Genomic DNA, 57671 nt, shown 5'->3' with positions numbered 1-57671 from the left:
GCATGATTGAAGCGTGCATGGCAGGCCAAATCGACATAGTGATAACCAAATCTATCAGCCGATTTGCTCGAAACACACTGGATTGCCTGAAGTACATCCGGCAGCTGAAGGACAAGAACATCCCGGTCTATTTTGAGAAAGAAAACATCAACACAATGGATTCCAAAGGCGAGGTCATGCTCACCATCATGGCTTCCCTTGCACAACAAGAAAGCCAATCTTTAAGTCAAAACGTGAAGCTGGGTCTACAATACCGTTACCAGCAAGGCGAGATTCAAGTGAACTGCAAATGGTTCCTGGGTTACACCAAGGATGAAAACAAGCATCTAGTGATTGTTCCGGAGGAAGCCGAAATTGTGAAGCGTATCTATAGGGAATACCTTGAGGGAGCCAGCATGCTGAAGATTGCGCGTGGATTAGAGGCAGACGGAATGCGAAACGGTGCAGGTAGGGAGAAATGGCATACCAGTAACATTAACAACATCCTGCGAAATGAGAAGTACATCGGGGATGCGCTTTTGCAGAAAACTTACACCACTGACTTCCTTACGAAAACGCGAGTCAAGAACAAAGGCCTTGTCCCGCAATACTACGTGGAAAACAGCCATGAGGCCATTATCCCGCGAGAAATTTTCATGCAGGTGCAAGAAGAGCTGGTGCGGCGGCGAGTTGTCCACACCAGCCCGAATGGGAAGAATAGAACTTTCAGCAGCAACCATTGCTTCGCTCAGATGATCATCTGCGGGGGCTGCGGTGAGGTATTCCGCAGGGTCCACTGGAATAACCGGGGGAAGAGATCCATCGTCTGGCGATGCATCAGCCGCTTGGAGAACACCGGATTATTCTGCGACGCCCGGACGGTGCTGGAAAGCGACATCGAGAAGGTAGTAATCACCGCCATCAACAATACACTGAGCAGGAAGGATACATTTCTCACCACCCTGCAGAACAACATCGCCACCGTCCTAAGCATCGAAGACAATAAAACCTTAAGCGACATTGACAACCGCCTTGCAGAGCTGCAAACACAGCTTCTGAAGCTGGCCAACGCCAAAGTCGACTACGAGGATGTTGCCGATGAGATTTACCGACTACGAGACCAGAAGCAAAAGGCGCAAGTCGAAAACGCAAGCCGGGATGAACATCGCAAACGAATCGCCGATATGAGCACATTCCTGCAGGAACAGTCCACCACCATCACCGAATACAACGAGCAGCTGATCAGGCGGCTGATTGAGAAGGTCACCGTCTACGAGGACAAGTTCGCAGTCGAATTCAAATCTGGCGTGACGGTGAATGCATAAGGATAACATAGGAAAAGAACAAGGCACTCTACGAATTTTGGCGTAGGGTCCTTGTCTTTATGTTTAAGAATAAAATCCTAACCCTGTAGATACGGTTTAAGATAGCGAATTTATCAATGGTAAAACATTAGGCTTTCCTGTATTTGAATTTATTCCAATTCTTTGTGCTGTTAACCTGTTGAAAAAGTCAATTTCGGAGTTCCAATAATTTACATAGAATACTTTGCTATCTGCCTCTTTAATATCATTCTCATAACGAATAAGACTATCAACTTCTAAATTGTTAATTAGCGTAACATCAGAAAGTTTGAGACGCAATCGCAAAGAATTAACGCTTTCATAGCTTTTCCACGTTTGTGTTGGGCTTGTTGTTGATAACACAGCAATATTTTCATAATCCCAATACGATTCTAAATCTTTACGAACTTTCAATTGTAAAATTCCATAAGGGATTGAAAATACGGCTTTAAAACCTTTTGAAAGTATTACTTTAGCCAGTTCTGTTTCATAGCTATTACTTAATCCAAGAATAAAAACAAAGTCACTAATAGGTAATTGATTTATAACCATAGTTAAAGCGTTTTTTTCTCTATCTGTTGATTTGAGATTTCCAACAATAGCAACACTCTTACTTTTTAAGAGCTCAATATTACCTTTATAATATATCTCAAGCGCCGATCGCCCGACTAATTTTGATGGGTAAAGTTTTTCATTGGGCAATAGTTTATGAATGCCTTGCTTTTTAAGCTCTGTATCATAGCCTGTCTGATGTGATGATTTTGTTGAACTACTGGGTTCAAAAACTAATATTTTTGTATTTAGCTCCCCTAAGTATTTTACAATCATTTCTTTTACTTTTTCCCAATCAAGACCTCCATGGCCACAACCAAGAGCTGGTAATGTAACCGTAGAGCTCCCTTTGTTTAAAAGGAATTGTCTTAACCACACTAAGCCTTTTTCAATATAATCATACTCAGACGGATTTTTCCAATGCACTTTCGTTGGAAAATTTATAATTGTAAATTGGGAGATTAAGTCAGGAACTTCCCACACATGAGGCTTGCCTGGTTTAACCTCATGTCGTTTACACGCATCAGAATAATCAATAAACATATCTGGATACCTAGTTTTAAACATTAAAGCAACTCCAGCTCCCATAACACCAACGCAATTCACGGTATTTACTCGAATGTCCGCATTATAATCGAACATATCACCTGATACAAATTCTATCATTATAAGGAAATCTCCTTCCTTATTCGTTTTACCCAACTATCAAGTTTATTTCCAACACTAAAAGCCCAAAAAGGATTAATAGCTGAAATATCAGCCAAAGATAACGCTATTAACATATCCAACTTATTATCTTTTAATTTTAGATTTAGAAGTTCCTTTTCACTTCTACCATTTCCAAGGATATCTCCTATCAAATCGTGATAGATGACTAGTAAACAAATTGTTTTAATTTCATATTTTGAGAGTGACGTGAATTCCTCGGACAAGATTCTTGTTATCATTGGAACAGAATCCGCAGGATGATCAGGATATGCAGCTTGAATCCCATCTTTCCACTTAGACTTGGGACCCTTACCGATATCGTGCAAATATGCAGATAACTTGACAATTTTTTTATCTTTATCAGAAAGGTTATTATAATATTCGTTCTCATCAAGATTTTCTACAACCTGCAGTGTATGATCACTAACAGTTTGCTTATGTACTTTATTATCAGTTTCTAATTTAAATATACCTTCCAGCTCTTTTATTACACAGAAATCATCTTGAATTTTATGTAATGCATCATCAATATCTTCGAAAGCACAGTTCTCATATTCTTCTTCTGACCTTTGATCCATTATAGTTTTAATAGCTTCTCTATACGAATTTTCAAGAAAGAGTGGCCCGGTAATCAATGTTTCATTTTCTCTATTTTTCATGAAATATTTCGTATAATAAAAGTGTTTCCCATTAAATGGTTCATACGAAACTTTTGGTTTTTCTAAACCGTTTTCTTTATATATTTTAAAAATTTCATCTCTACATATTTTATTAAAAACAATATAACTTTCAATCCAATCGATTGGAACTTTTCTGCAAACAAGTACCTCAGCCATGCGTGAATGTAATTCATCATCAGTACCTCTTTGCCATTTATTGCTGTCAATTAACCCCCAATTTAATTCATCCAAATCTTCAGGATCTTGATAAAAGTTAGGAGGTATTACTGTATTGGCTGAGGCATCAGTAAAGACTACGTTACTTTCTAATAATTTGTCTATAGATACTGCAATGAATACGACTAAAGGCTGATCGATATTCTTTCTGTTTAGCACTCCTAATAACATAGGGTTTCTAGCCGCGAAATAGAATGGTACATAATCATGAATTGTTCCAAAAGGTTCACATGGAACTTCCATTTGGCTTCTTCTTAATTGAATGCTCTCATTAGCCAAGTTCATATGGTCGATACCTTTAGCGCACTTTTCATTCGTTGATAAAAGACCATTTTTAACAATAGACTCGATGTTTTTAATGTGTGTAAAATGATAAAAGTACCTACCTCTGTATTTTTTTGGGATTTCCATAGAACAATCTCCCCTCAGAGTTTAACAAGAATATATAGTTGTACCGTTGCCAACATTTTGCCCTCTCACCTATAAAAACATATATTCTGTTCTGTCACCAGAGTAACAAATCTAACCTGCTCGCTCAATATAAAACTACACATTCCCGGATATGGCCCCACGGAACGATAAAAAGGATTTTCTTAAGCATCGGTTATACACCCAAGCCCCAAAGTCCCTTAACAACAAGCCATTTCCAATCATTATAAAGCACTCATCTTTTTACAACATCCAACCTGTACTCTTACAGCAAATCTCTAACTAGCATCCAATCTGCTCTCTTATGAGATCCCTACATCTAATCTACTTTTTCAACAAGCAATGACATCTAATCCGCTCTGTACGCCGATTTCCCCACTGGATGGACATGATCCCACAAGTAACAAAAAAAGGGATTTCAGAGTCCCCGGATCCCAATCCGCAAACCCCAAAATCCCTTATATACAAGGCTTTCACAGCCTTACTCTTTTGCTCTAGACATCCATACTACGCACTCCACGTGCCCCGTATGCGGAAACATATCCACCGGCTGCACTTCCTTCACCTCATACCGCTCCGCCAGCACCTTCAAATCCCTAGCCAATGTAGAAGGATTACAGGACACATAAACAACCCGCTCAGGCTGCATCTCCAAAATCGTCGTCAACAACGCCTCATCACAGCCTTTACGCGGCGGGTCAACCACAATCACATCCGCACGTACCCCTTTCTCTTTCCACGCCGGAATCACGACCTCTGCAGGCCCCGCCTCAAACGTAGCATTCCCCAGCCCATTCAGCTCGGCATTGCGCTTCGCATCTGCGATGGCTTCCGGCACAATCTCTACCCCATACACATGCTTTGACTTCTGTGCCAAAAAGAGCGAGATCGTCCCGATACCGCAGTATGCATCAATGACGGTTTCCGTACCCGTCGCCCCTGCATACTCCAGTGTTTTGTTATACAGCACTTCCGTCTGCGCCGGATTCACCTGATAAAATGAACGCGCCGAGATCGCAAACTTAATCGGTCCGATGTAATCATAAATGACATCACTGCCCCAAAGCGTGACGGTCTTTTTGCCAAAAATGACATTGGTTTTATCCGGGTTGATATTCTGAACAACGCTCGATACACCCGTAACTTCTGAGCGAATTGCTTCCACCAGCTTCTCGCGCTGCGGAATCGGCTCTTCTGTCGTCACAAGCACGACCATGACCTCGCCTGTTTTCACGCCTACCTTGACTACGACATGGCGCAGCAAGCCTGTCCCGCGCACCTCGTCATATGCGGCAATATTCAGCTTGGTCGCTGCTTTCTTCACTACAGCTACAGCCTCGTCATTGACCTGATGCTGGATCAGGCACTCGTTCATGTCGATGATGGAGTGAGATTTCTCCGCGTAAAATCCGCCGACCAACGCACCGTTTTCCTCGCCGATTGGTACTTGTGCCTTGTTGCGATAGCGCCACGGATCGCTCATGCCAAGTGTCAGGTGAACCGTAATCGCACCTTCTCCCTCCACCGAAAAGCCGCCGATGCGTCGCAGATTGTCCCGAACGATCTGCTGCTTGTGGCGCAGCTGTTCCTCGTAGGCGAGATGCTGCAAGGAACAACCGCCACACCGGTCGTACAGCGGACAGGGGGGCATGAAACGATGCTCGCTCGCCTCCACGACCTCAGACAGCTTGGCAAAGCCAAAGTTCTTTTTCACATGGTCGACGCGGGCACGAACACGCTCTCCTGCAAGTGCACCATCTACAAAAAGGGTGTATCCCTCAACACGACCTACCCCGGCTCCCTCGTGGTTCAGTCCGGTTATCTCCACTTCCACGGTTTGTCCGACACGAACAGGGAGGTCCAGCTCCACTTTCGCTGTCGTTTGCGGTCCGCGCCGCTTCTTTGTTGTCTTCGCCACTATTTATTGCTCCTTTTGTCTTCTATCTATCTTCCAGGCTATTTTTCGCTCTAGGATGAACACGAGGGATGCTCAGCAGCATCCCCACGACTAGTTCTATTCATTTTACTATCTTCCTACGGGACGAACAACTCGATATGTCCCGGCAGCGCCTCTACCACGCAAGGCAGCTGTCCGCCGTGCTCGCCGTCCAGATTGAGCTGAACCTTTTCGCCTCCCGGTGAGGTGGCCTTGATGTAATCTGCTTGGAAATATAAAATGTTCGGGTCTTTTAGATGCTCGCCGCGCACTGCCAGCGTCGCCAGGCGAATAAACTCGGCGATATTGATCTTTTTCACCACGATGACATCCAGCTTTCCATCTGACAGCTTTGCATCCGGCGCGAGCTTGTCGAAGCCGCCTACGGAGTTGCTATTTGCGATGAGAAAAATCATGATTTCCTCGTCCAGAAGTACTTCTTTGCGATTTTCCAGGCGGACGCGGATCGGGTGCAGCGACGGCAACTTTTCCAATCCTTTGACGTAATACGCCATTTGTCCGATTAGCGTTTTCAGCTTGCTCGGCACTTCGTAGGTCAGGTCGGTCAATGAGCCGCCCCCGGCGATATTAATAAAATAGCGGTTGTTGATCCGCCCCAGGTCGATCTTGCGTTTTTTCCCCTTGGTAATAATCTCGGTAGCCTGATTGATCGATTTGGGAATACCAACTGCTCGGGCAAAATCATTGCTAGTTCCGCAGGGGATGATTCCAAGTGATGGTCGGGCCTTTAGCTCCGCCATCCCGTTTACGACTTCATAAATCGTTCCGTCACCACCAGCCGCTACGATGACATCAAAGCCGCGGGCAACCGCACGCGCGGCCTCCTCGGTAGCATCATGTTCCCCTCTGGTCGCATGGCACGACGTTTCATATCCGGCCGACTCCATTAACTCAAGAATATCTGGCAATCTCCGACGCACAATTTCCCGGCCGGAGCTTGGATTGTAGATTAATCTGGCTCGTTTCAAGGCAGATCCCTTCTTCCTTCCCTCGCTCACGGGTGTACTCTCTTCCATCATATCCTTTATAGCCATTTTTGGGAATCGCTATGCTGACTTGGGCGTGTTAATATAGAAAAAGATGGAAATCCAAATGATCGGAGGGACGGTTGTGGATCAAATCATCGTTGGTGTTGACGTTGGGGGAACCGCGATCAAAATGGCTCTGATTACCCCAGGTGGCGAGATGGTGACGAAAACACAGGAACCTACACCTGTCGCCTTGGGAGAAGACGGCATTTTGCAAAAGATCACCGCTATGATGAACACACTGCTCGAAAAGCACGGCTACACCCGCGATCAGGTCTTGGGTATCGGTGTCGGTATCCCGGGTCCAATCGATACCAAAAACGGAATCGTGCTGCAAGCAGTCAATCTGCATTGGAAACAACCCGTCCTCTTAAAAGAAAAGCTCCAGGCACTGGCAGACCTACCTGTCGCTGTCGACAATGATGCCAATATAGCAGCACTCGGAGAAATGTGGCGCGGAGCTGGTCAGGGTGCGCAGGACCTGGTATTGATCACGGTAGGAACAGGCGTCGGCGGTGGGGTCATTCTGAACGGCAATGTCATCTCCGGAATCAATGGTGTCGGTGGAGAGATCGGTCATATCACGATGACACCTGGAGAAGGACCGAACTGTAATTGCGGCAAAACGGGTTGTCTCGAAACCTATACCTCCGCTACAGCCATCATCCGTGGAGGACGTCAGGCCGCTGCCAACGGAACAAGCCCGATGTTAGCCAAGGTGCTTGCGGTTACAGGCAATATTCGAGCAAAAGATGTTTTAACCGCCGCCAATGCTGGAGACAAGGCAGCCGTTGCCATCGTCGATCAGGTTGGTTTCTACTTGGGGCTCGCCCTCTCTCATCTCGCCATCGTACTGAATCCAGCCAAATTCATCATCGGCGGCGGGGTCGCAGCTGCTGGCGAAATTTTGTTTTCCCGCATCCACGCTTCTTTCGCTCGCTTTATCCCTTTTTCCTATGTCGTGGAATCCACCGAGATTCTCCCTGCTACCCTGGGCAATGATGCTGGCGTATACGGAGCTGGCTGGCTTATTCGTTCGCGTTTTGTAACCTAGCCGACTTTTCCCCTAAGAAAACGCTCCTGCGATCGTGAATCCACGACATCGACAGGAGCGTTTTTTCTAATGCAACATACGAATCAGTACCTACAAAGCCTTGGTACGTTTCGGCACTGCTTTGTCCACCTCGGCAGATGCAGCCTTCTCCTTACCAGAAACGATCAAAACGGCACCGGCAAGCACCGCAAACCCGCCTAGTAGCTGCAGCAAAGTAAATGATTCCCCAAATAACAAGGCGGAGAAAACAATCGTTACGACAGGCTCAAGCGTACTCAAAACAGATGCCTTTGTGGAGCCAATAAGCTGTAGCCCTTGAAAGAAAAAGCCAATCGCCATTACAGTAGAAAAGATAACGATCCCTGCCAACGCCCACCAGCCAGCAGCGCCGAACGATAGGTCCAGCCCGCCATCCTTTTGCGCTACGAAGAATGTGGAAATAGCCGCGAACACGGATATATATCCGGCAGTCACAAACGGTGATAGCCCTTTCACCACCCGGTTACCCACAACGATATAGACCGAGTAAAACAAGGCAGCTGCAAGTGCAAGCACGACCCCGACCGGTTGAATCCCCCCAAATGACAGCCCGAGTACAAGACCAAGACCAACGAGAGAAATCAGCATGGCCAAAATCGTTTTTCGCCGCAGTGGTTCCTTTTCTACAAAATAGGTGAGCACAGCCACAAACACAGGAAACGTATACAGCAAAAGGGCAGCCATAGATGTCGGAATATACTGAACAGCAGAGAAAAAACTGAGCGACTGCAACGTATACAAGACACCGCCCAGTACAAATAATGCCACGATCTGCTTTTTCACCAGTCGCAAGCCTTCCTTGCGCAATACTAGAAAACCGAAAAACAGGATCGCCGCGAAAAGGAACCGTAAAAATAACAAGGTGGATACGCTCACACCCGCTCCGTACGCGTACACGGCAAAAATAGACATAACGCCAAAGCAAGCTGCAGATATGAATACATACAAGACACCCAAATAGAGCGGCTTCACGACAACTCACCAGCTTTCCAATATTGGCAACACAACGATGTGTGATCTAGAGGCTTTCAATTTTTCACAACGGCACCTTCTCTGCGAAACAGACGCGAGGACATTACCGTAATAATCGCCACATACACCAGCGAGCTCCCTAGTCCAACCAACGCATGCAGCGGCTCTACTCTTCCGTAAAACACTTCCTTGCAAAGCGCTACCCCATTAAAGACAGGAATCACATAGTAATAGCCCGGGATGTCTACCGGATTGAGCGGCATCATCATGTAGGAAGGAACCATCGCCAGAAAAATAACACCGCTCATATACGTCTGTCCCTCTTTAAATGACTTCGCGATCGTGCTCAAAACCAGCTCCAATGCAGCAAAGGTGGCCGCCAGAACCAAAATTGTCAGCACGAGAACAAGCAAGGTCATGGGCGAAAAAAAGCCGAGCGAAAAACCATTTTCCATCTCCAAAGGCCCCAGACGAAGTACAAGCGAGAGCGATACGAGTGAAGCCAAAGCGCTCATACAGCTCATTACCATCACAGCCATGAGCTTGGCCGTCAAAATATGATTCGCCGCTATCGGGGCAGTCATCAGCGATTCCAACGTCCCTCGCTCTTTTTCTCCTGCCACCAGATCATTGGCAGCTGCTATCCCACCAGACGCAAGCGATACGACAAGCATCAGCGGAATAATTCCGGCCAGCATCCCACCGGACAGCCTTTCCTCTGAAGCTACGTTTTCGTACGTAGGCGCAATGGGCTTGATCGCCTGCTCGGACATCCCCGCCTGCTTCAAGCGCTGGAGGACGATTTCTTTGCTGTACGCCTCTACCGTGTCCTCAATCACACTACGGGCATAGACCGATTTTTGATTGGTGGAATCATAAGCGACATGAAGCTCTGCGGTGCCTCCCGCCTTGATCTGCCCCTCGAGTGCAGGCGGAATTGTAATAATTGCCCGCAGCTGACCTTCTTGCAAAGCCTCCTCCTGATTTGGCGGCTGCAGGATGCTCACGCCAGGGACTTTTTGAAGTGAGGCAACAAGCCCTGATGATCCATTGACGGCAATCGGGATATAGGCGCGCGCTTCCTTTTCCACATGGCTATAAGACATACCGAGTAAAAAGAATACGAACGGAATAATGACGAGTGGAACTAAAAAGGTCCCCAGCAATGTTTTTCGATCGCGAAACAGATCGAGCATTTCTTTTTGGAAAACCGTCCAAATGACACGTCTCCCCATCAGGCTTCGCTCCCTTCCACCACCGCCATGAAGATATCATCCAGGTCTGCGATGCCAAATCGCTCTCGCAAAGTATCCAGCCCGCCTGCAAATTGAAGCCGTCCCTTGTGAATGAGCGCTATGCGCTTGCACAGCTTGTTGATTTCCCCCATGTTGTGACTGGAAAACAGGATCGTCTTTCCTTCGTCCTGAAGCTTTCCAACCATCCGCCGAAAAATATTGGCTGCCGTAACATCCAGCCCTGTCGTCGGTTCATCGAGTAAAATAACGTCCGGGTCGTGAACCAATGTGCGGGCGATGGCGACTTTTTGCTTCATTCCTCTCGAAAAAGCGCCGACGCGTCGATCTATGAACGAATCCATTTCAAGCATCTGGCTCAAGCTGTCGATCCGCTCCTGCAACCTTCTCTGCTCCAGCCCGTACAGACTGCCAAAATAGGCAATATTCTCTCGCGCTGTCAACCGATTGTATAAGCCCACATCGCCCCCAAACAAAATCCCGATACGACGCCGTACTTCTACTGGCTCCTTTTGGACAGAAAAACCGCTAATTTCGATATCTCCTTCTGTCGGTTGCAAAATCGTCGCCATCATGCGCATCGTCGTCGTTTTACCCGCGCCGTTTTCCCCCAGAAGTCCATATACCTCACCAGCTTCCACACGAAACGAAACATCCTCCACCGCTGTGATTGTCCCGAATCGCTTGCTGACCTGTTTTACCTCAATCAACAGCAGTCCTCCTGTCCGAAGCTCTATTTCTACTCGTTAAAACTGTACTTTGAGCAAATATGCTGCTCGTTTTTCTCCTTGGAATGTCACTTGTACAACTCCTGTGCGCCCCTGGAGAAGCCGTGGAATTACTGCGGCAATGTGAAACTCTTTTTGTTTTTCATCCACATGTGCATTCGCGACCGTACCGGGCGGCGTATACACCTGATCCCCATCCATTGTATAAAAGACAAGGGAAATATCCCCTCGCTGACCATGCGCCACTCCTGCAAAAGAGATGGCCTCAACTCCACCAGACCCAGCGGATACTCGCGTCAAATCAAATAACGGATGCCGAAGCGCCAGCTCCTGTCCCTGTTTCCAGTCCTGCACAAAGGCATCGAACTCTTGCACAGTCAACAATTGCGTGGTAGCTTTCCCCTGCTGGTAGAAGAATGCACCAGGTTGCAGGACAGAGAGCGTAAGAAAAGTAGATAGCCAAAACGCGAACATGCACATGACCTCCAATAATTGGTTGATCATAGCATGCCCAACCAGTAGACCCAGCATCTATTCACATCTACTGATCAGAATTTTTCGACAGTTAAACAAATGAATCTCCCCAGCCGAGCATGTCAAACTTAGGCTTGGGGTACTCCTGTCACGCCAGGATAGCGCTCTTTCCATTTGGACAGCGAAAAGTCGGCAAACAGCTCAACAAAATCATCGGTATTATTAATATAATGACGATTTTCCTTTATTCCGGGATGCTTTTCCTCAAATAACACGGCAACCAGGTGGCTCACAGGAATGCTTTCTGTTTCTTGGTCGTAAATTCCGCGCTCTGCTAGTACTTTGCCAAAATAGCGTACATACGTTACCGTTACCGTTTTTTGACTGCCGTTTTCTTCCCATATGGCGATGGAACGATCAAATGTATCGGATGGTGATCCACCTTTTCCCGGTGGCACGCTTTCTCCCGTAACCGAAATCAGCTTCATCATACTTCCTTCCCCCTTTTTCATCGTGTATGTTCATTATAGGGGAGAGCGGAATTTCTTACAAATCTGCCAGTTGTATCTTTTTTTCAAAGAAAGGTAAGATGACTGTCAGAAAATCAACGCATCCGGAGTCTATGCTATATGTCAATTAACAACGAGGGGTTTTTTGCGATGGAACGTATGGGTTATCAGTCAGATCTGCTACAACAGGAAGAAACGCATGAGGAAGACGAAACGCTGGTAGAACGGGCAAAATCAGGTGATCAGGAAGCCTTCGGAGAGCTGGTTCGACGTCACCGCTCCAAAGTATACGGCTATGCACGCTCGTATACACGTGAAGCCTTTCTGGCGGAGGATATTGTGCAGGATGCCCTTATCCGTGCCTTTTTGCACTTGGGTACGCTCGTGGACAGTCGCCGGTTTCTTCCTTGGCTTCACCGTATCGTGCGTAATCAGGCATACACTCGCCTGCAAAAAGGACCGCACAAACGGGAGCAGCTTTTCACTGGACTGATCAACCCGTCCCACGATCTGGAGCCAACCGATTGGGAAGACCTCGACAGTATTTTGCATCGTCTCGGCCGCACATGGTCACCTGCAATGGAGCATACTGGTGATCCCTCTGAGGTAATCGTGCGCCGTGAGCTGCTGCAGACGATCACGGGCATGCTGCATTGCCTGAATCCTCGGGAGCGTCGGATTGTGGAGTCCCACTTTTTTGACCATCTGTCCCCGACAGAGATTGGACGGCTGTTCGAGATGTCTCAGGCAAATGTCTACCAGGTTCTGTCCCGTTCCCGCAAAAAACTGATTCAAGAAAAGACTCGTATCGTAGTTGACCAATACATGAAGACGCGAAAGGATGCGGGAATGATGAATCAAACCGTACTGAGAAAACCGGAAGCATTTACACTGCCAACTTGGATTACATGCGCTGCGGCCTTACATGGATTAATCGAGTATACAGATCGCAAATTGTCGCTTCCCATGGTGCTTGGTCTCAGCGGGCATGCTTTCCGCTTGACTGTCGTTCCAAAGGAAATTCATATTGCAGGTCCTACGATGTTTCCTTTTGCAGATGTTTTGCAGGAGGGTCTCAGCAATATGGGCTTTGAGTCGAAAGTGGTTGGCGGCGAAGCAGCAGATTGTGCGTCTGGTCAGAATGCGAATCAGGTAGCTCCCTCTCTGCTGAGTGCTGAAGCCCGCGAGAAGCGCCCATTACCGACACTACTTCCACAAGCGCTGGAGCTGGTACACCGCTCGATTAATCGTGGGTATCCGGTTCTTGCCTGGGATTTGTTTATCCCTGAGTTTGGTTTGATTTACGGGTATGATGACGAAAGCAAGCAGCTGTATGCAGGGGATAATTGCGGTCACGATAAAACGGTCGCTTTTGAACATCTGGGGCGCGGCTTGGTAGAGGAATTGTTCGTCTTGGCTATCGAAAAAACAGTTGAGATCGATCAAAGAACCATGCTGACAAAAGCAATTGACACTGCTCTTCGTCATTACGCTGGTGCAGGATCGGATAAAGCATGCGCTAACGGGCTGATGGCCTACACAGCATGGCTGGAGGCTTTCCAGCAAGGCAGCATCGAGCCAAACGGCAACGCCTATACAATAGCGGTTGCAGAAAATGCACGTCGCAACGCCTCCCTGTTTTGGAGTGAGATCGCTGCGACGTGGAATGATCCTGCATTTGATCAGATTCGTCCGATGGTTTTGGAAGCCTCAGCTTTGTACGGGCAAATCGCAGATGAATTCACCAAGCTGAGCAAGCTCTTTCCGTTCCCGGCTGGCGGAGAGCCGAATGCTCCTGAGCCAAGCAAGCAGGCTACTGCTATTCTGCAAGGAATCGAGAATCAGGAACGCAAGGCTGTTGCATTATTGGAGCTTATGCTAGAGAAGCTGTCCGCATGATCCTGCCTGGGTCCTATTCATCCCATTTCAATGTCCCGCTCAACGCATCGACATAAGGCCAGCCCTTACTATCGTCGAGGGTATAGACTAGTTTTAATTCAGGTCCTTTTACTCCATAGTACGTTGGCCAGCGGTAAGACAGGCGAAGTGGCACATTTTTAATAAAAAACTCCGAAGCTTGCTGTTCTGTCGCAGCGAGCTTTACATCTGGAAGAGCAATTTCCTTCATTGGCAAGCTTGTCCGGAAGTGTTCGACCTTACCACTTGCTCCGTTTACATTGACGTTATAGTAGTGATTGAATACAGGTACATTATTATGCAATTCATAAAAGGTGAAGTTATAGATCTGTTCTAAGTCTTTATCATCACCTTTTTCTTTTTTTTCAACTTCTTTCATCCAGTTGGTCAATTGTATAGGTCTCACACGTTCATCAATTTCTACCCGCATCGTAGCCGATGTTGTTAAGGCATATGGTTCTAGAAAGGAAATGGCCTTTTTCAATGCCTCGTCTCTCGTCAAATTGACAGGTATTTCTGGACTCTGTGTCACAACCCCTGCACTTATTAATTGACCAGTTGTTGGATTTACAGAAACGCCAGAACTCCCAAAATTAGGGAATTCATTAGACCAGTGATATTCCAATTCATCTCTATACTCATGTTTATAATAGCGAGCATAGTCTTCCTTTGTATCCACCCCAAACATCGTGAATAAAATTTTGCTAGCATCCAACTCATTGTTTACTATGAGTGGCCTTGCTTGAGGCGTTAGTGTAATTTTTTTGTTGTTCACAGAATTTCGTCTGTTATCCTCGATTACTGCACCATTCATTGAGTCGATTGCTTTACCTGTTGTCGCATCGAAAACGGGCAGAGACCTCAAGACATAGAGAAGCTCGGGTGTGCCTGCATAGCCTTCCCGAAAGTACCCAAGGTCGAACGAACTAGGGGTAAAATACTGTTTTTTTATAACATCTTGCTTGAGTACCCCTTTTGGATCAGGAACGTTTGTTCCTTGCAGGTTCGGTATATTTAAAGAAATTGAGATGATATCCCCGTCTGCTTCTGTTTGGATTAACAGACCGTAATCCGTTCCCTCTAAGTCCAAGCCATTCACTAGATACGGATAGAAAACTTCTGTAGATACATGAAACGTAAATTCAGAATCAATGGGATCGTCTTGCTCATCTTGCTCATCTTGCTCATCGCTATAATAATGCGGCTCACCAATCATTTTTCTTTTTTCTGACCCATAAATCTCCATAACCAACTGATCTACACGTTGTTGGATAAATTCATATGTTTCCCTTTTCCCTGATGCCGCCTCTTGAATAGGAACCTGATAGCCCATTAATAGACCCGTTCCCAGATCAAACTCAAGCGAGGCATAGGATTCTGGATTCTTCGGATCTTCCATAGTTAGATATACAGATTTTCCGTCATCGCTTTGATCAACTGTACGCACGGTTAATGCTTTTAATCTTGGAATGAACTTTTCTAGTGTAGCTACTACCTTCACCGCACTCGTAGGGAGATCATAGCTAGCATATGACTCAAAAGTCCCTGTGACTTGCGCAAGTGTTTCAGGGCTGGCTGCTATAGACCGGCCTTGTACACCAGACAATATCGTGGCAGCAGCCAGAAGCATGGCGGTACTTCGCATCATTTGTTTCATAGGACGTTTCTCCTTCTCACATAAAGATTGCTACAGCTATTTCAATACCTATATTGGTATAATTTAGCATAGTAGCAAACATGCGGGAAGTCTTATGTCCTATTCATCCCAGTTCAATGTCCCATCTACCGCATCGACATAAGGCCAGCCCTTGCTGGTATCAATGGTATAGATCAGCTTCAGCTCAGGTCCTTTTGTTCCATAGTACGTTGGCCAGATGTACGATTGTTTCAGCGGCAAGTTTTTCACGAAGCTTTCTACTGCTTGCGGTTCTGTCACTGCCACCTTTGGTTCTGGGAAAGTAGCGTCCTTCATCGGCAAGGTTGTAGAGAACTGTACAATCTTGCCGTTTTTGCTGTCCACGAGCACCCAGTAATAGCGATCCAGAATAGGAGTATTTTTGTGCAATTCATTAAAGCTGAATCCGTAAATATGGCCAGGCTCTTCTTCTTCCTCGACGCCCATTTCCTTATCGATTTTCTTCATCCAATCTGCCAATGGCGCAGACTTGACCGGATCATAGATTTCTACCTGCACATTGCTAGAAGTAGACACTGCGTATGGCTCGATAAAAGAAATCGCCTTTTTCAAAGTCTCTTCTTTCGATAGAACAGTCTTGCTCTCCACTTCCTGCTCCCAATGATTAGCGTCCGTTACCAACCCCGTCGCAGCATCTACAGTTAACGAAACGGAATCCGAATCGTCATTGGAGAAAGAGTAGGTAACAGACTGGTCATCTTGCTCTTGCGATAAATACCAATCGTCTTCCTTCATATCCATTCCGAACATGCTGGCAGCAAGCTTTCTCGCATCCGCTTCCCCTTTCACAGCAAGGGATTTCGCCTGCGGCTTCAGCGTTATATTTTTGAAATTGGCCTCTTTGCGCTTGGTATCATCCGCGATTTCTGTGCCGAGCCATTCATCAACCAGCTTGCCTGAGGTTGCATCAAATATCGGGGCATAACGGAGGACATAGTGCATGCCGGGTTTGCCATCTTTTCCATCCTGTACATAGCCGAGGTCAAAAGCTGCCGTGTTAAAGTATTGCTTTTTGACGGCTTCTGGAGTCAGCGCTGTTTTCACATCAGGTACCTTTACATCTTTTAAATTGGCTTCACGGACGTTGATCTCCTCGATATGTCCAGCCAGGTCGGTGCTAAACCCAATGCCGAAATTACCTCCATCTATTTCCAGACCATTCAGCAAGACGGGATAAAAAACTGTCCGCGAACCGATCAACAGCTCGCGCATCTCATCTCCCGCTTCTTCTTCCTCGTAAGCAGACAGGCTCGGATTCCCCATCGTTTTGCGCTTATCTGCCCCCCATACCTCCACAACAGCCTGCTCTACCTTTTTCAAGATAGTATCGTCTGTCGCCTTTTGTGCCGTTCTCCAACTGGTTAAATAAGCCTCATAACTTACTAAATTGCCCGTTTTCAGATCAAAGGTGAAAAAGGCATAGTCCCCATTACGCTTGGGATCTAGCCAATCCAAATAGATGTAGGTCTCACTACTTTCTACTTGCCGATCCGTTAGCGCCTTTAGTCCCGGCTCCAGCTTCTCCAGCGCTGCCACCATTTTCTGTGTTGCTGCTGGAAGCTTGATGCTTTCCGTTGCTGCTGTTGCTGCACTGCTTTGAGCGAGTGCTTGCGGACTTGCTGCTAAAGCTGCAACAGGCAGACCTGATAGAATGGTTGCTACTGATAGAACCATTGCGGCATTTTGAACATTACGTTTCATTCGAGTTTCTCCTTCTCGCTTAGCATTGCTTTCTTACTGTCTATATTACCTCTAATGGTAGGATTTAGCACATGACCAATGATGCATGACAAAAGAAACAGCACCCTCCTTTTGGAAAGTGCTGTTTGGTCTTATTGCCTACAGGCTGTTCAATACTTCCTGAATCAATTTATTAACCATTGGCGGGTTCGCTTTGCCTTTGGTCTGCTTCATCACCTGCCCGACAAAGAAAGCTGCTGCCTTCTCGTTTCCGGATTTGAAGTCTGCTACGGCTTGTGGATTGGAATTGACCGCATCGATGACGATCTGGCGGAGTGCGCCTTCGTCACTGATTTGCACCAGTCCTTTTTCCTCGACGATCTTCTTCGGCTCTTTGCCAGTCTCCACCATCTCCTTGAAGACGGTTTTGGCAATTTTGGAGGAAATCGTGCCATCTCCGATCAGCTTGATCATTTCGCCTAAGCCTCGTGGTGTCATTTTCACATCAGAAAATTCCAGGTTGTTGGCATTGAGGTGAGCTAGAAGGTCTACCATCAGCCAGTTGGCAACCGATTTCGGATCTGCACCAGTCTTCACTGTCTCATCAAAGAAATCCGCTGTTTCTTTGGAGATCGTAATCACTCCGGCATCTGCCGCTGACAGTCCAAACTCGTTTACATAGCGAGCCTGACGCGCATCCGGCAGCTCAGGAATTGAAGCACGAACAGCTTCAATCCACTCTTCGGAAATCTGCATACGCACCAGGTCAGGGTCTGGGAAGTAACGATAGTCGTGCGCTTCCTCTTTGGAACGCATCGTCAATGTTTTCTTGTTGGCTTCATCCCAGCGGCGCGTTTCCTGTACGACCTTGCCACCCGAGTTCAGCACTTCCGCTTGACGGAGCACCTCGTACTCCAAGCCCATTTGGACGTTGCGGAAGGAGTTCATGTTTTTCAGCTCTGCCTTGGTTCCGAACTCTTCTTGACCATATGGACGGATGGATACGTTGGCATCGCAACGAAGGGAGCCCTGCTCCATGCGTACGTCGGATACTTCGGTGTACTGGATAATCGCTTTGAGCTTTTCCAGATAGGCTCTGGCTTCTTCCGGTGTGCGAATGTCTGGCTCGGAAACGATCTCTACCAGAGGTACGCCGACACGGTTGAAGTCTACCAGGGACTCTCCGCCAAAATCGCTGTGGGTCAGCTTACCAGCGTCTTCTTCCAGATGCAGGCGCGTAATCCCGATGCGTTTTGTCTCACCGTTTACCTCGATATCGATCCAGCCATTGTAGCCGATCGGCTGGTCAAACTGCGAGATTTGGTACGCTTTTGGCGAATCCGGATAGAAGTAGTTTTTGCGGTCAAACTTGGTCTCGCGGGAAATCTCGCAGTTGAGCGCGAGTGCTGCCTTCATAGCAAATTCCACAGCTTGCTTGTTGGTGACCGGAAGCACACCTGGATGTCCCAAGCAAATCGGGCAGGTATGCGTATTTGGTGGCGCACCAAACTCTGTCTTGCAGCCGCAGAAAATTTTGCTGTTCGTCGATAGCTCGGCGTGGACCTCCAAGCCGATGACGGTTTCGTACTTGCTCATGACGCCTTACCCCCTTACCCATTCCGGCTTGCGCTGGTGAAAGCCCACGGATTGCTCATAGGCATGTGCTACGCGCAGCACAGTGGATTCATCAAACGCTCGTCCCACAATCTGCAAACCGATCGGCAAACCGCTTTTAGCGAAGCCGCATGGCACACTGATTGCTGGCAAGCCAGCCAGATTGACAGGTACGGTGCAGATGTCTTCCAGATACATTTTGACTGGATCGTCTGTATTTTCTCCGATTTTGAATGCCGTAGACGGCGTAGTCGGATGCAGGATCACATCGTAATCAGCAAAAATGCTGTTGAAGTCTTGAATAATCAAGGTGCGCACTTGTTGTGCCTTTTTGTAATACGCATCGTAATAGCCGGAAGACAAGGCATACGTTCCCAGCATAATGCGGCGTTTTACCTCTGGCCCAAAGCCTTGGCTGCGGGATTCTTTGTACAGCTCGATTAGGTTTGTTGCATTGTCTGCACGCACACCGTAGCGAACGCCGTCAAAGCGAGCCAGGTTGGAGGAAGCCTCCGAAGAGGACAGCAAATAATACGCTGGAACGGCATATTCCGTATGTGGCATGGAAACCTCGCTCCATGTCGCGCCCATGCTCTCCAGTTGCTTCAATGCTGCCAGAACCGCATCGCGAACCTCAGCGTCAATGCCTTCGCCGATCAATTCTTTTGGTACACCGATGCGCAGCCCTTTAACATCTCCCGTCAGTGCGGAGAGGTAGTCTGGGACTGCTACGTTGGCAGAAGTCGAATCATACTCATCATGTCCCGCGATGGCTTGCAGGACATAGGCGGAATCCTCGACGTTTTTGGTCACAGGTCCGATCTGATCCAGTGAGGAGGCAAATGCCACCAGTCCAAAACGGGAGACACGGCCATACGTTGGCTTCAAGCCTACGACACCACAAAAAGCTGCTGGCTGACGGATCGATCCGCCCGTGTCAGAGCCAAGTGTAAAATAAAAATGACGCGCAGCCATCGCTGCCGCTGATCCACCACTGGAGCCGCCCGGAACATAATCGGTGTTCCATGGGTTTTTGGCTGGATAGAAGCCCGAATTTTCATTGGAGCCGCCCATAGCAAACTCGTCCATGTTCAGCTTCGCTACCATGACCGCATCTGCTTCTTTTACTTTTTTCGAAACCGTTCCATCGTGAACAGGATCGTAGTTAGCCAAAAATTTGCTGGCGCAGGTTGTGCGTACATCCTTTGTAATCAGGTTGTCCTTGAGTCCAGCAGGCAAGCCGAAGAGAAGCCCCAGCTCCTCGTTTTCCTTGACCAGACGCTCGTCCAATTGACGGGCATTGGCAAGTGCTCCTTCTTCATCTACGTGCAGTACAGACTTGATTTCTCCATCATGCTCCTTGATGCTGGTGATGGAAGCCTGCACCAGATCAGTCACAGACAGTTCTTTTGCGCGCAGGGCGCTATGTATCTCCGACAATCGCTTGTCAAACAGCGACACAGTGGGTTCCTCCCTTCTCGTTATCCTTTTTCCTATTCGAATACAGCTGGTACCTTGAATTGTCCTTCTTCGTGATCCGGTGCGTTCTTCAGCACTTCCTCACGCGGCAGGGATGGTCGGTTAACGTCTTCACGCATGACGTTTTTTACATCAGTTGCATGACTGGTCGGCTCGATATTCGATGTATCCAGCTCGTTTAGCTTGGCTGCAAATTCCAGAATCGCATTGAGGTCCTTTGTGTATCGCTCAGCTTCTTCTTCTGTTAGCTGCAGGCGGGCCAGATTAGCTACATGTTCTACTTCCTTGCGAGTAATGGCACTCATTTTTTCCACCTCCGAATCGTATCACATAACTTTGATCTTACTTGAAAACAGCGGGTTCAGTCAATTTTCGCGGGGATATACACACTGTAAACAAAACTATTTCGACAAAAAAAGATTGACTAAGAAAGCACAGATTTAGACGAGACGTTAAAAAACAAGTCCAAGGCAAAATGCCCTGGACCTTTTCTTCTATCGGTTTCATCGATTCTATTGGGGCTGTGACTTCTTTTTTGCCAATGCTTGACCCATGAGTAAGCTCTGGCCTTTTTCAATTCCTGCTGCCCACTCCAGTTGGTTGGATTCAAGTAACAGAATCACAGTGGAACCAAATTCAAACCAGCCGAGCTCTGCCCCTTTTTCATAATGAGGGGTGCCTGCAATTTTCTCATGCGTTTGCTGGCCATTCTTGATATTGGTTGTTGCCGTATTGTAGCAGACCTTGACGCTGCCAACGAACAGAGCGCCGACCTTGACCAGTGCCATGTCTCCCAAGCCATCCGTTTGGAAATGGGTAACCAATCGTTCATTTCTGGCAAACAGGGAGTCTACGTTTTCTATCCCCAGTTGGTTCACCGGATACAAACGCCCTGGCAAGTAGCAATAGCAGGTAAGATCCCCTGCAACTGGCATATGAATTCGATGGTAATCGCGAGGGCTCAAATAAATGGTGATGAACTTTCCGCCATAGTAGCGCTTCGCTTCTTCAGAACCACCCAAGAGCTGCGACACATCGTACTCTTTTCCTTTTGCCTGGATTAAGGTACCCTCACAAATATCCCCAAGCTGTGAAACAGTTCCGTCCACCGGGCTGACAATCGTATCTGCTCCCGGAGCAATTGGCCTTGCCTCTGGCTTCAGACGACGTGTAAAAAACTCTTTGAGCGTACGGTATTCCTTTACCGGTTTTTCTATGATCGAAGTATCAATCTGATAGTGCCGTATGTATCGTTGAATGGCTAATCGACTAAAACCGGAAGCGGTAATTTTTCCCATAGTCCGAGACATCGCATTCTGTGGAAGACGATGGATGAGACCTGGAAGCAGCTTTTTGCGCATAAAACAAACTCCTTGTTCACTTTCGATTAGACAACCTGTACTCGAATATCCTTACTTTACCACTCCACTAACATGCAGTAAACCCTACACTATTACCAATGACTCATCATTTTCTTAGGCCATATTGCTATACTATAATAATGGGGACAAGCCTACATTCAGGAGAAGACAGATATGAAAAAGCTCGACATCGCAACACTGATTAGTGAACACGGGGATATCCTGACCAGCTTATTTCATCATATGTCAGACATGTTCTTTCTCATGTCTGTGGAAGAATCGGCGGAGAAGCATTACCATTTTCGCTATGTCCTGATGAATCCAGCCGCTATGCAAGTTGCAGATCTATCCGAGGAAGCATACGGAAAGCGAATCGAGGATGTATATCCGGAAGAAAAAGCAGCCTTGTTGAACAGAATGTATCAAAAAGCGGTGCAAAATGGGGAACCCATCCACTATACGACGAACGGTGAAGTGATTGGCGAGTCGATTCTGTCGCCCGTCTACAACAAAGATGGCGTATGTACACATGTATTTTCCGTGACGCGGGATATTACCGAGCGCAAAAAGCTGGAGACACGTCTGGAATACATGGCGTATCATGATGTGCTAACGGGATTACCAAACAGGCGTCTGCTTCATATCAATCTGCATGATGCTCTGACAGCAGCCAGAGTAAACGACGAGTTGGTCGCTGTTCTTTTTCTCGATTGTGATCATTTTAAAGAGATTAACGACACATGGGGACACAATACTGGGGATACGTTTCTAAAAATGCTGGCCGAGCGACTCAAGTCCTGTGTACGTGATGGTGACACCGTTGCCCGCCTGGGCGGAGATGAGTTTGTTGTACTGCTCACAGGCGTTCACACAAAGCTGCAAGTCGAAAAGGTAGCGACACGCATTTTACAATCCCTTCAGCATCCATGGGTAATCGATGGGCAAGAGTTTTCTTTTACCACGAGTATCGGCGTCGCTCTTTACCCGACCTCTGCCACTGACGCTGACCAGCTCCTGGCCTATGCCGACAAAGCACTGTATCGGGCCAAGGCGACCGGTCGCAACCAGTTTTTATTTTTCGAGGACCCCATCCCATCATGAAATGATGCAGGCTACGCCAAGGAAGTTTGGTGTGGCCTTTTTTATTGAAGTGCTTCCCTCTACAATAAAAACAAAAACACAGACAATGCCGAGAGCAGAAAGCTGACGAAATACAAGACGACGACCGTCTGCTTTGCTGACAAGCCACGTGACATTAACCGATGATGAACATGCCGCCGGTCTGCCTGATGCATTGGAGAGCCCGCCAAAAGCCTGCTGACCATGACCTGAATCGTATCGATGACAGGAAGACCTAGCGCAAGCACAGTCACAACGAGCGAAATGAGCGTTGCCCCCTTCATCGTCCCCTCAAGTGAAATAACCCCCAGGGAAAAACCCAAGAACATGGAGCCTGCGTCCCCCATGAAGATTTTTGCCGGATGAAAATTAAAGCGTAAAAATGCCAAGGCAGCACCCGCTAGCGCCACCGCCAGTAATGCTGTCAGATCTTGTTCCCTGACCATCGACAGGAAAAAAAGCGTTACAGCCGAAAAAACAGTTGCCCCCGCTGCCAACCCGTCCACCCCATCCAAAAAATTGACCATGTTGATCAGCCCGACAATCCATAGAACCGTTGCCAGAAGGGAAACGAGGAGCGGAAAAGAAATATAGGTTCCGTCTTCTCCAATCCACGACAAGCTGATTCCGCGAAACCGGATGTCCAGCACAAAAGCAAAGACAGCAACTAGCAATTGAACAAGCAGCTTGGGCAATGCAGGAAAATCCTTTTGCCTGGATTTGTAGGTATCATCGACCCAACCGATAGCTACCAGCATAGCGCCTCCAACTGCCAAAACTGCAACGGTTTTTTGCGCCCCTGCAAAAAAAGTTGTCACTATCAGCAGACCGACGAACATTGCCAGTCCACCAGATAATGGCATTGGTCTGCTATGCCCCTTCCTGCCTTTAGGCATATCCAGCAGCTTCGTTTTCCACGCCAGCCAATCTGCTACTGGCATTAACAAATACACGATAAAAAACGTGGTGAGCCCTGACACAATATACGTAAACAGTTCCCCACACCTGCCCCGCACAACAATTTTTCTTAGTGTGGACAAAATGAGGACGAGCAAACCGAAAAAGCCGCCTCTATTTAAGAGACGGCTCTTGTAACATGCGGCTCACACACCGCACTGTATCTACCTCGATAGAGGTTTTCTTACATTTTTTCAGAAACCATTTTCGCTTGCGTGAAGAGGAGCAGATAGTCTGGTCCACCCGCTTTGGAGTCTGTACCGGACATATTGAATCCGCCGAATGGATGTACGCCTACCAAAGCGCCTGTGCACTTACGGTTGAAGTACAGGTTACCCACGTGGAACTCTTCGCGTGCGCGCTCCAGGTTTGCACGGTTGCGGCTGATTACAGCGCCAGTCAAGCCGTACTCTGTGTTGTTCGCAATTTCCATAGCATGGTCGAAATCGTTCGCTTTGCAGAATGCTACTACTGGGCCAAATATTTCTTCTTGCATGATGCGAGCATTTGGATCGAGGTCAGCGAATACTGTTGGCTGGATGAAGTAGCCGGAATCTGGTCCTTTTTCGCCACCTGCAACCAGTTTGCCCTCTTGTTTACCGATTTCGATGTACTCCAGGATCTTGTTGTACGCTTTCTCGTCAACAACAGGACCTGTGTAGAAATCGTTTGTTCTGATGTCGCCTACAGTCAGGTTTTTCGTCATTTCTGCTACGCGACCCAGTACTTGATCGTACACATCTTGGTGAACAATTGCACGGGAGCATGCAGAACATTTTTGACCAGAGAAACCGAATGCAGAAGCAACGATAGATTGTGCAGCCAATTCGATATCGCAATCGCTGTCAACAACGATAGAGTCTTTACCGCCCATTTCTGCAACGAGACGCTTCATCCATTTTTGACCTGGACGATGTTTTGCAGCCAGCTCGTTGATGCGCAGACCTACGTCGCGGGAGCCAGTGAAGCTGATGAAACGAGTCAGTGTATGTTCTACGAGGTAGTCCCCGATTTCTCCACCGGAACCTGGTACGAAGTTAACAACACCAGCTGGAACGCCAGCGTCTTCAAGGATTTCCATGAATTTCGCAGCGATTACTGGAGTGGTAGAAGCTGGTTTCAGTACAACTGTGTTACCAGCTACGAGAGCAGCTGTAGTCATCCCTACCATAATGGCGAGAGGGAAGTTCCATGGTGGGATTACAACACCAACACCAAGTGGAACGTAGTACAATTCATTGTCCTCATCCGGGATGCGAGGAAGGTCATGGCGCTGGGACAGCTTATCCATTTGACGGCCATAGTATTCCATGAAATCGATAGCTTCTGCTGTATCAGCATCTGCCTCTGCCCAGCTTTTACCTGCTTCTTTTACCAGCCAAGCAGAAAACTCATGCTTACGGCGACGCATGATTGCGGATGCTTTATACAGATAGCGGGAACGAGCCTGTGCAGGCACCTTTTTCCACGTTTCGAATGTGCTTGCAGCTGTTTGGATTGCTTTTTCAGCCAGTGCTTGGTCAGCCTGGGAAACCACACCCACTACTTGCTCTTTATTAGAAGGGTTGATGGATTTGGATTTCTTCTCAGTTGTGATGCGCTCGCCGCCAATGATGAGTTCATACTCACGGCCCAACTCGCTTTCTACTTTCGCGAGTGCTTCTTCAAATGCCTTTTTATTTTCTGGCAGACTAAAATTAGTAAACGCCTCGTTTTTGAATTCCACTTGCATCTGTGACGCCTCCTTATAAATTTCTTCCATGTCCGGATCGCTTATAATCTTATGCAAGGATCATACCAATTAAAACTGAACTTCCTCGACTCCACTATTATTTGCATTTTTCTCGAAAAACATCTTCCTGTATCAGGGAACCCACCAAAACACTTCTGTTCAATCTCTACACATCATTACACACTTATGTTTGAACACAACCGTCAACAGCTTCGTAAATAGCTACGCGTATTCCCTCGTGATCGGTGCCGCAGTTATGATGGAAACCAGCGTACAAAAAACCCGATTCTTCACCACCTAAGCAATGAAAAATCGGGTATGGATCAATCCTCTTGCATGATTAGCTCCGATAGAGATGCATATACGGCTCACCTGATGTCGGTCGAATATAGATCGACAACGGCTTGCTCATCGTCTGCACATACAGGTTGACGTGAACACTCTTGTCTATCAGCTGATTAATGCTCCCTGCTGCAAACTGGGTAAATTGCAGCACTTCAGAACGCGAATCGTATTCAGCAGTAGCCGTAATCGTCAGCTCTGTCAATCTACCATCCATAAATCGTCCGACACCAGTCAGGCCGATGTACTCTGGGAAATACTCTTTCGTCTGGCGCATCAGCTTATCAAATTGAAGGGACTGCTGCGCGTACTTTCTCTCTACGTCCTTGCTCGGGAAGAGAAAATATTCTTCTTCGATCGGTTGCCACTTGGAAACTACCGCCTCACCTGCGCTGACCGTTCCCGACATGATAAAGTGTCCCGGAACCAACGACGAATTCGCTTCCGGTACTTGGTACATCATAATCAGTATCGGTACCTGCGGGGTGTTCACACGTACAGACTGGACAATCTTTGCAGCGAGCTGTTGCCCTTTTGCCTGCAATTCCTGCGGCGTATAGACTTTTTCCTGACCGGTCGCATCGACATAGTTGGGTGACAGTGACAATCCCAAGACCATGCCAGACAATTGCTTGGTCTTTTTGCTCAGATAATCATGCTCCAGCACATGTACCAGAATTCCTGTTTTCTTCTGTCCATTTGCTGTGCCGCTTTTTTCTTGCGCGATCCATTCTGTCACCTGTTCCCGTGTCACCTGCTGACCTTCTTGGAAGAAATAGTCTGACGTCGAGAACGTGTCTCTGGCAAACTCCATCAGACCGAGCTCCAGATGACTAAAGTCAATGCGGTACTTGGTGCTGCTGAGCATGCCACGAGTCTGATTCGTTTTATACGGCGTAACGCTTCCGTAGTAATCTTCGGATACTTCTACAACCTCTGACAAGGATGGAGTCGTAGGCTCGGGAGCCGGCGTCTTTTCCTTGCCAATGGGTAGCAACGAACAACCAGATGTTACAATCACGAGAAGTAGAGCCGTCACTAACCTGCATCCTGTCAAAAACTTCGCTTTCATACGCTACTCCTTTTAGTTCCACTTAGTCCAGCGATTGTCGACGAGCTTGTAAATCAGAGCCGATTCACCGATTCCGATCCACTTTGTTTTCCCTTCGCCGGAAGCAATCAAAATCAGTTTTTCAGGGGCCCGTGCATCTAATAGACGCCACTCCCCTTTTACTTTTTCAAAAACACCACGTTCGGTAGCGACAGCCAGAACTCCGGTACGTCGTTCGATGGAAAGAGAATAGATTTGTTGTGCCTCTGGCAATACCTCTGTCTTCCACTGCCCGTCTTCATTATAGAGCAAGCTGAACTGCGCGGCTACATAGAGTCGGTTTTCTTCGGGGTTAAAATCCATGGCATATACTTCCTGATCCATCGGCTGCCACAAACTCCAATTCTCTCCCTTATCAACGGACTGATAAATTCCTTCGCCGGAAATAAAGGCAAACAGGCGGATTTTCTCCCCCTGACGTATGCCAGTGAAGCTGCGAATCTCAGCTGGAACGGGCAACCCTTTACCGATGGATGTCCATTCCTTCCCGCCATCTGTAGAAAGATGGACGCCTTCATTGCCCGCGACGATGATTTGATGCGTGTCCTCGGGGTCAACAAACCAGCCCACAATCGCTTGCTGTTCCAGCTGCGGAGAGAGGAGGCCCCATAAGCCTCCATCCGCTGAGCTGTACAAACCCGCGTGCGTACCGACCCAAACTCTTTCTGAATCCGCCGTCATCTTGAGGTTGTGAACCATTTCTCCCTTTTCCAGTACGTCCTTATAGGTCAAGTCTCCCTGTAGAGCAGCTGCCGTAACCGAAGAAGGATGTGGCTTGCTCTTTTCGCTGTCATCCGTACAGCCAACCAAGAGGGTAAGTACTACCGCGCCTATTCCCCATCGTAGGAAGCCTTTCATGCCCTTCACGTCCCTTCCCTTGCTCATCCGTCTCTGTCGCTATCGTCTGGTTTCTTTATTGGTTTGCTTCGAGAACCTGCAGGAAGCCTGCTTCGTCCATTACTTCTACACCAAGCTTTTCTGCCTTCTCCAGCTTGGAGCCAGCTTTGTCTCCGGCAATAACCAGATCCGTCTTTTTGCTGACACTTCCCGTTACCTTGCCGCCCATGCGAGCAATGGCTTCCTCAGCCTCCTGGCGCGACATCTGTGTCAGTGTACCTGTCAGAACAATCGTCTTTCCTGAAAACGGCAGCTCCGCTCCGCTTTCGATACGAATTCCTTTGTATTCCATATTGACGCCAGCAGCCTTCAGACGCTCGATAACTGCTGCTGCCTGTGGCTGACTAAAGTAGTTAATCAGGCTTGCCGCCATTTTCGGTCCGATTTCGTCGATTTGCGTCAACGCTTCTTCATCTGCCTGCATGATGGCATCCATGCTTCCAAAATGCTCGGCAAGAACGCGCGCTGCCTTTGCTCCGACCAAACGGATGCCGAGGCCAAACAGTACCCGCTCCAGCGAGTTTTCCTTGCTCGCTTCGATGGCAGCCAATAAATTATCAACAGACTTTTCTCCCATGCGCTCCATCCCGAGGAGGGCATCGCGCTGCTGATGCAGGTAATAAAGGTCTGCCACGCTATGGATGATGCCATCATGATACAGCTGAGCCACTACCTTTTCCCCGAGACCATCGATATTCATCGCTGTACGGGAAACGAAATGGATCATGCCCTCGCGAATCAGCGCTGGACACATCGGGTTGATACATCGGAGTGCTACCTCTTCCTCCAGGCGTACCAGCTCACTGCCACATTCCGGGCAATGCGTAGGCATGGCAAACGGCGTCTCGGAGCCAGTACGTCTCTCCGGGAGAACCGCAATGATTTCCGGGATGATATCGCCCGCTTTTTTCACGACGACATGGTCGCCAATCAACAAGCCTTTTTCACGAATGATATCTTCGTTGTGCAGGGACGCACGCTTGACTGTCGTTCCTGCCAGACTGACTGGCTTCAGCAGCGCCGTTGGGGTCACGTTGCCCGTTCTGCCTACTGAGACCTCGATTCCTTCCAAAATCGTGATAGCTTCCTCGGCAGGGAATTTGTAAGCAACGGCCCAGCGTGGACTTTTTGCGGTGAAGCCCAGCTCCTGCTGCTGAGCGTAGCTGTCTACTTTAATGACCAGACCATCGATTTCATACGGCAAGTGCGGACGCTTTTCTGTCCAGCTTTCCACAAAAGCCAGCAGCTCGTCGATATCGTCAAAGACACGGCGCTCCTGGTTAACCTTAAAGCCCAGCGTTTCCAGCAGAGCTAGCCCTTCGCTGTGTGACTCGACTACCTCGCCCTGCAAATCACCAATCGCGTAAATAAACGTATCCAACTGACGGGCAGCGGCAATTTTAGGATCAAGCTGTCTGAGCGAGCCTGCAGCCGAGTTGCGAGGATTCGCAAACAAGGCTTCGCCCCGCTCTTCCCGCTCTTTATTCAATTTCTCGAAGGCGCCTTTTGGCATGTAGGCCTCGCCGCGTACCTCCAGCGTCAGCGGTCGTGTGAGTCGCAATGGAATCGAGCGGATTGTCTTCAGGTTTTGGGTAATATCTTCTCCTGTTGTACCATCGCCACGAGTCGCTCCTCTGACAAACAAGCCATCTTCGTAATGGAGAGAAACAGCCAATCCGTCGATTTTCAGCTCCACGACATAGCGCACCGCCTGACTGCCGACTGCCTGACGGACACGGCGATCAAAATCCCGTATTTCCTCTTCGTTAAAAGCGTTGCCCAGACTCAGCATCGGAGTTCTATGTACGACTTTTTCAAAGAAAGGCAATGGCTCCCCACCTACGCGCAGGCTTGGGGAGTCAGGCGAAGCCAATTCCGGAAAGAGACTTTCCAGTTCTTTTAATTCCCGCATCAATTGATCGTATTCCTGGTCCGTAATTTCAGGTCGATCCTCTTCATGATAAAGACGGTTATGGTGCTCAATTCGTTTCGCTAATTCTTTTATTTTTATTTCCGCCGTCAAATGATCCATGTCATTCATCCTTTACTCAAGCGATTGGATTACCGGATTTATGGTACTTTTTCTTTCATTATCCCCGTTGGATAGGAGCAAATTTCGCCAACAGCTTTTTAATACCGGTAGGACTTGGGAAAGCGATATCGAGCTCCATATCGTCACCCATTCCCTTCACCTTGACGACGGTTCCTGTACCCCACTTGCCATGCTGTACGCGATCGCCAACCTTCCAGTCAACACCTGCGCCACCACCATGCCCTGGCAATTTATCTCCAGCTTGTTGAACACCTGGACGTGAGAATGAGGATGTGGCTGCTCCTGCCGTTCGCTGAGCGAGACCCATTTTGGGAGCTGCACCTGCTTGGGAGGATGGGGCACCAAACGGTCTGCCCATGTCTCGTTGTCCAAATGCGGAGGTGCGTCCACCACCAAATCCACCCCGATCTGCTGTCGGACTTCCTTCGAGAAGATCAGCCGGAATCTCCTGCAGAAAGCGGGATGGGGCATTCACGTTTGTCCGTCCGAACAAGGTCCGCATCCGTGCACACGTCATGTACAGACGTTCCTCAGCGCGCGTGATGCCTACGTAAGCGAGGCGACGCTCTTCTTCCATTTCGGCATCGTCAAACAGTGAGCGGCTGTGCGGGAATACTCCTTCCTCAAGTCCAACGAGGAATACGACCGGAAATTCCAAACCTTTGGCACTGTGCAGGGTCATGAGAACGACCTGACCCTCAGCCGATACTTCTTCCTGTGTTTTGTCGTCACCAAGTGAATCGATGTCAGCCACAAGCGCCAAATCGGTCAGGAAAGCAAGCAGGCTCTTGTCTTCGTTTTTGCGCTCGAATTCCTGCGTAACGGACAGAAACTCCTCGATATTCTCAAGTCTGGCCTGTGCTTCCAACGTTTTCTCTTCTTTGAGCAATTCGCGATAGCCAGAGCGCTTCAATACTTCTTCTACCAGCTCCGTTACACTCAAGTAATCGGTCATCTGCATCAAATTCGTAATCAGGTCGTTAAAGGATAAAATCGCATTTGTCGTGCGCGATGGCAGCCCCATATAAGCGGTGTCCTGTATCGCTGCATAAAGAGACTGACCCTGCGAGTTTGCATACGCCTGCAATTTGTCTACCGTCGTGTCCCCGATGTTGCGCTTCGGCACATTGATAATACGCTGTAAGCTAATATCGTCGTCCGGATTGGAGATGAGACGCAAATAAGCCAGGATGTCCTTGATCTCTTTGCGATCGTAGAACTTGGTTCCGCCGACGATGGTATACGGAATGTTCGACTTGATGAACACTTCCTCCACCACACGGGATTGTGCGTTCGTCCGATAGAGAACGGCAAACTTGTCATAGCGCTTGTAATCCTGCATTTGCTTGCGAATCGTGTCCACGATAAAATACGCTTCGTCGTGCTCGGAGTCGCCCTGGAAGCAGTTGATTTTTTCTCCACCGTCATTATCCGTCCACAGCTTTTTTTCCTTGCGCAGCTTGTTGTTGGCAATAACCTCGTTTGCTGCTTGAAGAATCGTTTTAGTGGAGCGATAGTTTTGCTCCAGCTTAATCATTTTCGCTTCGGGATAGTCTTTTTCAAAGTTTAAAATGATGGAAATATCTGCACCGCGCCATTTATAAATACTTTGGTCGGCGTCACCCACGCAGCAAACGTTGCGGGATTTGTCCGCCAGCATGGAAATGAGCAAGTATTGGGCGCGGTTCGTATCCTGATACTCATCTACGTGAATATAGCGGAATTTTTTCTGATAAAACTCCAACACCTCTGGCACTTCTTTAAACAGACGAACCGTCGTCATGATCAAATCGTCAAAATCAAGAGACTGGTTGCTTCTCAGCTTTTTCTGGTACGCCTCATATACTTTGGCAGCCACTTGAGAAAACGGGTCACCAGCGAGGCGAGTGAATGTTTCCGGATCAGTCAGCTCGTTCTTCGCTGTGCTGATCGCCGACAGGATCGACCGTGGCTCATACTGCTTCGGATCGATATTCAGCTCCTTTAGACATTGCTTCACAACCGACAGCTGGTCGCCTGCATCCAAAATGGAGAAGCTTCGGTTAATTCCCAAACGGTCGATGTCTCTGCGCAAAATACGTACGCATAAAGAGTGGAAGGTCGAAAGCCACGCATCCTGTGCGGCTGCCCCTCCAATAATGGCTGCGACACGGTTTTGCATCTCCCGTGCTGCCTTATTTGTAAACGTGATGGCAAGAATGCTCCATGGCGCTACTTGCTTGGCACTGATAAGATAGGCAATCCGCTGCGTCAGTACCTTTGTCTTGCCACTTCCTGCTCCTGCGAGAATCAAAACGGGTCCTTCAGTTGTAAGGACCGCTTCCTTTTGCTCAGGATTCAAACCGGCTGTAATTCGATCTGCAAAAGACATATGTAAAAATCCACCTTTCCACGTTCCCTAAACGAGCGCATATGTTCTTATTTTCGCACAGATCGCTGCCTAGTTCCAGTTCGTAAACGAAATAGGAAACATCATCCTTTTGGCAATAGCGGCTCATACATCATCGTAGCGCGATTTTGCGTGATCCACTCGTCGTAGAGCCATTCTCCGTCCAGTGCAAACACGTTGCGGTAGAGCTGATTGGTCCGCTCATAGCCTCCCCATATCGAAGGGGCTATCTCATGTTCTTTCTCTATTATTTCATACGTTCGTGTCCGCGGCATGTCCGAACGCCATTCTCCTACCAAATGAGTGTCTGTCAGGCATACATGCAGTTGAAAGCTTTGCTTTGTCTGATTGGTAATCTGTAAATCCAAATAATTGTAAAAGCAGGTCGCCCCACTTCCAAAAGGCTGTGTGCGATTCGCATCAGGAAATACATCGTAGCCGTGCCGATGCCGCTCGGTGACCGTAAGCGGTGTATGTAGGGTCATCCAGTACAGCAGATTGGATAGCTGACAAAGCCCTCCACCTACAGCGGCTGTGACGCGACCACGCGAAAGCAGCATACCCTCCACGTACCCTTTGCTTCGCGTTGGCTTGCCGATCAGTCTCCAGTATGACATCGTTTCACCTGGATGAATAATAAGACCATCTAACTGCTTTGTCGCGAGTCGCAGGTTTGTCACCTTGTTGTGCTGCATCCACATCTCCACATCTTTTAATTTGCGCAAAAGGATGGTCTGATGTCCGAAATGCACATGGGGCAGTAGCTGCTTCTCTCTTTCGCTGGCAAACTTTTTGCGTCCCCACAACCACTCACCGTACCTTTTCAAGCGAAAATAGCAGATGCCAGCCGCAAGCCGCCATTTTCCTCGAGTGATTGGTTTCATTAGGCTCCCTCGTTTTCTATTTTTTTCCTGCTATCATATAAACGCGCCTAGTGATCTTCGAGTTGCGCAAATTTGTATTTTTTTACTTACAAAAATGTAAGCTGACCGAAAGAAAAACGAATTTCACAATGTTTGTGCCCTGTGTAAGATAGAGAACAAGTCAAAAATGGAGCAACAATCTTGGAGGGATGTAGACACCTATGAATACTACTTTGGCTGCTACCAATCAACGCATTCATACTCTGGATGCTGTGCGAGGGTTCGCTTTGATGGGAATCGTTCTGGTTAACATACTCCCGCTGTTACAAACACAAAATCCCCTTCCAGGAAGCCCGGATGCCTGGATGTACTACTTTCTCAACTTCGCGGTAGAGTCGCGCTTTTTCGTGATTTTCTCGTTTTTGTTTGGGGTCGGCTTTCACCTCTTTATCAGCAGGGCAAAAGCAAAAGGCGCGAACAGCACAGCGTTGTTCATTCGCCGTCTAATCGTTCTGCTGATCCTTGGTTTCGTCCACAAGCAGTTTCATCCTGGAGAAGCGTTGTTTATCTATGCGATTTTCGGATTCTTGCTCATGCCCTTTTACCGTTTACAAGCGAGGACCAATCTGCTTGTTGGCCTGATCTTGGCCTTACTCGTATGCGCTACCGGCTTTAAGCCCCTGCTGGTTCTGCCTCTGTTCATCATGGGTCTGGCTGTGGGGCAATATGGTGTTTTTCAAAACATCGAGGGCTTTATGCCTGTAATCAAAAAAATACAGGGCGTCACCCTGCTTCTCTCGCTCATCGGGCTGTACGTGCAATATTTGCTGATTCCTGCCAATATGGATTTGTCATATGCGATCATTGTGGACGAAGGCATCTCGGAGTCAGCCCTGCAACAACTGACCTATTATACGATCGCCATTACCTCCGTAGGTTTGGTGATGGCCACTTTTTATACAACAACCTTGATGCGATTGCTTCAAAACCGCACCGCACAAGCATTGCTTTCGCCACTTGCTGCTTATGGACGGATGGCGTTGACCAACTACGTGGGACAAACGGTCCTCATCCTAGGGGCAGGGTATTTGTTTGACCTGTACGGAAAGGTTGGCTATGTGCAAACAACGCTCATTTGCTTGGTGATTTATGTAGTTCAAATTGCGTTTAGCTCGATCTGGCTCTCTGTTTACAAAATGGGGCCGTTAGAGTGGGTATGGCGTGCCTTTACGTACATGTCTTTTTCTCCCATGCGCAGGGAAAGATCAGGAGCCAGATAGGCAGCTGCACTATAACTGGGATTATTCAATAAAAAGCTGGCGTCTGTTGGGACACCAGCTTTTTTCAGGACATTTACGTGTTATTCAATTTTCCCTAGGAATTTCGTAGAATCTGTCGTGTACTGATAGACGAATACGTCCGCGAATACGTTGTCACCTTTGTCATCGAACGTCACGTTAACGAACCTTCCTTTGAAATCTTTTGTTTGGTGCACGAGGTCAAGCACCTGCTCGCGAGTAGGCTTCTTGCCGCCATTCGCCTTGATCGCTTCCTTGACTCCGTTCAGGATGATGTTCATGGAGTCAAATGCGTACACCGAATACGTCTCTGCTTTTTTGCCCATCGCCTTTTCATATTCCTCAGCCCATTTTTTGCCGTCATCGTTTTGCTTGACATCACCTGCGAGAGAGGTAAAATAAATGCCTTCCGCAGCAGGACCCGCGATTTTAATCAAGTCGGAGGAGTCAATGCCGTCTCCACCCATGAACAAGCCTTTGAAGCCTTTTTCTCTCGCCTGCTTCACGATGATGCCTGCCTCCGGATAAATACCACCAAAGTAGAGCATGTCAGGGTTTTTGGAAACAACGTTATTGACTACAAAATTGTAATCCTTTTCCCCCTGGGTAACACCTTCATAGCCCAGAACCTGCACGCCATCTCTTTCAAACTGAGCCTTTACCTCGTCAACCAGACCTTGCCCGTACGCTGTTTTATCGTGGATCAGAAATACCGTTTTGACCCCGAGCTTGTCTTTGGCATACTTGGCTCCTTTTGGACCTTGGGCGTCATCACGTGCACAGATACGGTGAACAGACTTCTTGCCCTCTTCCGTCAGCTTCACGCCGCTGTTTGCCGGAGAAACCATGACAAGCTTGGCTGTCTCGTACTTCACGGAGGACGGAATAGCCACACCCGTATTAAAGTGACCAACTACGCCAAGCACATCCGGATTGGCTGCGAGCATCTCGGCATTGGATACACCGATTTTGGGGTCAGCTTGGTCATCCTGTGGGGTAAGCTGCAGATCAAACCCGAGTTGCTTGAATTCCTCTTTTTGCAAATTCAGAGCATATTCTGCCCCCGTTTTGATAGAGTCACCAATGGCAGACTGAGAACCGGAAAGCGGACTTTGGGTAGCAATCAAAATTTTGGTCCCACCAGCTGCTGCGTCTGAGCCTGTCGCATTTTTCTGTTCGACAGACTGCGAGTTACATGCAGATAGAGACAGAGTTGCCAACAACGCGGAGAAGATAATGGCTTTCTTTTTAAATAGACTCACACGTTTTCCCCCTTGCACTTCTGATAATTTTGATAATTCTATAAATAATATGATATGAAAGAATTGGAAATTATTGACCTGACAACATGTCCAATCATCATATATCATTATTATACATACCATCCATTCCCATAGTGCTTGGTTTGTGCTAGGCTCAGCCTCTGATCCAGTCAAGTAGCCATCAAACTAATCATCCGGTCAATCGCACGATTCTCTTCCAATCCCCCTGCATCGACGATTGAATAGGCAGTGCTTCTAAAAAGCTCGATCACTCGTTGCTTTGCAGCCTCATCATCACTGGTTATGTAAACCATTGATGATTCATCCAGCTCCCCTCCTGACAATCTATGAATACCGGTGCTTTTCGCCCCAACGATTCGGCTCCTTGGCAGTTTTTTCTGCAATTGCTCTGAGCAGGAAGTTTGCCAGCCAAATAACTGCCGGTCTTCACTTGTTTGCGGCACAGACAAGTCAATCACGATTTTCCCATTTAGCTTTGGTGCAAAGACATCTGTCCATGGCAGCAGGTCTACATAAGGCATAGCGACTATGACCAACTCATTGGCTTCAATCGCTTCAGAATAGCTAGAAATACGCAAGCCCTTCTCCTCTACAAGCAGTTCTTTGGCAAAGGCAATCGAGCGAACCCCCCAGGTTATCGCCTCGAATAAAAATTGATCACGTAGATGATGGACCACCCGTTTCCCCCATCTTCCATCGGCAATGAGTGTGATCATTGGTCACGTACGCTACTCGCCAGCAGCTTGTCGAGCGCAGTCATCAAGCGACTCATCCCCGTACTGATAATCTCAGGCGAAGAATGAGTATAGTTGAGCCTGAGCGTATTCGTTTTAGAGTTGCCTGCGAAAAAGGAAACGCCCGGCACGAAAGCTACACCCTCATCCACAGCGACCTTCAATAATTCAGCTGTATCAATTGCTTTGTTGATCGACACCCAGAGGAACATGCCACCCTTTGGCTCCACCCAGTGAAACAGGTTTGGACTGCTTCCTTTCAAATAGTCCTGCATGACGTCCAAGCGCTCTTTGTATTCTCTTCTCAATTTGTGCAAATGCTGCTGCATAGAGAAATCTTGAAGAAAATAGCAGAGGGCCCGCTGATCAATGGCGCTGGAATGCAAATCACTCGATTGCTTCGCAAGAGCAATCATACGGACAATTTCTTTTGGCCCAGACAACCAGCCGATGCGAATACCGGGAGCTACCGTTTTGGAGAAGGTGCTGGTGTAGATCACGCGCTCTCCGAATCTGTCGATTACAGCCAACGGCATTGGCTGCTCATCAGTAAATCGCAGCTCTGAGTACGGGTCATCTTCTACGATCAGTACATGATATTTTTCCGCCAAATTCACTACAGCCTCCCGCCTCTCTTTGCTCCATACTTTCCCCTGCGGGTTTGAGAATGTCGGGACAGCGTAGATGAATTTGGGGCGGTGGGTGATGATTTTTTCTTCGAGCTCTTCGGGAATCATTCCGTCATCATCGCTTTGGACCGGGATGATGTTGGCCTCGTACATGTTGAAAGCTTGCAACGCTGCCAAGTAGGATGGATTTTCTACTAATACAGCATCTCCCGTCGAGAGAAACACCTTTGCTAACAAATCGATGGCTTGCTGCGAACCCGTCGTGATCAAAATATTTTCATGAGCAACCGAAATTCCTTTTGCATGCATCCTCTCCTGGATGAGCAGTCGCAGCTCTCCGTCCCCTTCTGTTGGGCCGTATTGTAGACCTTTCCCACCTGAGCGAAAAGCTTTTTGATAGGCTAACTCCAATTCCTGCACGGGAAACAATCCTTCATCGGGAAGACCCCCAGCAAAAGAAATGACGTCTCCTGATTGAATGATGCTGAGCAAATCTCGAACTGCTGATGAGGTAATTGACTGAACACGCGTCGCAAATGGATATCCCATGGTAACCACTCCTTGCCAACTCAATTATTTTAGAGCAAGCATACGGAGCAGACACCATAACAGTAAACCGTGCATTATAACACTTTTACAAACATTCTAAATTTACCGTACCTTTTTGCAGTCGTATACGGTACACTGTCAGTAATTATTTTGTGCGTTCTGAAGGAAAGTCCCAGGGAATCAGGAAGGAAGGAGTCTACCATGCATATCGATCTAGACAGACACTCAGGTATAACACTTACAGAACAGATTAGATCATCCATTGCTGATCGGATTCAGTCTGGCTTACTGCAGGAAGGGGAAAAGCTTCCCTCTGTGCGAAATCTGTCTCGTCTCCTGAATGTCAGCCTGATGACGGTCTTTCATGCCTATGAAATGCTGGAGCATGAGAAGCTTGTTCTGCGGATTCAGGGGAAGGGTACATTTGTTCAAGAAAAGTCACTCCGATTCAATGAATGGAAGACACAGAATCAATTAGGGAAGCCTACTTTGGATTGGCAAAACTCGGTAGCCGACTATCTTCCTCGCGCCCAATATTGGCGGATGATGCAGACGCCTCTTGTAGATGTCGCCAAATTATCCATGGCAGCCCTACACACATCACTCATCCCAACCGAATGGCTTTCCAAGCAATTCTATCAATATTCGCAGGTCGACAACACGGCCCTGACTGAATATGGACCTGTCCAAGGTGATAGCAAGCTACGCGAGGCAGTTCTCCCTTACTTTCGAAGCAAAAATATTGTGACCAGCCCAAATGAAATCCTGATTTTAAACGGCTCCCAGCAAGGTATTGATCTCGTTGCCTCTACCTTTGTCGGTCCTGGTGATTGCGTTGTGCTCGAGGAACCTGTCTATCCGTGTACAATTGATGTTTTCAGAAAGCGTGGAGCCACGATCTATACCGTTCCCATTGACGAGGAGGGGATGCAGGTTGACCATTTGGCAAAGCTTTGCGATTCTCGCCCACCCAAGCTGATCTACACCAATCCGACTTTTCAAAACCCTACGGGCACGGTTATGAGTATGCGGCGCAGAGTACAGCTGCTGGAGCTCGCCCAAAGCTACAATTCCATTATTCTTGAGGATGACGCAACCAGTGACATTTATTTTGGAACGGAGCCTCCTCCCTCTATCAAAAGCATGGATACGCGTGGACATGTCATCTATCTGAAGGGCATTAGCAAATTCATTTCCCCTGGCTGTCGCATTGGATTTTTGATTGCAGATGGAACCTTTATCACTCGTCTCGTTGGTTCCAAAGGAATTAGTGATCTGGGAACTCCGTTGATTACACAAAAGGCCATTTTACCCTTTTTTTCCTCCAACCAGTTAAACAAGCACCTACCCGTACTTCGAGAAAAACTGAAAGAGCGGCGCAATTTAGTCCTGCAAATTTTGAATCACACAGCTCCAAAGAATGTTCATTGGACCAAGCCCGATGGAGGGTTAAATATTTGGCTGACCTTGCCCCCTGCGTTTCATGCAGAAGACTTGCACGCAAACACGCTTAAAGAGGGGATCTCCTTTTTACCAGGTCATGTTTGTTTCGCTGCACAACAGCAATTCCATCATTTGCGCATCTGTTTTTCCTATCTGGATATTCATCTGCTTGAACAAGCTGTCACCACGTTTTGTCGTTTGCTTCATGATTTTCTACACACGAATCGACATACCCAGCAGTTTATGCATATGTAACTGGCCACTGCTCTCGAATAAAACAAAAGAATGAGGAATGCAGAGGGGATTTCCTTTCTGCATTTCTCATTCTCACATGAACTTCTCTATTTGTTTTGGTCTACTCCCTTTTTACCGCTGCCACTGTCGCGAGCGCTGCCTCTAGGTCATCATAGATGACGTTGCCGACAACGACTGTATCCGCAATAGCTGCCATCTCGCTCGCTTGCTCTGGGGTCCTGATCCCGCCTCCGTAAAAGAGGTGTGCTTCGTCGGCACCTGCTTTGCAAGCACGGACGACAGCCGGATCGCCATAGGTTCCACTGTATTCCAGGTAGACGATCGGCAATCGGCAAATCTTAGTCGCAACCTGCGCGTATGCCTTGGCTTCCTGTGCATCGGCGATAGGACGTGCACGGGTCAGCTCAGCTACCCCCGCTTCAGGATTTGCGATCAGATAGCCTTCTGTGATGATGTCGTCCCAATGAATATAGGCTCCGTATGTTTTGAGTCCAGACACATGAGGCGCAAACATCCAGTCCGGATCACCCGCGTTGAGCACAAGCGGAATCAAATACGAATCAAACCCTGGCACCACTGCCTCAAGCGAGGATATTTCCAGTACGGCTGGGACAGCATAGCGTCTGATACGGGACATCAATTCCAGCGTATTGTCGTATGTCACGCCATATGTACCGCCAACGATGATGCCGTCTGTACCCGATTCACAAATCGCTTCCAGCGCGTCTTCATCAATGGCTTTGTCAGGGTCCAGCTTAAACACATGGCGCCAGCCACGATAGTCAATCAACGTTGCCTGCCCCCTACCTATTTACCGATCCGCTCCAGCGCCATTTGGTATCCGTCGTTACCGTAATTCAGGCAGCGTTTGACACGAGAAATAGTCGCTGTACTCGCACCTGTTTCCGCTTCGATCTGGTTGTAGGTGAAGCCCTTGCGGAGCATCCGTGCCACTTCCAGACGTTGTGCGAGCGATTGCATTTCATTTACGGTGCAAAGATCGTCAAAAAATTGATAGCATTCTTCCATCGTTTCCAAGGATAAAACCGCTTCAAATAACTGTTCAAGCCCTTTACCCTTCAACTTTTCAAGTTGCATATTCGTCACCCCGTTATCTAATCCGTCTCCGGTTTCCCACTGTGAAATTTTTAAGCGTTAAAGCCCTACTAATTATCTTAGAAGAAACCGCCTTCATCTGCAAGTCCTATTCCCTATTGGAACTTCAGAGATTGAGACAATCCGGGGGTGTTGGGCAGGATTTCTACCCAAGTATTTCCTGGCAGCCATTGCACTTCCTTGGTCAAGGTTTCGTCTTCATACGCACGGATCACGCCATTGCTGCGCTTCCATTTAATTTTACGAGCCTTTCCCTGTTGGAAAATATAACCTTCACCTGGACCAACCACATCTACCTGCAGGCGTCCCTCTTTGTCCAGCACCCGATGCTTGGACGAAATGACAAGCAGATTCGTCGCAGTTAGCTGCTTGTTATCACTCAGATCCACATGTGGCTTGCCGGCCGTAAAACGCATGTATTTCTTCTGCTCGGCATCGTACGTAAAGGCTGCTTTGTTCAAAGAGTGGAAGGTAATATCTACCTGTGTCGCAGGCTCCCCTTGCTGGATAACCGTATCTTCTGGCAAGAAACTAAAATGGGGAACCTCTGCCGTCGTACGCATTCCTTTATCCTGCATCGCCTGTTCTAACAGCTCTGGCTTCGTGTACAGGTTGTGCGGCATTTTGCGGAAATTCTCCCGCCAGAAATAGCGACCATTCGACAATTCGTTTAAATTGTAATCCGAGCGAGCCAAAGTCGCCAATGCCTCCGGACTACCGCCTGCATGGACAAGCACGGCATCAAAGCCGAGGCCCAATTGGATAAAATAAGGTCGGATGCTGCGTACAGGTCCGATCACCTCGGGTCTTTGGCTTTGATAGATGGTGAGAAAACGGGTCATTTCCCCTTCTGCCATCACTTCATAAATCATGTCGGCTTTGTTCAGGCCTGTCTGTGGCCTGGCTGGTGGTGCATTGTTGATCATGACCATAATCGGGCGCTTGTTATCCAAATTTTCCTGGCTGCCAAGACCAGTCAAAGGAGCCCGATACGGATACTGGATCGGTTGATTTGGCTCAGGTGTTTCCACAGTTGGAGCAGGCGGCTCCGGTGTGGGCTCTGGCTGGGTTTCAACTGGCTGCGTACTGCACGCAGTCACAAAAAGCAGCATGGACAAGAACATGAGAGACGATTTGACAAAACGTTGCATAGAATCGCTCCTTTCTATGTTTTTTCTTGTTGCATTTTGGTACTTGTTGGCTTTTTTCCCATACTTCTTTTTCGCTAGGGTAAAAGGGATTCCTGCTTTCACATCTTTTCCACGATTCTCTTACGTCCGTGCCACACATCCCTTTTTTGCCTGTGCTACAATGTAGAAAAACAGATGCAAAGCGAGGGTTCTAATCATGAATACCCCCTACCTCGTCTATCTGGTGGACGATGAAACCAACCTTTTAGAGTTACTGCAATCGTACTTGCAAAGCGCAGGGCTGCAAGTAAAAGCATTCTCCAGCGGCATCGACGTGCTGTCGCTTTTAGATGAACAAAATCAGCCTCATCTGTGGATACTGGACATCATGATGCCAGACATCGACGGCTATGAGCTGCTGCGACTGATTCGAGAAAAATCCAATGTGCCGATCATCTTTATCTCTGCTCGCGATCAGGATGTCGATAAAATCATTGGTCTAGAGCTTGGGAGTGATGATTATTTGGCCAAGCCCTTCCTCCCGCGTGAACTGGTCATCCGCGCAAAAAAATTGCTGCAACGCACATACGAAAAGCCTGGTGTCGCTGCTGCACCTGCACAAACCTTCCAGGACTGGGTGAGTGTGGGCCCTTATATGATCTCAGAAAAAGGCAGACAAGTAAAAGAGGGCGACGAGCTGATCGATTTGACGACCAAGGAATTCGAGCTCATCGTCTACCTGCTGCACAATCAGGGACTTGCTCTCAATCGTGAGCAAATCCTGACCTCCATCTGGGGAGAGGACTATATCGGCTCGGACCGTGCTGTCGATGATCTGGTGAAGCGCATTCGTAAGAAAATGGCGAAATTCCCGCTGGAAACCGTCTACGGCTTCGGCTATCGGATGACCCGCATATGAGCAAATTTCGCTTGAAAAACCTGCCGCTCTCCCGGCAGATTCTCATCTTGTTCATGATTTTGACCATGGTGCTGGGCGTCGGCTTGGGAATCGGGTATCCACTCGCCGTGAAGCAGTATCTGGTCTCCAACACGTATTCACTTCTGGAGGAAGAGTTCTACACCTTATCAGAGCATATTTCCTTTAATGAGCATAACGAGCTGCTTACTGTTCCGGCAACGGCACCGTACTTTTTACAGCTGCTGCTCTCTCGCTACGAATATTCGTTTGACATGATCGTGTACGCGGAAAACGGACGAGAGCTAGGCAGTCGCAGCTCCGAACGGATTCCTCCTACGGACATCCGAGATCTCTATGTGCAAGCGGCCTCGCATCCTTCTGAGCAGCTCCAGCATGGCTCGTTGGAACGTGAGAATGTGAACTACTTGTTTGTCAGCAAAAAAATGGATTATCACGGCTTTCCTTACTATATGGTGCTCTTCTCCAAGGAGCAGGAGCTCAATCAGATCAACTCCATTTTGACCCGCCAGTTCTTGTATATCTTTAGCTTGCTGCTCTTGGCTAGCTGGCTTTTGGCAGTTTGGTTCAGTGGTTATTTGAGTAAGCCGCTGCGCAGTCTGGACGAGCTGTGCAAGAAAATTGCACGCCGTCAGTTCGACATCCCGTTAACCATGGACAGAGGAGACGAGATTGGTCAATTGGCCAGATCGTTCGATACGATGAAAAACCAGCTGAAGGAATACGATGAGTCTCAGCGTCATTTTGTCCAAAACATCTCCCACGAGCTGAAAACGCCCATCATGGCGATCCAGGGTTATACCCAGGGACTGATCGAAGGGGTGTTTCAGGGACCGCAGGCGGAAAAAGGATTGTCCATTATTATGGAGGAGAGCAAGCGCCTGGAAAAGGTCGTCGGGCAGCTTCTCTATTTGACCAAGATCGAATCGGTTTCCCAAATGATGCAAATGGGACGAGTCGATCTGTCGGAAATGATGCATTTATTGAAACAACGTCTCTCTGTGCTTAGCCCGCATGTTGAATGGGATCTGAATTTGCCCCCTGCCATGATTTTGGAAGGAGACGGTGAACAGCTGAGCACAGCGTTTGTCAACATTATGGAAAACCAGCTGCGCTACGCGAAAAGCCGTCTTTCCATTACAGGAAGACAGGTGGGACGAAACATGGTCGTAAGCATTGCCAATGACGGTCCACCGATCGAGGAAGCACTTCTGCCCCACCTGTTCCAGCGCTTCCGCAAAGGAAAATCGGGCAAGCATGGACTCGGACTTGCCATTGCCAGGGCAGTATTCGAAGCGCATAAAGGAACGATCGTCGCCCGCAACGATCCGGACGGACCTTGCTTTACCATGACGATTCCTGTGGAATTCAAGGGATAGGCTGTCCCAAGCCCCAACAGAGTGCCTCACTCCTAAACCTTTAGGAACGAGGCACTCTTTTTTTACAGAGGTTGTTCAAAATGCCGTCTTTTGATCACGAAGGAGTCCTGAAAGCTCATTCGACATCGAAAATGGCGCTCACCTTCGAAGTCCGGTGCTCATGTAGTTTGCCTACACTCCGCTCCTCCTTCGTACGGTTCTCGCCATTTTCTCGGTGCTGAAAAGCCAACTTTTTGAACATGCACTTACAGCGAAAATTCCACAAACGCAAATTTTGCTACCGTTTCGTAGCCAAGCTGTTCATACAGGTGGATAGCAGCCGGATTATCAGCAAAGACGACCAAGTATACTAGAGACGATTTTTGCAGCCCCAGCCGGCTCACATCAGAAGTGATCTGCGTTCCGAGACCTTTTTTCCGATGATGAACCGACGTCCCGATGTTTCCGAGCTCGACGAATTCTTCCGTGTACATATGAAACCCGCCAATCGCCATCGGTTCTCCTGTCTCTGAAAACAGAGCGAGATGCGGCATCTCTACTACCTCTTCCGCACGAAACGCAATCATCCCGAGCTGCTCCGCCATTTCCTCGGCCATTTTCGCTTCACTCAGCTCCAGCAAGCGAGAAATCCCCGCTGGTGCAAGGCGCTCTGGCTGAGTCAGCTTCATGAGCAGCATCGTTTTGTGTGAGAGAATATTCGGGATCATCAGGCGATCGAGGAAGTCTTCATTTACCGCTAGCACACCAGTTGACCCGACAGGCAGCTTTTCACCCAGCTCTTCTCGAAAAATAGCCAGCATGTATTCCATCGAGTATGTACCTGCACCGTCAAACAGATGCACAGAAAAGGCATGGAAGGGCATTCCTTTCAGATAGGTACCGACGGCGATTGCTTCTCCATTCACGCTGTCGGTTACACACAAGCATCTGTCAGAACGCAGTAAATTACATGAAAGCATGTATGATTCTTCCAAAGAAATCTGTTCTCTCCATTTCAAGTGTTCATGACTTGTTCGCAAACTTCGCAAAGAAAACACCTCATCTTTCATTTCCCTATTGACGTTCCTGCCCTTGGCGGTTAACATGATAAAAATTTCTCTAATAAAAATCTCACAGGAGGAGAAAATTGTGGCTTTCTATTACACAGAACCATCCCGGACGTTCAACGAGTTTTTGCTGCTTCCAAACCTGACCACAAAAGAATGTACACCGAATAATGTGGACTTATCCACCCCGCTTACCAAGTTTAAGAAGGGTGAAAAGCCAGCGCTTTCTCTAAACATACCGTTCTCATCCGCAGTCATGCAAGCAGTATCCGACCATCATATGGCGGTAGCATTGGCTAGATGTGGCGGTATTTCCTTTATTTTTGGCTCCCAATCGATTGAAAGTCAGGCCACAATGGTGCGCAAAGCAAAAGGATACAAAGCAGGCTTCGTAGTCAGCCGTTCCAATCTGACACCGGGCCATACGCTCAAAGATATCCTCGATTTGAAAGAACAGACCGGTCACTCTACCGTAGCGATTACAGAAGATGGTTCCGCGAAAGGCAAACTGCTCGGAATCGTCACAGGCCGCGACTACCGTATCAGCCGCGATTCTCTGGACAAGCCTGTGAATGAGATCATGACACCTTTCTCCTCCCTTATCTACGGAAAATCGGGGATTACCCTCTCCGAAGCAAACGACCTGATCTGGGAGCATAAGCTCAATTGTCTCCCAATCGTCGATGAAAAGCAAAACCTGGACTTCCTCGTTTTCCGCAAGGACTACGACTCTCGCAAAAACAATCCGCTGTCCCTCTTGGATGCAAACAAGAGCTACATCGTTGGCGCTGGTATCAATACCAAGGACTACAAGGAACGGGTACCTGCTTTGGTAGAAGCAGGCGTAGATATCCTGGTGATTGACTCCTCCGACGGCTTCAGCGAATGGCAGCGTGAGACGGTTCAGTATGTAAAAGAAAACTTCGATGTATACATCGGTGCTGGAAACGTAGTCGACAAGGAAGGCTTCCGCTATCTCGTGGAGTCAGGCGCTGACTTCATTAAAGTCGGAATCGGCGGCGGTTCTATCTGCATTACCCGCGAACAAAAAGGGATCGGACGCGGACAAGCCTCTGCTCTGATCGAGGTCGCTGAAGCACGTGACGAATACTTCAAGGAAACAGGCATCTACGTTCCGCTTTGCTCCGACGGCGGTATCGTGCACGACTACCACGTAACCCTCGCTTTGGCTATGGGCGCAGATTTCGTCATGCTGGGTCGCTACTTCGCCCGCTTCGATGAGAGCCCAACCAAAAAAGTAAAAATCGGAAACAACTTTGTAAAAGAATATTGGGGTGAGGGCTCCAATCGCGCACGCAACTGGCAGCGTTATGACACCGGCGGAAAAAGCGGCCTCGTGTTCGAGGAAGGTGTTGACTCGTATGTACCATACGCGGGAAGCCTACGCGAGAATATGGATCGCACGCTGAGCAAAATCAAATCAACCATGTGCAACATCGGCTCTCTTTCTATTGCTGAGCTGCAACAAAAAGCTCGCATTACCGTCGTTTCTGCTACCAGCCTGGTAGAAGGTGGCGCACACGACGTTATCTTGAAAGAAAGCAGCATGGCTGCAGAATAATAAGCAGAAAAAACCCAGCCTAACTCAAATAGGCTGGGTTTTTTCGTCTTTTGCGGGTAACTGAATTCGACTACGACAAACGATAGACGGCAAACGGCTCTCCATTTCGATACTTGTCGCTGATATTCTCCAGCGCTGCGAAGCTTGCTTCATCCAAGTCCAGCGTAGCGCTTTGCAAATTGTCCGTCAGCTGCTTGGCACTGGTCGCCCCTACGATGACCGAGGATACTGTCGGCTTGTGCATCAGCCATGTAAGCGAGAGCACACTAGACGTTACTCCCAGCTCTCCAGCCAGTTTGCCTACCTGCTCGCTCAGCTCCAGCTTGTCGGGGCTGAGCATTTTGACAAAGCGAGGTTCTTTGTCCGCTCTGGAGCCTGCTGGAGCCTGCTCCGTCGATGTGTACTTGCCCGTCAAAATTCCACCTGCAAGTGGGAAGTAAGGAATGATGCCTACCCCCTGATCAAGGCACAGCGGAACCAGCTCACGCTCTGGTGTACGATCTGCCAGCGAATAGCTGACCTGTGTAGACACATAGCGATTGAGACCCTCCCTCCTACTTATCCCAATCGCTTTCATCAATTCCCACGCCGCATAGTTGGACGCTCCAATATAACGTACCTTGCCAGAGCGAACCATATCATCCAGGGCACGCAAGGTTTCTTCCAAAGGCGTCTCTGGATCAATGGTGTGGATCTGGTACAAGTCCACATAATCTGTACGCAGTCGCTTCAGACTGTTCTCCAGCTCCTGCATCAGATGATAGCGGGACGAGCCTTTTTGATTCGGCCCTTCTCCTCTTACCAAGCCAGCCTTCGTCGCGAGCACAACCTCGTGGCGCTTGCCCTCCAATGCTTGTCCGATGATTCGCTCTGATTCTGTATGGGTGTAAATATTCGCTGTATCAATAAACGTAATTCCATTCTCAATGGCTGTGTGAATAATCGCGGTAGATGTTTGTTCGTCGGCACGCCCCCCAAAGGAATTGGTGCCCAAGCCCAAAGCGGAGACCTTTAACCCACTGCTTCCTAATCGATAATACTTCATACGTATTCGACCTCTTTTCTATGAGAAATGGCGTATACAGACCTTTCCATTATCTCGTAAAACCGGAAGCTAGGTAAGGTAAGAATTAATTATCTTAATATTCTGAATTTTATTCATAATCCTAGAGACACTCATTTGTGATATTTTTAATTTCTCTGCTGTTTGCGTCTGATTAAAGCCTTGCATTCTTAATTGCAGGACCCGCCACTCTTTTGAAGTGAGATGGATTTTTAACCTCTCTAACAAAGTTTCGACATAAATTTTATCAATGACGAATTCTTCAACATCCTTCTCTTCATCCTCAAGAATGTCCAACACGGTGGATGTCGGAGCATCAAAGGAAGATGAAGCTGGTTTGAAAGGCTCATGTAAATACTTCACAGGTCTTCCTACGTCCAATGCTTTTTTTATCTTATTTACATCCTCACCCAACAGAATAGAGAGCTCCTCAACCGGGGGTAAATAGCCAAATTCTGTCTCAATTCTGCTTATGTGAGTGATGATAGTAGTCGCGCTCCTAGTTGGCCGAATGATAGTACCAGTATCTCTTAAAAAACAGTTTATTTCTCTCACGATTGTAATTACAGCAAAGGATGAGAACTTTACTCCACGGTCCGTATCAAATGCCTTAATTGCCTTTATAATCCCTAAACGCCCTAACTGTAAAATATCATTTTTATCCAAGCAATATTGTTTTACCAAATAATCAGGCTTTCCTATATATTTGTGTACCGAATGCCAGATTAAATCTTCGTTGGCGAGAATGACTTCACCCATATATTCGCTATCTTCTTTGCATCGCATAATATTCTTCATACGATATAGGGAATAGTTTTCTTTCCGATTTTTATCGCTTTTCATGCACGTAGACTGCTCACTCATATTACCTCCTCCCGGCCTGTTCAAAATCATTTTGCTTGCTTCTCAGTAGCCTGTTCATCTGGTCGTAATGTGCCATTACACGTGTATAGTAATGGGGGGTGTACTGATTTTTTGAGACATTTCCTTCCCCCTGGTTATAAGCGATGATACCTAAGCGGAGGTTTCCATACTTATTTCGCAGCTTACTTAGATATTCGATTCCAGCCTTAAGGTTCGTGCTCGGATCAAATAGTTTATCGGGGTCTACTCCCATTCCTCTCGCTGTCCGTGGCATAATCTGTAATAAACCCCTCGCGCCTTTATTCGAAATAGCATTGTGTCGAAATCTACTTTCCTGCCATATCATCGCCGTAACCAAAACAGGATCAACATCGTATTTACTCGAATTGGTAACAATAGAATTTGCATAGGCTTGAACTGTTTCCGAGCTTAGATTAGGTGCGTAGCTTCGAATGATGGTCTCTACAGCTTGTGTTTGGAGGAGAGTCTCCTCTATTTCCCATACACGCTCTATTGCCAATGACATCTCGGCAGTACCCTTTTCCAAGAAAAGACCACTTGACGCCATCATCGCAACACCTAGCATTCCTATCAAACTCATTACCATCGTCAACGATTCAAAAGAGAATCTTGTGCGATTAGCAAAATACTTCTATGCACTTCCTCTACACTTCCCTCACAATCAAACACGTGAACTGCCTCAGATATGCCAGGAGCATTTGCTAGATACGCCTCCTGAACACCTCGTAAACGGGAGTTATTATCGTCTCCTGGAGCACTGAGAAAAAATGTAACATGCGGCTTGATTCCCAGCTCCTTTATTGTCAGCAGCCATGACAGAGGCAGGTCTTTGCTATAGAAAAAAGAATAGTTTGACATCTGATAATGATCGATAATGACAAAGTCAGCGTTTCCCTTAGCCAGCTCTTTTGCTTCTCTTTGGAAATCAAGCAAGTCGGCTTCAAATAATTTACCTACGGCTCGCTCATCCAATTCAATTTCACATCGTAGCCACATTCCGATTACGGCACCAATGGGTGTTTGCAGTCTCGGAAACGACAATCTGCGTACTTTATACCCTAATTGCTTTAAGCTCTCTGATAGCATTGCTGCGTGTGCTTCTTTAGCGCTTGCATGAATTCCCTCAAAGGTGATAATTTTTGTCTTCCCCATATGGTTATTCGCTCTCCTCTGTTCTACCAATCTCTTCAGCAGCCTCACGGAGTTTCTTTTCAGCTTCGATCTCAGCCGTCTGAGTTGCCAAATGATCAGCTAGTAAAACCTCAAACTCTTCCTTTGTAATTTCGAATACTTCTGATTTCAGACTGTTAAGGGTATAGCCCATGCCATCTGTCAATAAAAAATTGGTGTAGGTCAACGCCTCTTCTCTAAATTCCTGGTTCTCGTAATCAAATGCGATGACGGCTTTTTCAATTCCAGCGACACATCCCCCAAACCAAATATTTACCTCTTCCTCCCCACCTTCTTCATGGGACATATGCATATTTGTCGGAACGTGAATATATTTCCCAATCAATTGCAGAGAGAGCTCTTCCGTTAGTTCTTCTCCCATTTTTTTCAACAATTCTGCCATCAGTGATCAGTCCTTTTGCTAGATTTTTTGTAAGAGAAAGGCGGAGATCAACTACAATTCCCCATATTGCTTTAAAATTGCCTTAATAATTTGACAAACCCGTTCCTTGCTAATATTGAATTTCTGGCCGATTTCCTCATGGTAGTAGCCTTCACTTCTCATCATGAGAATCTGTTTGTCTCTTGTTGAAAGCTGCATATATTCCATGATGTCGATCATCATTTCAACTTCCTCGTATCGATAATCCTCAACGGATGCCATAAAGCTTCCCATCGCACTTTCATCATCCGAATGCTCTCCCGTAGAAACCCATACCGCATTGCTATTCGTCAGGTTTTTTTGAGTGCCAGCTTTCCTTAAGCAATCCCTGATTTTATTTGTAATCACGTGATCTACAAAAGTAGTCACTCTGGCTTTTTCCTGGTCATAATCTCTCATTGTGCGATAAACCTTTAAGAGAACTTCCTGAACTACATCATCATGAGTCATGCCTGCAAACGTCATCCCCAGCAGTTTTGCTTCACAATTTTCCTTTGCCTTTTGTAAGAAATCGTCTACCTTTCCCGCGAAGTATAATTCGTCGAGTTGGTGCAGCTGATTTGTCATGTCGGTTCCCCTCCTCCTGCTTCTATTCCGCTGCCTGATGGTTTTCTAACAGGTGGTATATTTCCAATAGGTGAACTTAGGAGGGGTTATTTACTCGTTGCTGCTACTTTTTTTCGGACATATGTGGAGGCATCCCGTCATAAAAGCTTTGCCGTTTAATATCTTCCAAGAAGCACACTGTCGCTTCAGGTACCATTTACAATCACGGCAAATATCATGTACGACACAGTGACAAGGCATAGGAACCTCTTGTTGATCTTTCGCTAATAGCGTTACGTCCCCAACTGTTATTTTTTTTTGACAAGTAGTTTTATAATCACAGCGAAAGCAATTCAGATTTTTCACTACCCACCAATCCCAACGATTCCAATTCCTTTCAGCGAACCGGGATCAATTTTCACATGCTCTTTAAAAAATTCTTCCAAAACCAAAAAGAGATTCTCCTGATTTGAACTGTATTTCATTACTTGTACTTGCTCCCCATCCACAGAAAAACTAATTTGAAATAACAACCTTTTTCCTCCTTCTTTAGCCTCTTGCCAATCTATACGACGAATGTATTACCGCATTAAGGGATTGTTGTAAAAAAAATCTATTCTTTTTTCAAACAAATAAATTCGCTCTTTTCCATAAAAAAAGACCAGCAGTCAAACTAGCTGGTCTTGCTTCCTAATTTCATCCAATATGTCCTGAGTAATTGAAATCGCACCAAACTCCTGACAAATCTTCTGAAGTACGACTAACATTGAATCTCCTTCTGACATGAATTCACTTATCTCTATCCCAAGGAAACCAAGCGAATCTCCAAGCTCATCCCAATCCTCCTTATCTAATTCCTCTCCTAAAAGAATTTCAGAAAGGATAGAAATAACAGCGACATACATAATTACTTTCATGGATTCAGTCATACGTCCCCTCCTCTATACGGTCTTCACTAGAATAGACAACACCAAGAAAACTTCCTCAGGCAGATCGAGTTTTATTCGCGCAAAAAAGCCACTCGGTTATCCGAATGGCTTGGTTTTTATTGGCTTGCTCTCATTTTATCAAAACATTCATCAGACTCGCTGAAATTCCCTGTAGTGTAAATTTGTGTACTTGACTGTAAAGCAAATCGAGCTTTCCTAAATTCGATGTTTCTTATACAATACAGGATTGAATTTTTATGGAGCGATCAGGTAACTCCTTTTATGATTCTTTGAATGAGACCTTCATCAATAATGAGACTCGCAATCTCTAAATCGCTTAGCAGCCGTATTTTATCTCCACTATAAACCTCATGAAGAATATGACTAACCGTTTCCTCATTTAGAGAATAGTTTTTAGAGATGGAGATAATTCCTACGATGACCTCATGACCTAGGAGTTGCTTTGTCGCGAGTTTTTCCTTCGATTGGTTAATGATGATCTGCACCATATCATTTGGCATTCATGTTCCTCCTAGCTTGTGTCGAATGGAGATGGCGTTATTCAGAGACAGTTTCCTTCACTCTGTCTACCCTATGAAACGATGGATAATCCCCATTTGTTTCAAAAACAAAAAAATAACAAGAGCCAAGGGTGGGCAAATAATTATGGTGGTAGATTTGTACAACGAGCTTTACAAATTATTAACCAATGATGATCAGCTATTAGCATTCCTTAGCATTCCCCAAGATGATGAAGTTTCTAAAACACAGCAAATTATAAAACGAAGAACGACGAATGATTTATCCAGTCTCTCCAAACCACTCCTCTCTTTTTACGCTACTTCTGGTAAGCGTCACGCAGCTCCCTCCTCGCTCCACGACAGTTTCTTTCGTTTTGACGTAATTACGTTAGATGATGTTGAGCTAGCACATAAAATCGGGAGCTATCTCTATCGAAAATTTGAAGGGTGTAGCTTTACTACTAATGGCTTAGAGAGTCTGGACAGTGTTGTCCACTCCCAGCAAGAAACAGACACGGACCTGGCTTCTGCTTATTGCTTCACTCTTGTTGTAAGGTTTCGTTATGTAATCGACAACTCTACTTGTTAGACTTTACAAAATCTCGTCTATCCTATGTCAAGCTGGTCAAGGTTTTCCTAAAGGCCTTACCAGTATCTACACACATTCTCTTACCACACACAAGGAGTGATTTTCATTGTCTAAAAAAATGATCATTAAAGGTGTCGGTCAATTCCTCGCTAAACGTGCTTCCAAAGATGGAAACGGTCTTGAAGTCATTACCCTCGGAAACATGCAGGATCTGAAAATTAACCTGAATGTTGAAATGGAAGACATTTTTGGCGGCGACGGGTTGTTTGCCATCGATACGCTGGTAAAATCCAAGAGTATTGAGATCACTGCAACGGATGCAAAATTTGATCTGTCAGCTCTCCAGCTGATGATGGGAGCTTCTCTTCAGGAACAGAAACAAGACTACGTATACGTATTGGGTGAGCAAAAACTGCTCGCATCTGGAAGCCTGGACCGAAAAACACCTGGTACTGATGTTGCTGTGTGTGACGTCGACTATGGCGACACCCTATACAATGGTGGCAATTTTGCAGTTCGTCTAAAAGATTCAAATCGACTCCTGAAACAAGTAGCTTTGAGCAATTCTACAGCTCCTAAGGCAGACGAGTTTATGGTCGAAACGTACACCGAAGGCAGCAAGACCGCTACGCGACTCATCCTCGCCTCCTCCGCATTGAACGAAGATGTCGTATTCAACTATCAGCGTATTGAAACTGTCGACGTGGTTGACATCTTAATCGACGAAGTACCATTCCCTGTGCATGTTGTTCACCACGGCTCCTTCCTTCAAAAGGATGGAACCTATGCAGGCATTGAAACAGAGCTGTTCTCTTGCATTGCAAAAGGAAGCTTTACCATTGATGCCGCTCGTTCTACCGCGAGTACATCCGCCATTTCCCTATCCGTTATTGATCCAGAACGGGCTGATGGCAAATTAGGTAGTGTAAAACGTTTTGTTTCTCAAAAGAAAGTGTAAGAGAAGTAGGCTAACTGTTCCGACTATTACAAGGCTGAGTGGAGAGCGCATGCTCTTCACTCCTTTTCCCTTGACCTTAAGTTCATCCTACTGTTAACTCTCTCAAAAGAATCGTCAGGAGGTCAAACTATGACTACTTATAAAGATGATCTAGCAAAAAAGCATGCTGAGCAAATGAATACCGAAGCTGTAAATCGAATCAAAAAACAAAGTGAAGCAGAAGAAGTCGAAGGAATTTTCTTTGAAGACGATGCCAAGATCACACTTCGAGACGGCAAAACTTATTGTATTCCACCAGCTAGTCTAAAGGATGCTCGCATTTTGATGAAAAAGCTGGGGACTGTTCATCTTGATGCCATAATTCTCAACTTTCTTCCAAGTGATAATGCCGAAAATGATTTATTTGATATTTTGCTGCTTGGCTTCCGCAACTATCCTTCCATCACTCGTGATTATTTAGATGAATATTGCGATCTGGAGACCGCCAGAAAACTGATTAATATCCTTATCGGTTTAAATGGCTTAAAAAAGTAGAGGGTGGCCAGGGTGACGGTTCCGACATTCGGGATACGGAAACGGGGGAGCCACTTGATTGGGGCGATATCTTTTTTCATCTACACAAGCATTGTGGATTAAATAAGTGGAGCATTTGGGATTACACCCTTCCCCAAGTTGCTGAACTAATGAAGCGCATTAACAAATATATTCAATTTGAAGTGGAGACACGAATGGGTCTGCTTTTCTTAAGTGAGGGGACAACCATTTCAGCCAGTCAAATTCCACTTCGTAATGCTGCGCCTGATTACCAAGAGATGTCAGAGGAGGACGTAGCTATGCTTGGCAGGCTACTTGGTGGTCTGTAACCCGTTTCGGTCTATTCTAAGACCAGAACGGGATTTTTTTTAGGAAGGTGATTATGAATGCCTAATGATAAGCATCGTCTAACAAACGAACTGCTTGCTCTGCTTCACAGCTCTCCGAAGCAACCAATTGACGATCCAGATAGAGAGAGCTTCCAAAGCATCCTTCGCTTGTATAACCAACAAATGCTTCATTTGCGTCAAGTGATTCGTGATATTCAGTCCATACCAGCAAGTATTTCGAACCGTTCCCATGCTCTTTCTACCCGAAAGTCCTACACTCAGTCGACAACTTTACTGCCTATCTCTCCACAACCCAGCATGGGATCCTCTGCCCAGCCTTTCCAATTCGTTGTTCCTCAACAGTATTCAGCGGTTCTCCGCACAGAAAAGACATACAGCAAAACACAACCCGATCTTCAAAAATGGGAAGACACAGTGATAGCTGTATTACAAAGAACAATGAAAAGCTCCTTAGACACCTTCATCACTGCAATGGTTCAGGAAGAATGGAATTCGGCAAAATCCTTTGACTCCCTTCTTAAAAAAGCGGAACGAAATTTTTTAATTAGAGACCCACGTATGGAACAGCTTGCTGAAAAAAACGTTACGAAGCAAGCTTCCGGCAGCTTTGAAAAAAGCGATTCTAGATATTCACAGCTCATCGAAAAAGAAGCGGCTAAACAACGGGAATATTTGAAGAATGAAGTAAAAAAAGACTTACAGAACATAGCTCTGGCCCATGCTGTAAATACCGAAGAGATAACCAGGGCTTACTATGTTTCTTCCAGGCGTTTAGCGAATCCTCACATGTCTATCGCAGTTGCCGAAGCATCTGCTAAAATGAACAACTCAGAAAAAGTAGGCATTTCAAAAACAGCAACAAAATTAACTTCACTCATTCTTCAACAAAAATTAAGCTTGGAGCAGTTCAAGGATCTTTATATTAGAACCTCAACTAACCATACTCCTTCAAGAAACCAACGCCTTCAAAGCATGTGGCAGGCTGCATCCATCGAAGCGTTTGACGTTTTTAAAAACCAGCCAGGCAATTTCACTGCCATACTGACTGTGCTCCTTCAACGTCTACGTGAAAATACGAAGCAGACTGCACTTGCTGTCCGTTTGCTATCAAATGCAACTTCTATTTTTGGCGGAAAAGCTACTTATTCCAAAACTAGGGAGCATTTGCTCAGAGGAATAGAAAAACGCAGGAAGGAACGTGTATCTCGACTACTGGAAGACGATTCTCCCCTGCTCACGAATCTTTCCCAATTACATGAGCTTTCTCAAACCTACGATATTACGAGTTTCCGACTCAATAATTTAACGAATGATTTCCAAAATCATGAGCGCCAATTACAGCGTACCCAAGAAGCTTTACAGCATCTCACAGATACTCTCTCTGTGCTTCCCCAGCATCTTCAAAGTCTATCTGCTATTAGCTCTCCTTCACCGGGACTTTCCCCAGCTATTGGGACTTCACTTGGCAACTATACAAGTACGTCAGCATCCAGCTCTCCCGTAGTTCCCACAGATATCTTGCCTGCCCTCACTCGCGGCACATTTGATCAGTACCCAAAAGGATCAGCTGCTACTGACAGTAGTAAGCAAGATCTGCCGAAGTCCAGCAATATGATAGAGAATTTATTGCAAGCAGTAAAGGATACCAAGTTTGATACGACCGTTCCAGATGAACCTGATGATCCGAACAATCCACTGCCTCCTTGGAAAAAAAAACTAAAAAGGTTTGGCCGTCAAGCTGCAAAAGTAGCAAAGCGTGTTCCCTACGTAGGTGCCCTGATGCTTGCTTATGACGTGTCCTCCGAATTGCTGCAGCCTATGTATATGACTGATTTAGAGCGAAAAAGCAGATTGGCAGACAATCAGGCTTCTCTCGCAAAAGAGATGGTGGCCTCGGATAAACTCCCCATAGGGGTGAAACACTTGTCGTTTTTGGGCCTCGCAATGAATGGCGTATCAGACGGGCTTATTCACGCTCTGGGCGGCACAACGCCTTCATGGTCAGACTATTTAAATGCTTTTAAGGATACGATCAACTATGACGGACCAGAACTCGAATCACATATAAACAAGAGCTTAAAGATTTATGAAACGAAAAGTGAGCTAGAAATCGAAAAAGAAATAGAAAAAAAGAAAAAAGCAGCGGAAATGGCAAGTTACTCGAAATTTATTGATCTTGACGGAGATGGCAACAGTTCAAACAACACTCCGATCACAGACTGGAGCGAAGTCAAAACAATGGAGCATGGGAAGGAAATGATCTCCTATGCCCAAAAGAAGCTTGCTCTCGAACAATCTAGCTTGTCCTCCAGTTTTGAAAAGGAAAAATCCGATTTATTACTTCAAGGTGAACGGGAAGACTCTGAAGCAATGCGTGAATTGATGGAGAAGTACTTTGCAAAAAACATCAGTGCATTGGATGAATTTATCTCTCTAGTAAAAGAGCAACAGAGCAAGCTTGTTTATAAAGACACAGATGCCAATAAAGTCGTACAAGCTGCGATTAACGATGCTGAAGCTGCGAAAGGTAAAAACCAGCAACAAAATAGTACCAATATAGTTGACCGAGCCATGAACAGACTGAATGCTGATCTGCAAAACACAGAAGTCAATTATTCGATTGAGAGAAGCAAAGCGATTTTAGCTGGTCACAGCCCAACCTCTCAGACAATCAGAAATATTGACGAAGCATTGCTACGCGAGAAAAACAAATTACTTGCTTCTACCGAATCGGAAATAAACTCTTTGATCAATAACAATCAAATGAATACAGACTTACTAGATAAAATCACCACAAATAAATCGCTCATTGAAAAGGCCCAGTATGACAACTTGGTTGCCATAAAAATGGCTATGCAGTCTTCCAAAGGAACATTTAACATGCCTGAGGGAATACGACCGCTTACGTATTGGGATATGCTACCTGCCCAAGCCACTCAGGGTACCTATGACTTCACGTATGGAGGTGCCAACGTCAATATTACGATTGACAAAATGAGCGGAAACGATGCTGATTTACAAATGCTTGGGGCAACGGTAAGTGAAGCCATTCGCCATACACAATCAAGACTTTCCACAGAGCTAAGTCAACAGGTCCGTTCCGGTATTGCCACAAGCTATAACAGATTATAAGGAGGTACCTCATGTCTCAACAGTACGCCTTTGGAACAGC

The 57671-nt window shown here is 47.0% G+C and carries 53 protein-coding genes (2 of these 53 running past the window's edge); 15 read left to right on the top strand and 38 right to left on the bottom strand.

Annotated features, from left to right (window positions below; genetic code table 11):
- Nucleotides 1–1304, top strand: partial view of a recombinase family protein gene (locus ADS79_RS01335; RefSeq protein WP_049736613.1) — the 3' portion only. 262 nt of this gene lie to the left of the window's left edge; only the last 1304 of its 1566 coding nucleotides appear in the window; its start codon lies off the left edge, out of view; it ends in the stop codon at nucleotides 1302–1304.
- 96 nt (nucleotides 1305–1400) lie between these two features.
- Here ADS79_RS01335 and ADS79_RS35150 read toward each other — a convergent pair whose 3' ends face one another.
- The 4 genes from ADS79_RS35150 to ADS79_RS01315 form a co-directional block, all read right to left on the bottom strand.
- Nucleotides 1401–2540, bottom strand: coding sequence for a macro domain-containing protein (locus ADS79_RS35150; protein ID WP_049736612.1), 1140 nt, complete (start codon nucleotides 2538–2540; stop codon nucleotides 1401–1403).
- On the bottom strand, nucleotides 2540–3889 hold the full coding sequence (darT, locus tag ADS79_RS01325) for a type II toxin-antitoxin system toxin DNA ADP-ribosyl transferase DarT (RefSeq protein WP_049736611.1): 1350 nt from the start codon (nucleotides 3887–3889) through the stop codon (nucleotides 2540–2542). Before darT ends, ADS79_RS35150 begins: the two co-directional genes overlap by 1 nt.
- A gap of 499 nt (nucleotides 3890–4388) precedes the next feature.
- Nucleotides 4389–5825: a 23S rRNA (uracil(1939)-C(5))-methyltransferase RlmD gene (gene rlmD / locus ADS79_RS01320; RefSeq protein WP_049736610.1), complete on the bottom strand. Its 1437-nt coding sequence runs from the start codon at nucleotides 5823–5825 to the stop codon at nucleotides 4389–4391.
- A 116-nt stretch (nucleotides 5826–5941) separates the two neighbouring features.
- On the bottom strand, nucleotides 5942–6832 hold the full coding sequence (locus ADS79_RS01315; protein ID WP_049736972.1) for a diacylglycerol kinase: 891 nt from the start codon (nucleotides 6830–6832) through the stop codon (nucleotides 5942–5944).
- Nucleotides 6833–6974: 142 nt separating this feature from the next.
- Between ADS79_RS01315 and ADS79_RS01310 the strand changes: the two genes are divergently transcribed.
- Nucleotides 6975–7946 (top strand): ROK family glucokinase, encoded by a 972-nt coding sequence (locus tag ADS79_RS01310; protein ID WP_049736971.1) that lies wholly within the window; start codon nucleotides 6975–6977, stop codon nucleotides 7944–7946.
- A gap of 90 nt (nucleotides 7947–8036) precedes the next feature.
- Here the strand turns inward: ADS79_RS01310 and ADS79_RS01305 are convergent, their stop codons facing one another.
- The 5 genes from ADS79_RS01305 to ADS79_RS01285 all read right to left on the bottom strand — a co-directional run bounded on the left by ADS79_RS01305 (nucleotide 8037) and on the right by ADS79_RS01285 (nucleotide 11903).
- The gene (locus ADS79_RS01305; protein ID WP_049736609.1) at nucleotides 8037–8957 is read right to left on the bottom strand and encodes a DMT family transporter; all 921 of its coding nucleotides are present in this window, start codon (nucleotides 8955–8957) and stop codon (nucleotides 8037–8039) included.
- 56 nt (nucleotides 8958–9013) lie between these two features.
- Nucleotides 9014–10192, bottom strand: a complete 1179-nt coding sequence (locus ADS79_RS01300; protein WP_049736608.1) for an ABC transporter permease — start codon at nucleotides 10190–10192, stop codon at nucleotides 9014–9016.
- Nucleotides 10192–10920, bottom strand: coding sequence for an ABC transporter ATP-binding protein (locus ADS79_RS01295; protein WP_049736607.1), 729 nt, complete (start codon nucleotides 10918–10920; stop codon nucleotides 10192–10194). Before ADS79_RS01295 ends, ADS79_RS01300 begins: the two co-directional genes overlap by 1 nt.
- A 36-nt stretch (nucleotides 10921–10956) precedes the next feature.
- Entirely contained in the window at nucleotides 10957–11412 is a 456-nt protein-coding gene (locus tag ADS79_RS01290) for a hypothetical protein (protein WP_049736606.1), read from the bottom strand.
- A gap of 128 nt (nucleotides 11413–11540) precedes the next feature.
- Nucleotides 11541–11903, bottom strand: a complete 363-nt coding sequence (locus ADS79_RS01285) for a hypothetical protein (RefSeq protein WP_236699846.1) — start codon at nucleotides 11901–11903, stop codon at nucleotides 11541–11543.
- Between the two features lie 168 nt (nucleotides 11904–12071).
- Between ADS79_RS01285 and ADS79_RS01280 the strand changes: the two genes are divergently transcribed.
- Nucleotides 12072–13820 carry an RNA polymerase sigma factor gene (locus ADS79_RS01280; protein WP_049736605.1) on the top strand — a complete coding sequence of 583 codons (1749 nt, stop codon included), beginning with the start codon at nucleotides 12072–12074 and terminating at the stop codon, nucleotides 13818–13820.
- Between the two features lie 13 nt (nucleotides 13821–13833).
- Here ADS79_RS01280 and ADS79_RS01275 read toward each other — a convergent pair whose 3' ends face one another.
- From ADS79_RS01275 to asd, 6 genes are all read right to left on the bottom strand, one after another.
- Nucleotides 13834–15495, bottom strand: a complete 1662-nt coding sequence (locus tag ADS79_RS01275) for a YcdB/YcdC domain-containing protein (RefSeq protein ID WP_049736604.1) — start codon at nucleotides 15493–15495, stop codon at nucleotides 13834–13836.
- A gap of 99 nt (nucleotides 15496–15594) precedes the next feature.
- Nucleotides 15595–17235, bottom strand: coding sequence for a YcdB/YcdC domain-containing protein (locus ADS79_RS01270; protein ID WP_049736603.1), 1641 nt, complete (start codon nucleotides 17233–17235; stop codon nucleotides 15595–15597).
- Between the two features lie 138 nt (nucleotides 17236–17373).
- Nucleotides 17374–18810 (bottom strand): Asp-tRNA(Asn)/Glu-tRNA(Gln) amidotransferase subunit GatB, encoded by a 1437-nt coding sequence (gene gatB, locus ADS79_RS01265; protein ID WP_049736602.1) that lies wholly within the window; start codon nucleotides 18808–18810, stop codon nucleotides 17374–17376.
- A 6-nt stretch (nucleotides 18811–18816) separates the two neighbouring features.
- Nucleotides 18817–20289 (bottom strand): Asp-tRNA(Asn)/Glu-tRNA(Gln) amidotransferase subunit GatA, encoded by a 1473-nt coding sequence (gene gatA / locus ADS79_RS01260; protein WP_049736601.1) that lies wholly within the window; start codon nucleotides 20287–20289, stop codon nucleotides 18817–18819.
- Between the two features lie 32 nt (nucleotides 20290–20321).
- Nucleotides 20322–20612, bottom strand: a complete 291-nt coding sequence (gene gatC, locus ADS79_RS01255; protein ID WP_049736600.1) for an Asp-tRNA(Asn)/Glu-tRNA(Gln) amidotransferase subunit GatC — start codon at nucleotides 20610–20612, stop codon at nucleotides 20322–20324.
- A gap of 207 nt (nucleotides 20613–20819) precedes the next feature.
- Nucleotides 20820–21668, bottom strand: a complete 849-nt coding sequence (asd, locus tag ADS79_RS01250) for an archaetidylserine decarboxylase (protein ID WP_049736599.1) — start codon at nucleotides 21666–21668, stop codon at nucleotides 20820–20822.
- A gap of 174 nt (nucleotides 21669–21842) precedes the next feature.
- On the opposite strand from asd, the gene ADS79_RS01245 reads away from it, so the two are divergent.
- Nucleotides 21843–22769: a diguanylate cyclase domain-containing protein gene (locus ADS79_RS01245; protein ID WP_049736598.1), complete on the top strand. Its 927-nt coding sequence runs from the start codon at nucleotides 21843–21845 to the stop codon at nucleotides 22767–22769.
- A 59-nt stretch (nucleotides 22770–22828) separates the two neighbouring features.
- On the opposite strand, the gene ADS79_RS01240 is transcribed toward ADS79_RS01245, so the two are convergent.
- The 7 genes from ADS79_RS01240 to ADS79_RS01210 all read right to left on the bottom strand — a co-directional run bounded on the left by ADS79_RS01240 (nucleotide 22829) and on the right by ADS79_RS01210 (nucleotide 33152).
- Complete coding sequence (locus ADS79_RS01240; RefSeq protein WP_236699845.1) at nucleotides 22829–23842, bottom strand: MraY family glycosyltransferase; 1014 nt, start codon at nucleotides 23840–23842, stop codon at nucleotides 22829–22831.
- An 86-nt stretch (nucleotides 23843–23928) separates the two neighbouring features.
- Nucleotides 23929–25476, bottom strand: a complete 1548-nt coding sequence (pruA, locus tag ADS79_RS01235) for an L-glutamate gamma-semialdehyde dehydrogenase (RefSeq protein ID WP_049736597.1) — start codon at nucleotides 25474–25476, stop codon at nucleotides 23929–23931.
- A 340-nt stretch (nucleotides 25477–25816) separates the two neighbouring features.
- On the bottom strand, nucleotides 25817–26890 hold the full coding sequence (locus ADS79_RS01230) for a CamS family sex pheromone protein (RefSeq protein WP_049736596.1): 1074 nt from the start codon (nucleotides 26888–26890) through the stop codon (nucleotides 25817–25819).
- A 12-nt stretch (nucleotides 26891–26902) separates the two neighbouring features.
- On the bottom strand, nucleotides 26903–27787 hold the full coding sequence (locus ADS79_RS01225) for a WD40/YVTN/BNR-like repeat-containing protein (RefSeq protein WP_084765543.1): 885 nt from the start codon (nucleotides 27785–27787) through the stop codon (nucleotides 26903–26905).
- A 55-nt stretch (nucleotides 27788–27842) separates the two neighbouring features.
- Complete coding sequence (gene ligA, locus ADS79_RS01220) at nucleotides 27843–29858, bottom strand: NAD-dependent DNA ligase LigA (RefSeq protein WP_049736594.1); 2016 nt, start codon at nucleotides 29856–29858, stop codon at nucleotides 27843–27845.
- A 58-nt stretch (nucleotides 29859–29916) separates the two neighbouring features.
- A complete protein-coding gene (gene pcrA / locus ADS79_RS01215) occupies nucleotides 29917–32250 on the bottom strand; it encodes a DNA helicase PcrA (protein ID WP_049736593.1) in 2334 nt (777 codons plus the stop codon).
- 101 nt (nucleotides 32251–32351) lie between these two features.
- Nucleotides 32352–33152, bottom strand: coding sequence for a VanW family protein (locus tag ADS79_RS01210; protein WP_049736592.1), 801 nt, complete (start codon nucleotides 33150–33152; stop codon nucleotides 32352–32354).
- A gap of 200 nt (nucleotides 33153–33352) precedes the next feature.
- Between ADS79_RS01210 and ADS79_RS01205 the strand changes: the two genes are divergently transcribed.
- Nucleotides 33353–34411: a DUF418 domain-containing protein gene (locus ADS79_RS01205; RefSeq protein ID WP_049736591.1), complete on the top strand. Its 1059-nt coding sequence runs from the start codon at nucleotides 33353–33355 to the stop codon at nucleotides 34409–34411.
- A gap of 80 nt (nucleotides 34412–34491) precedes the next feature.
- On the opposite strand, the gene ADS79_RS01200 is transcribed toward ADS79_RS01205, so the two are convergent.
- The 3 genes from ADS79_RS01200 to ADS79_RS01190 all read right to left on the bottom strand — a co-directional run bounded on the left by ADS79_RS01200 (nucleotide 34492) and on the right by ADS79_RS01190 (nucleotide 37624).
- Complete coding sequence (locus ADS79_RS01200) at nucleotides 34492–35691, bottom strand: branched-chain amino acid ABC transporter substrate-binding protein (protein WP_049736590.1); 1200 nt, start codon at nucleotides 35689–35691, stop codon at nucleotides 34492–34494.
- Between the two features lie 170 nt (nucleotides 35692–35861).
- Nucleotides 35862–36389 carry an NADPH-dependent F420 reductase gene (locus ADS79_RS01195; RefSeq protein ID WP_049736589.1) on the bottom strand — a complete coding sequence of 176 codons (528 nt, stop codon included), beginning with the start codon at nucleotides 36387–36389 and terminating at the stop codon, nucleotides 35862–35864.
- Between the two features lie 35 nt (nucleotides 36390–36424).
- Nucleotides 36425–37624 carry an aminotransferase-like domain-containing protein gene (locus tag ADS79_RS01190; protein WP_049736588.1) on the bottom strand — a complete coding sequence of 400 codons (1200 nt, stop codon included), beginning with the start codon at nucleotides 37622–37624 and terminating at the stop codon, nucleotides 36425–36427.
- Nucleotides 37625–37825: 201 nt separating this feature from the next.
- Here ADS79_RS01190 and pdxR point away from each other — a divergent pair, with 201 nt between their 5' ends.
- Complete coding sequence (pdxR, locus tag ADS79_RS01185; RefSeq protein ID WP_049736587.1) at nucleotides 37826–39322, top strand: MocR-like pyridoxine biosynthesis transcription factor PdxR; 1497 nt, start codon at nucleotides 37826–37828, stop codon at nucleotides 39320–39322.
- A gap of 100 nt (nucleotides 39323–39422) precedes the next feature.
- On the opposite strand, the gene pcrB is transcribed toward pdxR, so the two are convergent.
- The 3 genes from pcrB to ADS79_RS01170 form a co-directional block, all read right to left on the bottom strand.
- A complete protein-coding gene (gene pcrB / locus ADS79_RS01180) occupies nucleotides 39423–40112 on the bottom strand; it encodes a heptaprenylglyceryl phosphate synthase (protein ID WP_049736586.1) in 690 nt (229 codons plus the stop codon).
- 17 nt (nucleotides 40113–40129) lie between these two features.
- Nucleotides 40130–40420, bottom strand: coding sequence for a YerC/YecD family TrpR-related protein (locus ADS79_RS01175; protein ID WP_007717484.1), 291 nt, complete (start codon nucleotides 40418–40420; stop codon nucleotides 40130–40132).
- A gap of 113 nt (nucleotides 40421–40533) precedes the next feature.
- Complete coding sequence (locus tag ADS79_RS01170) at nucleotides 40534–41589, bottom strand: DUF3048 domain-containing protein (RefSeq protein WP_049736968.1); 1056 nt, start codon at nucleotides 41587–41589, stop codon at nucleotides 40534–40536.
- A 196-nt stretch (nucleotides 41590–41785) separates the two neighbouring features.
- Here ADS79_RS01170 and ADS79_RS01165 point away from each other — a divergent pair, with 196 nt between their 5' ends.
- Both ADS79_RS01165 and ADS79_RS01160 read left to right on the top strand, forming a co-directional pair.
- Entirely contained in the window at nucleotides 41786–42487 is a 702-nt protein-coding gene (locus tag ADS79_RS01165; protein ID WP_049736585.1) for a response regulator transcription factor, read from the top strand.
- A complete protein-coding gene (locus tag ADS79_RS01160) occupies nucleotides 42484–43884 on the top strand; it encodes a sensor histidine kinase (RefSeq protein WP_049736584.1) in 1401 nt (466 codons plus the stop codon). The genes ADS79_RS01165 and ADS79_RS01160 overlap by 4 nt, the downstream gene beginning before the upstream one ends.
- A gap of 245 nt (nucleotides 43885–44129) precedes the next feature.
- Here ADS79_RS01160 and ADS79_RS01155 read toward each other — a convergent pair whose 3' ends face one another.
- Nucleotides 44130–44843, bottom strand: coding sequence for a GNAT family N-acetyltransferase (locus ADS79_RS01155; RefSeq protein ID WP_236699844.1), 714 nt, complete (start codon nucleotides 44841–44843; stop codon nucleotides 44130–44132).
- A 169-nt stretch (nucleotides 44844–45012) separates the two neighbouring features.
- On the opposite strand from ADS79_RS01155, the gene ADS79_RS01150 reads away from it, so the two are divergent.
- Complete coding sequence (locus ADS79_RS01150; RefSeq protein ID WP_049736583.1) at nucleotides 45013–46512, top strand: IMP dehydrogenase; 1500 nt, start codon at nucleotides 45013–45015, stop codon at nucleotides 46510–46512.
- 70 nt (nucleotides 46513–46582) lie between these two features.
- Here ADS79_RS01150 and ADS79_RS01145 read toward each other — a convergent pair whose 3' ends face one another.
- The 9 genes from ADS79_RS01145 to ADS79_RS01110 all read right to left on the bottom strand — a co-directional run bounded on the left by ADS79_RS01145 (nucleotide 46583) and on the right by ADS79_RS01110 (nucleotide 52068).
- Nucleotides 46583–47557, bottom strand: coding sequence for an aldo/keto reductase (locus tag ADS79_RS01145; protein ID WP_049736582.1), 975 nt, complete (start codon nucleotides 47555–47557; stop codon nucleotides 46583–46585).
- A gap of 69 nt (nucleotides 47558–47626) precedes the next feature.
- Entirely contained in the window at nucleotides 47627–48439 is an 813-nt protein-coding gene (locus ADS79_RS01140; protein WP_049736581.1) for a sigma-70 family RNA polymerase sigma factor, read from the bottom strand.
- 1 nt (nucleotide 48440) lies between these two features.
- Nucleotides 48441–49007 (bottom strand): lytic transglycosylase domain-containing protein, encoded by a 567-nt coding sequence (locus tag ADS79_RS01135; RefSeq protein ID WP_236699843.1) that lies wholly within the window; start codon nucleotides 49005–49007, stop codon nucleotides 48441–48443.
- Nucleotides 49008–49048: 41 nt separating this feature from the next.
- Nucleotides 49049–49612, bottom strand: coding sequence for a dTMP kinase (locus tag ADS79_RS01130; protein ID WP_049736579.1), 564 nt, complete (start codon nucleotides 49610–49612; stop codon nucleotides 49049–49051).
- A 4-nt stretch (nucleotides 49613–49616) separates the two neighbouring features.
- Nucleotides 49617–50033: a hypothetical protein gene (locus ADS79_RS01125; RefSeq protein WP_049736578.1), complete on the bottom strand. Its 417-nt coding sequence runs from the start codon at nucleotides 50031–50033 to the stop codon at nucleotides 49617–49619.
- Nucleotides 50034–50084: 51 nt separating this feature from the next.
- The gene (locus tag ADS79_RS01120; protein WP_049736577.1) at nucleotides 50085–50639 is read right to left on the bottom strand and encodes an RNA polymerase sigma factor; all 555 of its coding nucleotides are present in this window, start codon (nucleotides 50637–50639) and stop codon (nucleotides 50085–50087) included.
- 344 nt (nucleotides 50640–50983) lie between these two features.
- Complete coding sequence (locus ADS79_RS35500) at nucleotides 50984–51151, bottom strand: hypothetical protein (RefSeq protein ID WP_162839497.1); 168 nt, start codon at nucleotides 51149–51151, stop codon at nucleotides 50984–50986.
- A gap of 135 nt (nucleotides 51152–51286) precedes the next feature.
- A complete protein-coding gene (locus ADS79_RS01115) occupies nucleotides 51287–51547 on the bottom strand; it encodes a hypothetical protein (protein WP_049736576.1) in 261 nt (86 codons plus the stop codon).
- Nucleotides 51548–51813: 266 nt separating this feature from the next.
- Nucleotides 51814–52068, bottom strand: coding sequence for a hypothetical protein (locus ADS79_RS01110; protein ID WP_049736575.1), 255 nt, complete (start codon nucleotides 52066–52068; stop codon nucleotides 51814–51816).
- A gap of 145 nt (nucleotides 52069–52213) precedes the next feature.
- Here ADS79_RS01110 and ADS79_RS01105 point away from each other — a divergent pair, with 145 nt between their 5' ends.
- The 6 genes from ADS79_RS01105 to ADS79_RS01080 form a co-directional block, all read left to right on the top strand.
- The gene (locus ADS79_RS01105) at nucleotides 52214–52657 is read left to right on the top strand and encodes a hypothetical protein (protein ID WP_049736574.1); all 444 of its coding nucleotides are present in this window, start codon (nucleotides 52214–52216) and stop codon (nucleotides 52655–52657) included.
- A 106-nt stretch (nucleotides 52658–52763) separates the two neighbouring features.
- Nucleotides 52764–53615: a hypothetical protein gene (locus ADS79_RS01100; protein WP_049736573.1), complete on the top strand. Its 852-nt coding sequence runs from the start codon at nucleotides 52764–52766 to the stop codon at nucleotides 53613–53615.
- 129 nt (nucleotides 53616–53744) lie between these two features.
- A complete protein-coding gene (locus tag ADS79_RS01095) occupies nucleotides 53745–54149 on the top strand; it encodes a hypothetical protein (RefSeq protein ID WP_049736572.1) in 405 nt (134 codons plus the stop codon).
- Nucleotides 54150–54298: 149 nt separating this feature from the next.
- Entirely contained in the window at nucleotides 54299–54478 is a 180-nt protein-coding gene (locus ADS79_RS35900; protein WP_236699842.1) for a hypothetical protein, read from the top strand.
- A 57-nt stretch (nucleotides 54479–54535) separates the two neighbouring features.
- On the top strand, nucleotides 54536–57631 hold the full coding sequence (locus ADS79_RS01085) for a hypothetical protein (protein WP_049736570.1): 3096 nt from the start codon (nucleotides 54536–54538) through the stop codon (nucleotides 57629–57631).
- An 11-nt stretch (nucleotides 57632–57642) separates the two neighbouring features.
- On the top strand, nucleotides 57643–57671 hold the beginning of the coding sequence (locus tag ADS79_RS01080; RefSeq protein WP_049736569.1) for an S-layer homology domain-containing protein. 583 nt of this gene lie beyond the right edge of the window; 29 of the gene's 612 nt are visible here — the first part of the coding sequence; its start codon is at nucleotides 57643–57645; the stop codon falls past the right edge of the window.

It is taken from the genome of Brevibacillus reuszeri (genome assembly GCF_001187725.1).
Lineage (GTDB): Bacteria > Bacillota > Bacilli > Brevibacillales > Brevibacillaceae > Brevibacillus > Brevibacillus reuszeri.
Note: the sequence above shows the minus strand (reverse complement) of the source record. Positions and strands in the feature narration are given on the sequence as shown.

What these genes read in the sequence shown, in the direction of transcription:
- ADS79_RS35150 (WP_049736612.1), bottom strand. Translation starts at nt 2,540, where the DNA reads ATGATAGAATTTGTATCAGGTGATATGTTCGATTATAATGCGGACATT.
- darT (WP_049736611.1), bottom strand. Translation starts at nt 3,889, where the DNA reads ATGGAAATCCCAAAAAAATACAGAGGTAGGTACTTTTATCATTTTACA.
- ADS79_RS01300 (WP_049736608.1), bottom strand. Translation starts at nt 10,192, where the DNA reads ATGGGGAGACGTGTCATTTGGACGGTTTTCCAAAAAGAAATGCTCGAT.
- ADS79_RS01290 (WP_049736606.1), bottom strand. Translation starts at nt 11,412, where the DNA reads ATGTTCGCGTTTTGGCTATCTACTTTTCTTACGCTCTCTGTCCTGCAA.
- ADS79_RS01285 (WP_236699846.1), bottom strand. Translation starts at nt 11,903, where the DNA reads ATGATGAAGCTGATTTCGGTTACGGGAGAAAGCGTGCCACCGGGAAAA.
- ADS79_RS01280 (WP_049736605.1), top strand. Translation starts at nt 12,072, where the DNA reads ATGGAACGTATGGGTTATCAGTCAGATCTGCTACAACAGGAAGAAACG.
- ADS79_RS01275 (WP_049736604.1), bottom strand. Translation starts at nt 15,495, where the DNA reads ATGAAACAAATGATGCGAAGTACCGCCATGCTTCTGGCTGCTGCCACG.
- ADS79_RS01270 (WP_049736603.1), bottom strand. Translation starts at nt 17,235, where the DNA reads ATGAAACGTAATGTTCAAAATGCCGCAATGGTTCTATCAGTAGCAACC.
- gatB (WP_049736602.1), bottom strand. Translation starts at nt 18,810, where the DNA reads ATGAGCAAGTACGAAACCGTCATCGGCTTGGAGGTCCACGCCGAGCTA.
- gatC (WP_049736600.1), bottom strand. Translation starts at nt 20,612, where the DNA reads ATGAGTGCCATTACTCGCAAGGAAGTAGAACATGTAGCTAATCTGGCC.
- asd (WP_049736599.1), bottom strand. Translation starts at nt 21,668, where the DNA reads ATGCGCAAAAAGCTGCTTCCAGGTCTCATCCATCGTCTTCCACAGAAT.
- ADS79_RS01245 (WP_049736598.1), top strand. Translation starts at nt 21,843, where the DNA reads ATGAAAAAGCTCGACATCGCAACACTGATTAGTGAACACGGGGATATC.
- pruA (WP_049736597.1), bottom strand. Translation starts at nt 25,476, where the DNA reads ATGCAAGTGGAATTCAAAAACGAGGCGTTTACTAATTTTAGTCTGCCA.
- ADS79_RS01230 (WP_049736596.1), bottom strand. Translation starts at nt 26,890, where the DNA reads ATGAAAGCGAAGTTTTTGACAGGATGCAGGTTAGTGACGGCTCTACTT.
- ADS79_RS01225 (WP_084765543.1), bottom strand. Translation starts at nt 27,787, where the DNA reads ATGAAAGGCTTCCTACGATGGGGAATAGGCGCGGTAGTACTTACCCTC.
- ligA (WP_049736594.1), bottom strand. Translation starts at nt 29,858, where the DNA reads ATGGATCATTTGACGGCGGAAATAAAAATAAAAGAATTAGCGAAACGA.
- pcrA (WP_049736593.1), bottom strand. Translation starts at nt 32,250, where the DNA reads ATGTCTTTTGCAGATCGAATTACAGCCGGTTTGAATCCTGAGCAAAAG.
- ADS79_RS01210 (WP_049736592.1), bottom strand. Translation starts at nt 33,152, where the DNA reads ATGAAACCAATCACTCGAGGAAAATGGCGGCTTGCGGCTGGCATCTGC.
- ADS79_RS01205 (WP_049736591.1), top strand. Translation starts at nt 33,353, where the DNA reads ATGAATACTACTTTGGCTGCTACCAATCAACGCATTCATACTCTGGAT.
- ADS79_RS01190 (WP_049736588.1), bottom strand. Translation starts at nt 37,624, where the DNA reads ATGGGATATCCATTTGCGACGCGTGTTCAGTCAATTACCTCATCAGCA.
- pdxR (WP_049736587.1), top strand. Translation starts at nt 37,826, where the DNA reads ATGCATATCGATCTAGACAGACACTCAGGTATAACACTTACAGAACAG.
- ADS79_RS01175 (WP_007717484.1), bottom strand. Translation starts at nt 40,420, where the DNA reads ATGCAACTTGAAAAGTTGAAGGGTAAAGGGCTTGAACAGTTATTTGAA.
- ADS79_RS01170 (WP_049736968.1), bottom strand. Translation starts at nt 41,589, where the DNA reads ATGCAACGTTTTGTCAAATCGTCTCTCATGTTCTTGTCCATGCTGCTT.
- ADS79_RS01165 (WP_049736585.1), top strand. Translation starts at nt 41,786, where the DNA reads ATGAATACCCCCTACCTCGTCTATCTGGTGGACGATGAAACCAACCTT.
- ADS79_RS01160 (WP_049736584.1), top strand. Translation starts at nt 42,484, where the DNA reads ATGAGCAAATTTCGCTTGAAAAACCTGCCGCTCTCCCGGCAGATTCTC.
- ADS79_RS01155 (WP_236699844.1), bottom strand. Translation starts at nt 44,843, where the DNA reads ATGCTTTCATGTAATTTACTGCGTTCTGACAGATGCTTGTGTGTAACC.
- ADS79_RS01145 (WP_049736582.1), bottom strand. Translation starts at nt 47,557, where the DNA reads ATGAAGTATTATCGATTAGGAAGCAGTGGGTTAAAGGTCTCCGCTTTG.
- ADS79_RS01140 (WP_049736581.1), bottom strand. Translation starts at nt 48,439, where the DNA reads ATGAGTGAGCAGTCTACGTGCATGAAAAGCGATAAAAATCGGAAAGAA.
- ADS79_RS01135 (WP_236699843.1), bottom strand. Translation starts at nt 49,007, where the DNA reads ATGGCGTCAAGTGGTCTTTTCTTGGAAAAGGGTACTGCCGAGATGTCA.
- ADS79_RS01130 (WP_049736579.1), bottom strand. Translation starts at nt 49,612, where the DNA reads ATGGGGAAGACAAAAATTATCACCTTTGAGGGAATTCATGCAAGCGCT.
- ADS79_RS01125 (WP_049736578.1), bottom strand. Translation starts at nt 50,033, where the DNA reads ATGGCAGAATTGTTGAAAAAAATGGGAGAAGAACTAACGGAAGAGCTC.
- ADS79_RS01120 (WP_049736577.1), bottom strand. Translation starts at nt 50,639, where the DNA reads ATGACAAATCAGCTGCACCAACTCGACGAATTATACTTCGCGGGAAAG.
- ADS79_RS01115 (WP_049736576.1), bottom strand. Translation starts at nt 51,547, where the DNA reads ATGACTGAATCCATGAAAGTAATTATGTATGTCGCTGTTATTTCTATC.
- ADS79_RS01110 (WP_049736575.1), bottom strand. Translation starts at nt 52,068, where the DNA reads ATGCCAAATGATATGGTGCAGATCATCATTAACCAATCGAAGGAAAAA.
- ADS79_RS01105 (WP_049736574.1), top strand. Translation starts at nt 52,214, where the DNA reads ATGGTGGTAGATTTGTACAACGAGCTTTACAAATTATTAACCAATGAT.
- ADS79_RS01095 (WP_049736572.1), top strand. Translation starts at nt 53,745, where the DNA reads ATGACTACTTATAAAGATGATCTAGCAAAAAAGCATGCTGAGCAAATG.
- ADS79_RS35900 (WP_236699842.1), top strand. Translation starts at nt 54,299, where the DNA reads ATGAAGCGCATTAACAAATATATTCAATTTGAAGTGGAGACACGAATG.
- ADS79_RS01085 (WP_049736570.1), top strand. Translation starts at nt 54,536, where the DNA reads ATGCCTAATGATAAGCATCGTCTAACAAACGAACTGCTTGCTCTGCTT.